Annotated in this window: 61 protein-coding genes and 2 pseudogenes (2 of these 63 only partly in view); 44 read left to right on the top strand and 19 right to left on the bottom strand. The window is 38.4% G+C overall.

The features are described 5' to 3' along the window. From MKL33_RS09860 to MKL33_RS09845, 4 genes are all read right to left on the bottom strand, one after another. A protein-coding gene (locus MKL33_RS09860) for a 3-oxoacid CoA-transferase subunit A (protein ID WP_017481035.1) crosses the window boundary here: on the bottom strand, positions 1–622 show its 5' portion. 50 nt of this gene lie to the left of the window's left edge; only the first 622 of its 672 coding nucleotides appear in the window; it begins with the start codon at positions 620–622; its stop codon lies off the left edge, out of view. Between the two features lie 134 nt (positions 623–756). Then, on the bottom strand, positions 757–1,677 hold the full coding sequence (catA, locus tag MKL33_RS09855; protein ID WP_017481036.1) for a catechol 1,2-dioxygenase: 921 nt from the start codon (positions 1,675–1,677) through the stop codon (positions 757–759). 160 nt (positions 1,678–1,837) lie between these two features. Then, a complete protein-coding gene (catC, locus tag MKL33_RS09850; protein WP_005069136.1) occupies positions 1,838–2,128 on the bottom strand; it encodes a muconolactone Delta-isomerase in 291 nt (96 codons plus the stop codon). 23 nt (positions 2,129–2,151) lie between these two features. Next, positions 2,152–3,258, bottom strand: coding sequence for a muconate/chloromuconate family cycloisomerase (locus tag MKL33_RS09845; protein WP_270906893.1), 1,107 nt, complete (start codon positions 3,256–3,258; stop codon positions 2,152–2,154). 100 nt (positions 3,259–3,358) lie between these two features. Between MKL33_RS09845 and MKL33_RS09840 the strand changes: the two genes are divergently transcribed. Further along, on the top strand, positions 3,359–4,273 hold the full coding sequence (locus MKL33_RS09840; RefSeq protein ID WP_017386078.1) for a LysR family transcriptional regulator: 915 nt from the start codon (positions 3,359–3,361) through the stop codon (positions 4,271–4,273). 80 nt (positions 4,274–4,353) lie between these two features. Then, complete coding sequence (locus MKL33_RS09835; RefSeq protein WP_270906892.1) at positions 4,354–5,148, top strand: TorF family putative porin; 795 nt, start codon at positions 4,354–4,356, stop codon at positions 5,146–5,148. A 68-nt stretch (positions 5,149–5,216) separates the two neighbouring features. On the opposite strand, the gene MKL33_RS09830 is transcribed toward MKL33_RS09835, so the two are convergent. Both MKL33_RS09830 and MKL33_RS09825 read right to left on the bottom strand, forming a co-directional pair. Further along, entirely contained in the window at positions 5,217–5,933 is a 717-nt protein-coding gene (locus tag MKL33_RS09830; RefSeq protein ID WP_002113901.1) for a FadR/GntR family transcriptional regulator, read from the bottom strand. 83 nt (positions 5,934–6,016) lie between these two features. Then, complete coding sequence (locus MKL33_RS09825; RefSeq protein WP_032006276.1) at positions 6,017–7,750, bottom strand: IlvD/Edd family dehydratase; 1,734 nt, start codon at positions 7,748–7,750, stop codon at positions 6,017–6,019. A gap of 170 nt (positions 7,751–7,920) precedes the next feature. On the opposite strand from MKL33_RS09825, the gene abaQ reads away from it, so the two are divergent. The 7 genes and pseudogenes from abaQ (at position 7,921) to MKL33_RS09795 (ending at position 15,168) form a co-directional block, all read left to right on the top strand. Then, positions 7,921–9,225: a multidrug efflux MFS transporter AbaQ gene (gene abaQ, locus MKL33_RS09820; protein ID WP_032042327.1), complete on the top strand. Its 1,305-nt coding sequence runs from the start codon at positions 7,921–7,923 to the stop codon at positions 9,223–9,225. Positions 9,226–9,235: 10 nt separating this feature from the next. Next, positions 9,236–10,234 (top strand): AraD1 family protein, encoded by a 999-nt coding sequence (gene araD1, locus MKL33_RS09815; RefSeq protein WP_032006274.1) that lies wholly within the window; start codon positions 9,236–9,238, stop codon positions 10,232–10,234. A gap of 11 nt (positions 10,235–10,245) precedes the next feature. Beyond that, positions 10,246–11,820, top strand: a complete 1,575-nt coding sequence (locus tag MKL33_RS09810; RefSeq protein WP_032052061.1) for an aldehyde dehydrogenase (NADP(+)) — start codon at positions 10,246–10,248, stop codon at positions 11,818–11,820. Positions 11,821–12,061: 241 nt separating this feature from the next. Continuing rightward, positions 12,062–12,355, top strand: a pseudogene (locus tag MKL33_RS09805) (4-hydroxybenzoate 3-monooxygenase); the annotation flags it as partial. 51 nt (positions 12,356–12,406) lie between these two features. Further along, positions 12,407–13,891: an aldehyde dehydrogenase family protein gene (locus MKL33_RS09800; protein ID WP_270906891.1), complete on the top strand. Its 1,485-nt coding sequence runs from the start codon at positions 12,407–12,409 to the stop codon at positions 13,889–13,891. A 24-nt stretch (positions 13,892–13,915) separates the two neighbouring features. Beyond that, entirely contained in the window at positions 13,916–14,002 is an 87-nt protein-coding gene (locus MKL33_RS20670; protein ID WP_119026756.1) for a GlyGly-CTERM sorting domain-containing protein, read from the top strand. 50 nt (positions 14,003–14,052) lie between these two features. Further along, the gene (locus tag MKL33_RS09795; RefSeq protein ID WP_087400714.1) at positions 14,053–15,168 is read left to right on the top strand and encodes an NAD(P)-dependent alcohol dehydrogenase; all 1,116 of its coding nucleotides are present in this window, start codon (positions 14,053–14,055) and stop codon (positions 15,166–15,168) included. 143 nt (positions 15,169–15,311) lie between these two features. On the opposite strand, the gene MKL33_RS09790 is transcribed toward MKL33_RS09795, so the two are convergent. Then, positions 15,312–16,208 (bottom strand): hypothetical protein, encoded by an 897-nt coding sequence (locus tag MKL33_RS09790; protein ID WP_032052063.1) that lies wholly within the window; start codon positions 16,206–16,208, stop codon positions 15,312–15,314. Between the two features lie 328 nt (positions 16,209–16,536). On the opposite strand from MKL33_RS09790, the gene MKL33_RS09785 reads away from it, so the two are divergent. The 3 genes from MKL33_RS09785 (at position 16,537) to MKL33_RS09775 (ending at position 19,847) form a co-directional block, all read left to right on the top strand. Then, entirely contained in the window at positions 16,537–17,367 is an 831-nt protein-coding gene (locus MKL33_RS09785) for an alpha/beta fold hydrolase (protein WP_044103372.1), read from the top strand. A gap of 158 nt (positions 17,368–17,525) precedes the next feature. Then, complete coding sequence (locus MKL33_RS09780) at positions 17,526–18,764, top strand: NADH:flavin oxidoreductase/NADH oxidase family protein (RefSeq protein WP_270906890.1); 1,239 nt, start codon at positions 17,526–17,528, stop codon at positions 18,762–18,764. A gap of 15 nt (positions 18,765–18,779) precedes the next feature. Next, positions 18,780–19,847 (top strand): saccharopine dehydrogenase family protein, encoded by a 1,068-nt coding sequence (locus MKL33_RS09775; RefSeq protein WP_130172568.1) that lies wholly within the window; start codon positions 18,780–18,782, stop codon positions 19,845–19,847. 226 nt (positions 19,848–20,073) lie between these two features. On the opposite strand, the gene MKL33_RS09770 is transcribed toward MKL33_RS09775, so the two are convergent. Beyond that, positions 20,074–20,490 (bottom strand): MerR family transcriptional regulator, encoded by a 417-nt coding sequence (locus MKL33_RS09770; protein WP_002113932.1) that lies wholly within the window; start codon positions 20,488–20,490, stop codon positions 20,074–20,076. 156 nt (positions 20,491–20,646) lie between these two features. Between MKL33_RS09770 and MKL33_RS09765 the strand changes: the two genes are divergently transcribed. Beyond that, positions 20,647–21,339 carry a type 1 glutamine amidotransferase domain-containing protein gene (locus MKL33_RS09765; protein WP_032003727.1) on the top strand — a complete coding sequence of 231 codons (693 nt, stop codon included), beginning with the start codon at positions 20,647–20,649 and terminating at the stop codon, positions 21,337–21,339. Positions 21,340–21,434: 95 nt separating this feature from the next. On the opposite strand, the gene MKL33_RS09760 is transcribed toward MKL33_RS09765, so the two are convergent. Then, on the bottom strand, positions 21,435–22,640 hold the full coding sequence (locus MKL33_RS09760) for an NAD(P)/FAD-dependent oxidoreductase (RefSeq protein ID WP_270906889.1): 1,206 nt from the start codon (positions 22,638–22,640) through the stop codon (positions 21,435–21,437). A 158-nt stretch (positions 22,641–22,798) separates the two neighbouring features. After that, positions 22,799–23,347 (bottom strand): RrF2 family transcriptional regulator, encoded by a 549-nt coding sequence (locus MKL33_RS09755; protein WP_005074213.1) that lies wholly within the window; start codon positions 23,345–23,347, stop codon positions 22,799–22,801. Between the two features lie 405 nt (positions 23,348–23,752). Here MKL33_RS09755 and MKL33_RS09750 point away from each other — a divergent pair, with 405 nt between their 5' ends. After that, entirely contained in the window at positions 23,753–24,121 is a 369-nt protein-coding gene (locus MKL33_RS09750) for a hypothetical protein (protein WP_002061057.1), read from the top strand. A 57-nt stretch (positions 24,122–24,178) separates the two neighbouring features. On the opposite strand, the gene MKL33_RS09745 is transcribed toward MKL33_RS09750, so the two are convergent. From MKL33_RS09745 to MKL33_RS09735, 3 genes are all read right to left on the bottom strand, one after another. Beyond that, on the bottom strand, positions 24,179–25,198 hold the full coding sequence (locus MKL33_RS09745) for an MBL fold metallo-hydrolase (protein ID WP_270906888.1): 1,020 nt from the start codon (positions 25,196–25,198) through the stop codon (positions 24,179–24,181). A 139-nt stretch (positions 25,199–25,337) separates the two neighbouring features. Then, complete coding sequence (locus MKL33_RS09740; protein ID WP_000113715.1) at positions 25,338–25,907, bottom strand: TetR/AcrR family transcriptional regulator; 570 nt, start codon at positions 25,905–25,907, stop codon at positions 25,338–25,340. 93 nt (positions 25,908–26,000) lie between these two features. Continuing rightward, positions 26,001–26,936, bottom strand: a complete 936-nt coding sequence (locus MKL33_RS09735; RefSeq protein ID WP_039762560.1) for a LysR family transcriptional regulator — start codon at positions 26,934–26,936, stop codon at positions 26,001–26,003. A gap of 179 nt (positions 26,937–27,115) precedes the next feature. Here MKL33_RS09735 and MKL33_RS09730 point away from each other — a divergent pair, with 179 nt between their 5' ends. From MKL33_RS09730 to MKL33_RS09675, 12 genes are all read left to right on the top strand, one after another. Beyond that, a complete protein-coding gene (locus tag MKL33_RS09730; RefSeq protein ID WP_270906887.1) occupies positions 27,116–27,880 on the top strand; it encodes an SDR family oxidoreductase in 765 nt (254 codons plus the stop codon). A 12-nt stretch (positions 27,881–27,892) separates the two neighbouring features. Beyond that, positions 27,893–28,648 (top strand): SDR family NAD(P)-dependent oxidoreductase, encoded by a 756-nt coding sequence (locus MKL33_RS09725; RefSeq protein ID WP_270906886.1) that lies wholly within the window; start codon positions 27,893–27,895, stop codon positions 28,646–28,648. Positions 28,649–28,692: 44 nt separating this feature from the next. Continuing rightward, the gene (locus MKL33_RS09720) at positions 28,693–29,604 is read left to right on the top strand and encodes an SDR family NAD(P)-dependent oxidoreductase (protein ID WP_270906885.1); all 912 of its coding nucleotides are present in this window, start codon (positions 28,693–28,695) and stop codon (positions 29,602–29,604) included. A gap of 2 nt (positions 29,605–29,606) precedes the next feature. Then, complete coding sequence (locus tag MKL33_RS09715) at positions 29,607–30,068, top strand: MaoC family dehydratase (RefSeq protein ID WP_270906884.1); 462 nt, start codon at positions 29,607–29,609, stop codon at positions 30,066–30,068. Between the two features lie 9 nt (positions 30,069–30,077). Then, positions 30,078–31,901, top strand: coding sequence for an acyl-CoA dehydrogenase (locus MKL33_RS09710; RefSeq protein WP_270906883.1), 1,824 nt, complete (start codon positions 30,078–30,080; stop codon positions 31,899–31,901). Positions 31,902–32,058: 157 nt separating this feature from the next. Continuing rightward, positions 32,059–33,432, top strand: coding sequence for a long-chain fatty acid transporter (locus tag MKL33_RS09705; RefSeq protein WP_270906882.1), 1,374 nt, complete (start codon positions 32,059–32,061; stop codon positions 33,430–33,432). Positions 33,433–33,569: 137 nt separating this feature from the next. Next, positions 33,570–35,210, top strand: coding sequence for an AMP-binding protein (locus MKL33_RS09700; protein ID WP_270906881.1), 1,641 nt, complete (start codon positions 33,570–33,572; stop codon positions 35,208–35,210). A gap of 74 nt (positions 35,211–35,284) precedes the next feature. Beyond that, entirely contained in the window at positions 35,285–36,187 is a 903-nt protein-coding gene (locus MKL33_RS09695; protein ID WP_005135204.1) for a bile acid:sodium symporter family protein, read from the top strand. Positions 36,188–36,555: 368 nt separating this feature from the next. Further along, positions 36,556–36,717, top strand: a complete 162-nt coding sequence (locus MKL33_RS09690) for a hypothetical protein (protein WP_153227538.1) — start codon at positions 36,556–36,558, stop codon at positions 36,715–36,717. A 236-nt stretch (positions 36,718–36,953) separates the two neighbouring features. Continuing rightward, positions 36,954–37,505 carry a TetR/AcrR family transcriptional regulator gene (locus MKL33_RS09685; RefSeq protein ID WP_270906880.1) on the top strand — a complete coding sequence of 184 codons (552 nt, stop codon included), beginning with the start codon at positions 36,954–36,956 and terminating at the stop codon, positions 37,503–37,505. A 103-nt stretch (positions 37,506–37,608) separates the two neighbouring features. Continuing rightward, positions 37,609–37,785 carry a hypothetical protein gene (locus MKL33_RS09680; RefSeq protein ID WP_017403367.1) on the top strand — a complete coding sequence of 59 codons (177 nt, stop codon included), beginning with the start codon at positions 37,609–37,611 and terminating at the stop codon, positions 37,783–37,785. 193 nt (positions 37,786–37,978) lie between these two features. Continuing rightward, a complete protein-coding gene (locus tag MKL33_RS09675) occupies positions 37,979–39,040 on the top strand; it encodes an MBL fold metallo-hydrolase (RefSeq protein WP_017481061.1) in 1,062 nt (353 codons plus the stop codon). A 54-nt stretch (positions 39,041–39,094) separates the two neighbouring features. Here the strand turns inward: MKL33_RS09675 and MKL33_RS09670 are convergent, their stop codons facing one another. Continuing rightward, positions 39,095–40,012 (bottom strand): LysR substrate-binding domain-containing protein, encoded by a 918-nt coding sequence (locus tag MKL33_RS09670; protein WP_000654049.1) that lies wholly within the window; start codon positions 40,010–40,012, stop codon positions 39,095–39,097. 158 nt (positions 40,013–40,170) lie between these two features. Between MKL33_RS09670 and MKL33_RS09665 the strand changes: the two genes are divergently transcribed. From MKL33_RS09665 to MKL33_RS09620, 10 genes and pseudogenes are all read left to right on the top strand, one after another. Then, positions 40,171–40,743: an FMN-dependent NADH-azoreductase gene (locus MKL33_RS09665; protein ID WP_017403365.1), complete on the top strand. Its 573-nt coding sequence runs from the start codon at positions 40,171–40,173 to the stop codon at positions 40,741–40,743. A gap of 12 nt (positions 40,744–40,755) precedes the next feature. Beyond that, positions 40,756–41,175, top strand: coding sequence for a DoxX family protein (locus MKL33_RS09660; RefSeq protein ID WP_017403364.1), 420 nt, complete (start codon positions 40,756–40,758; stop codon positions 41,173–41,175). A gap of 70 nt (positions 41,176–41,245) precedes the next feature. After that, positions 41,246–41,857, top strand: coding sequence for a glutathione S-transferase family protein (locus MKL33_RS09655; RefSeq protein WP_086354847.1), 612 nt, complete (start codon positions 41,246–41,248; stop codon positions 41,855–41,857). Positions 41,858–42,169: 312 nt separating this feature from the next. Beyond that, a complete protein-coding gene (locus tag MKL33_RS09650; RefSeq protein ID WP_270906879.1) occupies positions 42,170–44,569 on the top strand; it encodes a membrane-bound PQQ-dependent dehydrogenase, glucose/quinate/shikimate family in 2,400 nt (799 codons plus the stop codon). Between the two features lie 103 nt (positions 44,570–44,672). Continuing rightward, positions 44,673–44,912: pseudogene (locus tag MKL33_RS09645) on the top strand (TetR/AcrR family transcriptional regulator); the annotation flags it as partial. A gap of 142 nt (positions 44,913–45,054) precedes the next feature. Beyond that, complete coding sequence (locus MKL33_RS09640) at positions 45,055–45,465, top strand: hypothetical protein (RefSeq protein ID WP_270906878.1); 411 nt, start codon at positions 45,055–45,057, stop codon at positions 45,463–45,465. Positions 45,466–45,522: 57 nt separating this feature from the next. Continuing rightward, the gene (locus MKL33_RS09635) at positions 45,523–45,705 is read left to right on the top strand and encodes a hypothetical protein (protein WP_270906877.1); all 183 of its coding nucleotides are present in this window, start codon (positions 45,523–45,525) and stop codon (positions 45,703–45,705) included. 152 nt (positions 45,706–45,857) lie between these two features. Then, positions 45,858–46,157: a TonB C-terminal domain-containing protein gene (locus MKL33_RS09630; RefSeq protein ID WP_228287314.1), complete on the top strand. Its 300-nt coding sequence runs from the start codon at positions 45,858–45,860 to the stop codon at positions 46,155–46,157. A 193-nt stretch (positions 46,158–46,350) separates the two neighbouring features. Beyond that, on the top strand, positions 46,351–46,491 hold the full coding sequence (locus MKL33_RS09625; RefSeq protein ID WP_000770264.1) for a hypothetical protein: 141 nt from the start codon (positions 46,351–46,353) through the stop codon (positions 46,489–46,491). Positions 46,492–46,680: 189 nt separating this feature from the next. Further along, positions 46,681–46,917: a hypothetical protein gene (locus MKL33_RS09620; protein WP_061875132.1), complete on the top strand. Its 237-nt coding sequence runs from the start codon at positions 46,681–46,683 to the stop codon at positions 46,915–46,917. Positions 46,918–47,171: 254 nt separating this feature from the next. On the opposite strand, the gene MKL33_RS09615 is transcribed toward MKL33_RS09620, so the two are convergent. Next, on the bottom strand, positions 47,172–47,348 hold the full coding sequence (locus MKL33_RS09615) for a hypothetical protein (protein WP_262519633.1): 177 nt from the start codon (positions 47,346–47,348) through the stop codon (positions 47,172–47,174). Positions 47,349–47,699: 351 nt separating this feature from the next. On the opposite strand from MKL33_RS09615, the gene MKL33_RS09610 reads away from it, so the two are divergent. Further along, entirely contained in the window at positions 47,700–47,915 is a 216-nt protein-coding gene (locus tag MKL33_RS09610) for a hypothetical protein (RefSeq protein WP_017481069.1), read from the top strand. 80 nt (positions 47,916–47,995) lie between these two features. Here the strand turns inward: MKL33_RS09610 and MKL33_RS09605 are convergent, their stop codons facing one another. Beyond that, entirely contained in the window at positions 47,996–48,928 is a 933-nt protein-coding gene (locus MKL33_RS09605; RefSeq protein WP_270906876.1) for a LysR family transcriptional regulator, read from the bottom strand. Positions 48,929–49,027: 99 nt separating this feature from the next. On the opposite strand from MKL33_RS09605, the gene MKL33_RS09600 reads away from it, so the two are divergent. The 3 genes from MKL33_RS09600 to MKL33_RS09590 all read left to right on the top strand — a co-directional run bounded on the left by MKL33_RS09600 (position 49,028) and on the right by MKL33_RS09590 (position 50,832). Then, a complete protein-coding gene (locus MKL33_RS09600) occupies positions 49,028–49,462 on the top strand; it encodes a DMT family transporter (protein ID WP_202744056.1) in 435 nt (144 codons plus the stop codon). 9 nt (positions 49,463–49,471) lie between these two features. Further along, positions 49,472–49,930, top strand: coding sequence for a DMT family transporter (locus tag MKL33_RS09595; protein ID WP_068526818.1), 459 nt, complete (start codon positions 49,472–49,474; stop codon positions 49,928–49,930). A gap of 203 nt (positions 49,931–50,133) precedes the next feature. Further along, positions 50,134–50,832 (top strand): IclR family transcriptional regulator, encoded by a 699-nt coding sequence (locus tag MKL33_RS09590; RefSeq protein ID WP_002113797.1) that lies wholly within the window; start codon positions 50,134–50,136, stop codon positions 50,830–50,832. A 62-nt stretch (positions 50,833–50,894) separates the two neighbouring features. Here the strand turns inward: MKL33_RS09590 and MKL33_RS09585 are convergent, their stop codons facing one another. After that, positions 50,895–52,214, bottom strand: coding sequence for an MFS transporter (locus MKL33_RS09585; RefSeq protein ID WP_270906875.1), 1,320 nt, complete (start codon positions 52,212–52,214; stop codon positions 50,895–50,897). A 75-nt stretch (positions 52,215–52,289) separates the two neighbouring features. Then, positions 52,290–53,279, bottom strand: a complete 990-nt coding sequence (locus tag MKL33_RS09580) for a hydroxyacid dehydrogenase (protein ID WP_270906874.1) — start codon at positions 53,277–53,279, stop codon at positions 52,290–52,292. A 199-nt stretch (positions 53,280–53,478) separates the two neighbouring features. On the opposite strand from MKL33_RS09580, the gene MKL33_RS09575 reads away from it, so the two are divergent. From MKL33_RS09575 to MKL33_RS09565, 3 genes are all read left to right on the top strand, one after another. After that, positions 53,479–54,156: an RraA family protein gene (locus MKL33_RS09575; protein ID WP_270906873.1), complete on the top strand. Its 678-nt coding sequence runs from the start codon at positions 53,479–53,481 to the stop codon at positions 54,154–54,156. Between the two features lie 156 nt (positions 54,157–54,312). After that, positions 54,313–55,581, top strand: coding sequence for a DcaP family trimeric outer membrane transporter (locus MKL33_RS09570; RefSeq protein WP_270906872.1), 1,269 nt, complete (start codon positions 54,313–54,315; stop codon positions 55,579–55,581). A 61-nt stretch (positions 55,582–55,642) separates the two neighbouring features. After that, positions 55,643–55,831 (top strand): type II toxin-antitoxin system Phd/YefM family antitoxin, encoded by a 189-nt coding sequence (locus tag MKL33_RS09565; protein WP_000435195.1) that lies wholly within the window; start codon positions 55,643–55,645, stop codon positions 55,829–55,831. On the opposite strand, the gene MKL33_RS09560 is transcribed toward MKL33_RS09565, so the two are convergent. Further along, the gene (locus tag MKL33_RS09560; protein ID WP_270906871.1) at positions 55,828–56,745 is read right to left on the bottom strand and encodes a LysR family transcriptional regulator; all 918 of its coding nucleotides are present in this window, start codon (positions 56,743–56,745) and stop codon (positions 55,828–55,830) included. The two genes, MKL33_RS09565 and MKL33_RS09560, sit on opposite strands and share 4 nt — an antisense overlap. Before the next feature lie 97 nt (positions 56,746–56,842). On the opposite strand from MKL33_RS09560, the gene MKL33_RS09555 reads away from it, so the two are divergent. Then, positions 56,843–57,184: the 5' portion of an aspartate aminotransferase family protein gene (locus MKL33_RS09555; RefSeq protein ID WP_270906870.1), read on the top strand. 1,041 nt of this gene lie beyond the right edge of the window; 342 of the gene's 1,383 nt are visible here — the first part of the coding sequence; the start codon lies at positions 56,843–56,845; the stop codon falls past the right edge of the window.

Genomic DNA, 57,184 nt, shown 5'->3' with positions numbered 1-57,184 from the left:
TGATGATTTGTTCCGGGTCTAATCCACCGAGTTCAACCACTTCAGAAACCTGAGCAATGGTGACATCAGCAGCCATGGCCATGATTGGGCCAAAGTTACGTGCAGATTTACGGTAAACCAGATTGCCCCAGCGGTCGCCCTTGTAAGCTTTAATCAGGGCAAAGTCAGCTTTAATCGGATACTCAAGCACATAGTCTTTACCATCAATTTCGCGGGTTTCTTTGCCTTCGGCTAAAAGTGTTCCAAAGCCTGTTGGGGTAAACACAGCGCCTAGGCCCATACCGGCTGCCTGAATACGGCACGCCAGATTACCTTGTGGTACGACTTCAAGCTCGACCTTTCCCGCACGGTAAAGTTCATCAAAAACATAAGAGTCAGACTGACGTGGGAAAGAACAGATGACTTTTTTAACTGAACCAGCCTTAAGCAGCTTAGCCAGACCGTAATCGCCATTACCGGCATTGTTGCTCACAATGGTCAGGTCCTTAACGCCAAGTTCAATAAGACCGTCAATGAGTTCAGCGGGTTGTCCTGCGGTACCGAAACCACCAATCAGAATGGTTGCACCATCTTTAATCTGCGATAGAACCTCGCTTAGTGAGGACTTACTTTTGTCAATCATGTGAGAAACCCTAGAGCATGAGGTAACGTGATGTATTACTACCGCTAAAAATTTATTTAAATTCTTAATGGTAGTAATAAATGGAATAAACTTTGTGAGTCAAAAGCGAACTTTTAACTCACATATATTTTCAATTAAGCACTAGCGCGACGACGTTCAACTTCAGTTGAAGGAGCAGCAGCGGCATCTTTAACAAGTTCGATGTTAAATGTGATGTGTTTGAAAGCGTGATCTAAACCACGGCGTTGAATTTCAGCTGGGTCAGTTACATCAACTGCTGTTGCAACTAAGCCGTCACGCGTTGCGAAAGCAAAGTCGTCCCATAAGTACTCATCACCCTCAATGTTGAATTGAGTAGTTAGCTTGCGGTAACCCGGTGCAGAAACGAAGTAATGAACGTGAGATGGACGGTTACCATGACGGCCTAATTTGTTAAGAAGGGCCTGAGTCGTACCTTCTGGCGGGCAACCATAACCTACAGGCATAGTGGTTAATGCAACATACTTACCATTGGCATCAGTCAAGATAGTACGGCGTAAGTTAAAGTCAGATTGAGACTTATCAAAGAATGAATAGTTACCTAAACTGTTGGCATGCCATACTTCAACTTTGGCATTTTCAATGATATTGCCATCAGTATCAGTTACAGTACCTTCAATAATTAAGGTATCGATTTTGCCAGATTCTGTACCATCATCCATACGCGCAAAACCAACAGATTCAGGCGCGCCAGCTACATAAAGTGGGCCTTCGATGGTACGAGGTGTGCCACCCGTAACGCCAGCTTTTGCATCAGCTTCATCTGCACGTAAATCAAGATAGTGCTCTAAACCTAAGCCAGCTGCCAAAAGACCAAGTTCGTTTGCTTGACCAGCATCTGTGAAATATTCCAAACCTTTCCATACTTCTGAAGGTTGAATATCTAAATCTTCAATGGCTTGAAATAAATCCCCAAGAAGGCGCACTACAATTTGTTGAACACGTGCATCAACTTCGCCTTTTGCAGTGTCGACATTCATTTGTTTTACAAGCGCATCAATTTGTTGACGATTCATACTAAAACTCCTTAAGTATGCAATACGGTTTTGGGTGGCAGCGCTGCGGGCATTTTGTTTTGCTAGCGAATAAGAGCCGCCACGTTCCTTGTTACCTTCTGAATAATCTGCTTGGTTTTTAAATGGACTTCAGAGATCACATTTAAAAAATTCTTTTGGTTTACGAATCATCATCACGAACAGAAGAAGGGTGACGATTCATTGCCATAACTTCAATGTTCATGTAAGGATAGAGAGGTAAACCCTGTAAAATATTGTGCAATTCTTCATTGCTCTCGACATCAAAAATACTGATGTTTGAGTACTGGCCTGTAATGCGCCAGATGTGACGCCATTTACCTTGACGCTGTAAGTCTTGCGAATAGGCTTTTTCAACAGCCTTAATTTCATTTGCTTTGTCGGCTGGCATATCAAGTGGAATATGCACATCCATACGTACATGAAATAACATGGGAAACTCCTTATCCTGTTGCCTTAACGACGTAACTTCTCGACTTTATCTTCATCAATTTCAATGCCTAAGCCGGGAGCCGTTGGCAAGTGCAATTCAAAGTTTTCGTAACGTAGCGGTTCTTTCAAAATTTCTTCGGTAAGTAATAACGGACCAAATAATTCAGTACCAAACGCTAATGTTTCAAAGGTTGCAAACGCATGAGCAGAAGCCATGCTACCTACAGGGCCTTCAAGCATAGTGCCGCCATAAAGATCAATTCCAGCCAAACCTGCAACCTTGGCAACTTCACACGCTTCGATCAGACCACCAGATTGTTCAATTTTCACGGCAAATACATCTGCACCATGACTTTTTGCAATACGGTATGCGCTGTCAGGGCCAGTTAAAGCTTCATCTGCCATGATTGCGACATCAAAACGACGCGTTAAACGAGCAAGTGCTTCAGTATTTTGAATAGCACAAGGCTGTTCAATTAAATCAATTCCGCCATCTTGTAGCTGTTGAATACCTTGAATACATTCCAGCTCTGACCATGCACGATTTACATCGACACGTACACTAATATCTGCACCGAGTGCTTTTTTAATTGCAATCACATGATCAACATCGTGTTGCAAAGGGCGTGAACCAATTTTGAGTTTGAACGTGTTATGACGTTTTAACTCAATCATTTTTCGAGCTTCAGCAATATCTTTTTCTGTGTCACCAGACGCGAGCGTCCAAAGTACAGGTAAACTATTACGCAGACGGCCACCTAAAACTTCACTTAATGGCACGCCTAAACGTTTTGCCTGAATATCAAGTAGAGCAGTCTGAATGGCACATTTCGCGAAACGGTTACCATTAATATTCTTACGAATCAGTTTTAGTGTTTGAGCAACATTTAAATCTTTAACTGATACGAGTAATGGTGCAAAGTAAGTATCAATATTGGCTTTGACACTTTCAGGACTTTCTTCACCATAGTTCAGTCCACCAATGGTGGTCGCTTCACCCCAACCTACAATACCATCCGTGGTCGTAATTTTAACGAGCACCAAAGTCTGAGTACGCATGGTAGTCACAGACAACTGGTGAGGACGGATAGTTGGAATATCCACAAGTATGGTTTCTATGGTTCTATACATGAAGTTTCAACTATTTCAAACTTGTTTACATACCATAGAAGAATGTAATAGCCTAAAATAGATATAGAACGGTATTTTAAGATACTAAAAAGGTATATTAATGGAATTAAGACATCTACGTTATTTTGTTACCGTTGTTGAAGAACAAAGTCTGACTAAAGCCGCTGAGAAGCTTTTTATTGCTCAGCCACCACTCACGCGTCAAATCAAGAAATTAGAGGAAGAGTTAGGAATTGATCTGTTTGTGAAAGGCTCACGTCCATTAAAAGTGACAGAAGCTGGGCTGTTTTTTTACCAACATGCAGTACAAATTCTAACGCATACGGCTCAAGCAGCTTCTATGGCTAAAAAAATGAAGCTGGTCGAGAATGTTGTTAAAGTTGGCTATGTGAGTTCGCTTCTTTACGGGCGATTACCGCAGGTCATTTATCTATTTAGACAAAAAAATCCTGACATTCATGTCGAGCTTATTGAATGTGGTACACGAGATCAGGTCGAGGCTTTAAAGTTAGGCAAAATCGATTTAGGTTTTGGTCGATTGCCGATTAGCGATCCTGCCATTAAGCGACTTCTACTTAGAAAAGAAAAATTAAAACTCGCGATTCATAAAAAACATCCTTTAAGTGAGTTCCAAGAATCAGGAATTTATTTATCTCAAATTATCAATGAGACAATTTTTTCTTATCCCACAACACCTAAACCGAATTTTTCGACCACTATTCAAGCTTTATTTACCAAATTAGGTCTTGTTCCCGCCAAACTGACTGAAGTCCGCGAAATTCATATGGCTCTTGGCTTAGTGGCATCTGGAGAGGGTATTTGTATTATTCCGGAAAGTGCCTGTGATATTGGAATGAAGAATCTTACTTATTTAAATATCTTGGACTTAGAAGCCTATAGTCCCATTTCTCTATCGATGCGCAATATGGACCAAAGTTCATATATTCCTAAAATCTTAGATTGTATTGAAGAGATCTATAGCGAAGAAGAAGTATCCAGAAATTTGAATTTATAACTTTTTAATACGTTTTAAATTGAATTATCATGTTATTTTAAAACTTTAAACCTATAGGTAATATTTAAAAGGATTATTAGATGAGAAAAATTTTAGGGATAGCTTCTCTTATTATGTCTAGTGGTTTTGTACATGCTGAGCAAGTAAATGAACAAGAACAAATTTCTCCATACAGTGCTAATGTAACCTTCGCAAGTCAATATATCTCACGTGGTTTTCAACAAACTTGGGGCAAGCCAGCTTTACAAATTGGTCTAGATTATGCAAATCCGAATGGATTATTTGTAGGGACTTGGGCTTCAAATGTAAGTTCTAACTATCTTCGTGATGCTTCAGTTGAGTGGGATTTTTATACAGGTTATATAAAAACTTTTGATAAGTTTTCGGCTGGAATGACGGTTTTTTATTACTACTATCCGGGAGCTAAAAGTACGCCTGAAACGGGAAGTACCAGTTATAACTATGGCGAAATTGTGCCTCAAATTGGTTATGGGCCTTTGACTCTTAAATATTTTATTACCTACACTCCAGATTATGCAGGCTATAACTCAGATACGATGGGTGGCCCAGCAGGTAAACGTTCACGAGGAACAACTTATCTAGATCTAACATTTACTCAGCCTATCAATGAGTCTTGGACTTTTGGTGCTCACTATGGCTATGAAAGAATTAAAAATTTCTCGGAAGCTAACTTTCAAGATATGAAAGTCGAATTGATTAAAGATTTAGGGGATGGCTGGACTACTGGTTTAGCGTATGCCAAAGCTTGGGACAAAGATGGTTTCTATAAAAAGTATAGTAATGGTGAACCTGATGCGCCAATTTCAAATCCGATTGATTCGACATTTACTGTCTCAGTTAAAAAGGTATTCTAATTTATAAATAAAAAAGCCTGATGACTCTATTTTGAGTGATCAGGCTTTAAATACTGAATATATAAAAATTATTTTTTAATTAAATCGTAAGCCATTTTGGTGTCGTCTAGCTGAACAAGTGAAGCATGGCGAGCCGAGAGCGGATCTTTATTTTCAATTGCTGTCAAAATTGCTTTGTGTCTAGGTAGTGAATGGCCTTGTAAATTTGGGCGTAGACTGGTGACTTGAATTGATTGCTGTAATGGTAAGACCAGCATTTTTGACATATAAGCCAATAAGTCATTATGGGTTGCTTTAGCAATTGCCAAATGAAATTGAATATCTGGCTCTATAAATTCTTCAACTGTTGTCGCTTTTTCCATCCCATCATAGGCATGTTTAATACGTTCAATATCTTCTTCGTTGGCCGTACTTGCGGCAATATAAGCAAGCTCAGGTTCCAACACGCGTCGTACGGTAGAAAGTGTTTTAAAAAATTCGTGTTCAGGTGTGGTTTGAATTAGCCAAAACAATACATCCGGGTCAAGTAAATGCCATTCTTCTTTAGGCCTCACCACAGTTCCGATTTTTGGTCTTGAGTAAGTTAAGCCTTTCGCGTTTAAAACACGGATTGCTTCTCGAAAGACAGGGCGGCTGACTTTATATTCCTCACATAAATCAACTTCACTTGGGAGTTTCTCATTTTCTGAAATTTCTCCAGAAACAATTTTTAATCCCAATTGTTGAACAATTAATGCATGTTGGCTTTTGCTTGGAATAGGATTTTTATAGTCAGCTTTACTCATATTTCACTATTACGACATGTTGAATATCCTATGGTATAGATGACCTTGTGTTTTAACAAGATCATCTTTTTCAAGAATAAATATTAATGGGAATGACGTGGAACTTCTGAGCCACGGCAACCGACCAAGAAATCAAAATCACAGCCCTCATCGGCTTGTAAAACATGTTCTACATAGAGCTTACGGTAACCGCCAATAAAACTTGGTGGAGCTGGTGGTGCTAAATTTTCAAGACGTTGCTTAAGTTCTTCATCACTCACTTCTAGGTGAAGTTTTCCAGCATAGGCATCAAGTTCGATAAAGTCACCATTTTGAACTACGGCCAAAGGCCCACCTGCCATAGCTTCAGGGGCAACATGTAAAACGACCGTGCCATACGCTGTTCCACTCATTCGTGCGTCGGAAATACGAACCATGTCGGTAATGCCTTTGGCTAAAACCTTTGGCGGTAGTCCCATATTTCCAACCTCTGCCATGCCGGGATAGCCTTTAGGGCCGGCATTTTTCATCACAAGAATACAAGTTTCATCAACATCAAGGTCTGGATCATTAATGCGGGTTTTATAATCATCAAAGTTTTCAAATACGACTGCACGACCACGGTGTTTCATCAGTTCAGGTGTGGCAGCAGATGGTTTAAGCACCGCACCTTTAGGGGCTAAATTACCGCGTAATATACACATGCCACCATCTTGGCGAATTGGGTTATCTATTTTCCGAATTACTTCATCGTTATAAATAGGTGATTGCTGGCAATTTTCCCAAATGGCTTGACCATTTACGGTTAAAGCGTGTGGATGTGGTAAGAGATTGGCTTCACCCATGCGACGAATCACGGCTGGCAAGCCGCCGCTATAATAAAATTCTTCCATTAAAAAACGGCCTGAAGGCTGTAAGTCAACAATGGTTGGCATGCCACGGCCAACACGGTTCCAGTCATCGAGTTGTAAATCAACCCCAATGCGTCCAGCAATTGCTTTTAAGTGAATTACGGCATTGGTTGAACCACCAATAGCTGCATTGACTTTAATCGCATTTTCAAAGGCTTCTTTGGTTAAGATTTTGGAAAGACGTAAATCTTCATGAACCATGTCAACAATGCGCATACCTGAAAGATGAGCCAACACATAACGGCGAGAATCTACCGCTGGAATGGCCGCATTGTGGGGTAAAGAAGTGCCTAGGGCTTCAGCCATACACGCCATTGTAGAAGCTGTACCCATGGTGTTACATGTACCAGCCGAGCGTGACATACCAGATTCAGCAGATAAAAATTCATTTAAATCAATTTTGCCTGCTTTGAGTTCTTCATGCATTTGCCAAACGATGGTACCTGCACCAATGTCTTTACCTTTGTGCTTACCATTTAGCATGGGACCGCCAGTCACTACAATAGCTGGAATATCACAGCTTGCAGCTCCCATTAATAATGCAGGGGTGGTTTTGTCACAACCTGTCAGTAACACCACACCGTCAATAGGGTTACCACGAATCGCTTCTTCGACATCCATACTGGCTAAGTTGCGTGTAAACATGGCGGTAGGACGTAAATTCGACTCACCATTTGAAAACACAGGAAACTCAACAGGGTAGCCGCCCGCTTCTAAAATCCCTTTTTTTACATGTTCGGCAATTTTTCGAAAATGCGCATTACATGGGGTGAGTTCAGACCACGTATTACAAATTCCAATAATCGGTTTACCTTGAAACTCATGATCTGGAATTCCTTGGTTCTTCATCCAGCTGCGATACATAAAGCCATTTTTATCCGTTGTACCAAACCAGGCAGCCGAACGAAGAACTTGTTTGTTATTCATACAAATTTCCTTATATAGTATTACTATTAGAATTAATTAAATTAAAAAATACACCATAAATTTTATTTTTGAAAGGTTTGAAATTTAAATAGTATTACTATATTTTAAATTGAAAGGATAATTTACGAGCAAGATGCTCTATAAGTAAATAATAGGAAATGGAGTCGAACATGGATTTCGAAAAGGATGTAATACGGACGGTCACGTTTAAGCTGATACCTGCATTAGTCATACTATATCTGGTGGCATACATTGATCGGGCCGCTGTCGGATTTGCCCATTTGCATATGGGGGCCGATGTAGGAATTGGTGATGCTGCCTATGGCCTAGGAGCTGGCTTATTTTTTATTGGATATTTTCTTTTTGAAGTTCCAAGTAATTTGCTTTTAGACAAATTTGGTGCTCGTAAATGGTTTACCCGCATTTTATTAACATGGGGCCTCATCACCATGGCCATGGCGCTCATTCAAGGCCCTAAAAGTTTTTATCTATTACGGTTTTTACTTGGTGTAGCAGAAGCAGGCTTTTTCCCGGGTGTTTTATATTTAATTACACAGTGGTATCCGGTGCGGCATCGCGGAAAAATCATGGGAATGTTTGTGCTTTCACAACCGATTGCCATGATGATTGCAGGGCCTTTAGCTGGTCTATTACTTGGAATGGATGGCATTGCAAATTTGCACGGCTGGCAATGGTTGTTTGTTGCAGTTGGCTTGCCCGCGGTTTTATTGGCTTTACCGACATTCCTGTGGTTGCCAGATAATATTGATAAAGTGAAATGGTTGAGTATTGAACAAAAACAATGGCTTACAAATGAACTTGTTAAAGATGAAGCCGAATATGACCAAACCCGACATGCCAATCCACTGCATGCCTTAAAAGACAAACGCGTACTTTTATTAGCATTGTATTACTTACCAGTGACTTTAAGTATTTACGGTTTAAATCTGTGGTTGCCTTCTATTATCAAGCAATTTGGAGGCGGTACTGATCTTCAAATTGGCTTCCTATCTAGCATTCCCTACGTTTTTGGAATTATTGGTTTGTTAATTATTCCACGTAGTACCGATCGTCTAAATGACCGCTACGGACATTTAAGTTTTCTCTACGCACTAGGCGCTTGTGCAATGTTTTTAAGTGGTTGGCTAAATTCTCCAGTCATGCAATTGGCTGCTTTGGCTGTGGTTGCGTTCTGTCTATTTTCATCTACTGCCGTGTTTTGGACATTACCGGGCCGATTCTTAACAGGCGCAAGTGCAGCGGCTGGTATTGCCTTAATCAATTCTGTCGGAAATTTAGGTGGCTATGTCGGGCCATTTGGTATCGGACTTTTAAAAGAATACACGGGAAATATGGCTGCTGGTTTGTATTTCTTATCTATCGTCATGCTTTTTGGTCTGATTTTGACTTACATCGTCTATGCCAAGCTCGAACGTCAAAAAACACAAACAGTGAATATTCAAAAGCCTTTGTAAGGAATAAAACATGCAAATTATTCAATTTGAAAATCGTGCAAATCAACGTGCTGTCGCTAAAGTAGAAGGCAACATGGCATATCCGGTTAAAGATATTCAATCGGTTCGTGATTTAGCACTTTTAGCAATCCGCAATCAAGTTTCACTGGAACAGCAAGTTGAGGCGTTAGGCTTTGAAGTGGAAACCTATGATTATTCATCTTTATTAGCAGATTTAAAGGTATTGCCGCCTTTAGATCATCCAGACCCAACGCACTGTCTGGTGTCCGGTACAGGCTTAACCCATTTAGGTTCTGCATCTGCACGCGACAAAATGCATCAACAAAATTTAAGCGATGACAGCTCGGTGACCGACACCATGCGGATATTTCAATGGGGGCTACAAAAGGGCCGTCCAGCACAAGGTCAGATCGGAGCACAACCAGAGTGGTTTTATAAAGGCGACGGTTCAATTGTGGTAAGGCCGGGAGCAGAGCTGCCTTTACCTCCATTTGCCGAAGACGGCGGCGAAGAACCTGAAATTGCAGGCCTCTATGTTATTGGCGAAGACTTAAAGCCTTACCGAATCGGGTTTGCGCTGGGCAATGAATATTCTGACCATGTGATGGAGCGTCGTAATTATTTATATCTGGCGCATTCAAAATTACGTTTTTGTAGTTTTGGTCCAGCTTTACGGACAGGCGAATTACCAAAACATTTAGTCGGAACTAGCCGTTTACGCCGTAATGGACAAATCATTTGGGAAAAAGAGTTTTTGTCGGGTGAAGACAATATGTGCCATAGCTTGGCAAATCTGGAATATCACCACTTTAAGTATCAACAATTCTTAAAAGCAGGCGATGTACATATCCATTATTTCGGTACAGCGACTCTATCTTTCGCTGATGGTATTCAAGCGCAAGTCAACGATGAGTTTGAAATAGAGATGAAAGAGTTCGGACTTCCACTCAAAAATAAGCTTGCCCATACACAACCAGAGCTACCGATCGGTTCAGTTATTACTCTCTAAGGAATATAAAAATGGTCATTGGACACAACTTTATTGGCGGTTCACGCAGCGCACAAAGTTCCACTTTACTAAAAAGTGTCAATGCAACGACTGGCGAAACTTTGCCTTATGAGTTTCACCATGCAACCGAACAAGAGGTGAATCAAGCCTGTGAAGCTGCAAGTCAAGCGTTTAAAACTTACCGCCATACGTCTCCTGAACAGCGTGCTACTTTTTTAGAAAATATTGCCGATGAGCTCGATGCTTTGGGTACAGATTTCCTTGAAATCGTCTCACAGGAAACTGCTTTGCCACTTGCACGTTTGCAAGGCGAACGTGGTCGTACCAGTGGGCAAATGCGTTTGTTTGCCAAAGTGCTGCGCCGTGGTGACTTTTTAGGTGCCCGTATTGATACCGCTTTACCTGAGCGTCAGCCTTTACCTCGCCCAGACCTGCGTCAGATTAAAATCGGTGTCGGCCCTGTGGCAGTCTTTGGGGCAAGTAACTTTCCGCTCGCCTTTTCAACCGCAGGTGGTGACACTGCTTCGGCACTAGCGGCAGGCTGTTCTGTAGTGGTAAAAGCGCATAGTGGGCATATGGCCACAGCGGATTTTGTGGCTCAGGCAATCGAACGTGCCGTAGAAAAATCAAATATGCCTAAAGGTGTATTTAACATGATCTACGGTAATGGCGTGGGTGAACCTTTAGTGAAGCATCCTTTAATACAGGCTGTAGGTTTTACGGGGTCACTACGTGGTGGACGAGCTTTATGTGATATGGCCGCAGCCCGTCCACAACCGATTCCGGTCTTTGCTGAAATGAGCAGCATTAACCCAATGTTGATGTTACCAGAAGCCTTAAAAACCCGTGGTGAAAAGATTGCACAGGACTTAGCCGACTCAGTTGTTTTAGGCTGTGGTCAGTTCTGTACCAATCCGGGTTTAATTTTAGGTTTTAAATCAGCCGAGTTTACTCAGCTCATTAGCAACCTAACCGAAATTATAGGTGGCAAACCTGCACAGACTATGCTGAATGCCGGCACCTTAAAAAGTTATACCGCAGGTCTTGAGCATTTAACTGAGCATCAAGGTATTGAACATTTGGCAGGTCAAACCCAGCAAGGCAATCAGGCGCAACCGCAACTGTTTAAAGCTGATGTTGAATTATTGCTAGCAGGTGACCAGCTTTTACAAGAAGAAATCTTTGGGCCAACCACAGTCATCATTGAAGTTGAAGATAAAGCCCAACTCATTCAGGCCTTACAAAGCATGAATGGTCAGCTGACTGCGACTTTAATTGCTGATGAAGCTGACTTAACCGAGTTTGCAGATGTAGTTCCAGTTTTAGAGGAAAAAGCCGGTCGATTACTTATAAATGGCTACCCAACAGGTGTTGAGGTGTGTGATGCAATGGTGCACGGCGGGCCATACCCAGCCACTTCAGATGCACGAGGCACCTCAGTTGGAACCTTGGCCATTGACCGTTACTTAAGACCTGTGTGTTACCAAAACTATCCGCAGAGTTTATTGCCAGAAGCTTTAAAAGATAGCAATCCATTGCAGATTTTAAGATTGGTGAATGGTGAGATGACCAGAGAGGCTATCTAAGCAATTTAAAAAAGAGACCACTCGCTGGTCTCTTTTTACTATTTCGAATAATAAATCTAAAGCAAAATGTATTGATTAATAGCCCTTCAATATCTAGTTTTTTTTGATAATCATTTTGTCCGATATGCGGACATTAAAATCATTAATCGGTTTTTACTGAAATTTATCTATATCAAAAGCGCTCTAAAAAAAATAATTTATGGATCAGGATATGGAGAAAATGTGATGGAAAACTTCACTTGATATTACCTATTTATTGAGTGCTTTAATTGAGTTCTATCAAAGAAATTCGACATAAGATGAGTATTCTGAAAAATGTTTGAAACGTGTTTGGAAAGTAGAGCGCTTTTCATGGCGGATGACAAATTTACTGCATCGTTTTGAAACGGAATTCGATCATAAAATTAAGCAGGCTGAACTGAACTATATTTTAGATTCTAATGCTGGGTTTACGACATTGGCCGAAAATTATGTAGGTTTACCTTATCAGGATAAAGTTATACCTAAATATGAAGAAATCATTGTAATACAATAGCATAGTCGATCTTATTTCTTCCTGAAAAATAAGATTAGACGATATTAAACAATGAAGCAGATGGATTGCTTCTTTAAAAAGGGATATACCATGAGTTTAGCGCAGAGTTTTAACCAACAATTTATCAATGGACAATGGATTAACGGTTCATCGAATAAAATTGTAACGAATATAAATCCTTATACTCGTCAGCATATTGATGATATTCAAGGAGCCAGCCAACAAGATGTTGATGCAGCATATCAAGCTGCGCAATCAGCGTTTAAATCATGGCAAAAAACCACTGTGAGTGAACGTCAATCTCTGATTGAACGTATTATTGCGGTGATTACACAACATCGTGAATCTCTTGTAGATTGGTTAATAAATGAAGCTGGAAGTTCAAGACTTAAAGCGAATATTGAAGTAGATGCGGCACTTAAAATTTCTCAAGCATCTTTAAAATATGCGAATGCTGTAAATGAGGTAATTGATTTAAAACCTGCCTATGAGGGACAAGTTAGTCAAGTATTCCATAAAGCTTTAGGTGTAATTACAGTCATAAGTCCTTGGAATTTCCCTTTCCATTTGAGCATGCGCTCGGTGATTCCTGCAATTGCTTTGGGTAATACTATTGTTCTTAAACCAGCAAGTGATACGCCTGTGACAGGTGGGTTGATTATTGCCAAAATTTTTGAATTGGCAAATGCCCCTGCGGGTGTGTTGAATGTAATTGTCGGGGCAGGCAGTGAAATTGGCGACTATGTGGTTGAGCATGATACAAGCAAGTTTATTTCATTTACTGGTTCAACACAGATCGGCAAGCGAGTAGCTGAAAAAGCTATGTCTGCCAGACGGATTAAACGTGTTGGCTTAGAACTTGGAGGCAATGCGCCATTAGTAATTTTGGACGATGCTGATTTAGACCTTGCAGTGAATTTAACGGTAATGGGACGCTTTTTGCATCAAGGGCAAATTTGTATGAGTACCAACCGCGTCATCATTGATGAAAAGATTTATGATCAATACCTAGAAAAATTACGTCCTGCTTTGGCAAACATTAAAGTTGGTGATCCAGCCAATGAAGAGACTCTAGTTGGGCCAATTATTAATAATCAGCAAACTGACAATATCCGCCGTATTATTCAGCAAGCACAAAATGAAGGTGCTTCGTTATTCTTTGACGGTGGAATTGAGGGCAATTTGGTTGGACCTCATGTGTTCATCAATGTTGAGCCAGATTTTGCTGTGGCGAAAGAAGAAAGTTTTGGTCCAGTTCTACCAATTTTAAAAGCACGTGATGAAGCTCATGCACTTGAACTTGCCAATGACACTGAATTTGGTTTATCGAGTGCGGTGTGTACTTCAAATCATGAACGTGGAGTGAAATTTGCGTTGGGGATTGAGGCAGGTATGTCTCATATTAATGAGATTTCGGTTGCCGATCATCCTAATGCCCCATTCGGCGGCGAAAAGAACTCAGGTTTAGGCCGTTTCAATGATCAATGGATCGTTGAGGAATATACGACCACCCATTGGGTTACGGCGCAAAAATAAAACTTGGTATCTGATTAAGCTTAGATACATTTTGTTTTAGATGTTATTTCACTTGGAATCTATAGCATTCTATTTTTAGGGGGCTGTTGGTCCAGACGAAAGGAACTGTGAATAAGACGCTTGTTTTTATAAAAATATAATCTGATACAGGATGTTGAGATATGACAAATTTTACAGAGATTACTGCAGCTGTGACCCAAAGCAAAGGTGCAGATTTTGAACTCAGGCAACTTCAGATTCGTGAACCCCAAGATGATGAGGTTTTGGTAAAAATCGTAGCAACAGGTATGTGTCATACCGATTTAATTGTTAGAGATCAATATTATCCTGTTCCTTTACCAGCGGTATTAGGACATGAAGGGTCGGGAATTGTAGAAGCGATTGGTCCAAATGTGAAAGATTTAGCAATCGGTGATCATGTAGTTCTTAGTTATGGATATTGTGGGATTTGTGAGCAATGTGGCAGTGGGAATCCTGCATATTGTCAGGACTTTTTTGGTCGTAACTTTGGTGGCACTGATCCCGAAGGGAATTCTGCAATTTGTACACACGATCATCATAAAGTACATGACCATTTTTTTGGACAATCTTCATTTGCAACCTATGCGATCAGCCGTGAAAATAATGCAGTAAAAGTCACTCAAGATGTGCCTTTAGAATTATTGGGTCCATTGGGCTGTGGAATACAGACAGGCGCAGGTGCAGTCATAAATGCATTAGGTGTTAGACCTGCCAGCAGCTTTGTGACATGGGGCGCAGGTGCCGTTGGATTAAGTGCATTGCTTGCTGCAAAAGTATGTGGAGCAACTACGATCATTGCTGTCGATATTGTGGAGTCCCGTTTAACTCTTGCAAAAGAACTAGGGGCAACACATGTTATTAATAGTAAAGTCCAAGACCCCATTGAAGCAATTAAGGAAATTACGCAAGGTGGTGTTCAATTTGCACTAGAGTCTACAGGCCGTCCTGAAATTGTAAAACAGGGCATTGATGCACTTGGTATTCTCGGCAAAATTGCAATTGTTGGTGCACCACCATTAGGGGTAACTGCCGCTTTTGATGTAAATGATTTACTGATTGGAGGTAAATCAATCATAGGTGTGGTAGAAGGAAATAGTGTTGCTAAACGCTTTATTCCAGAACTGGTTGCATTATATCAACAGGGTAAATTTCCATTTGATAAACTGATCAGGTTCTATGATTTTAAAGATATTAATCAAGCAGCAATCGATAGCCAAGAAGGTATAACACTCAAACCAATTTTAAAGATTGGTTAAATTTAAAAGGTCATGGCATTTATTTGATATGACCTTTTAAAATTCTTATAAACCATAATTAATTTAAATTTCTTACAATTGAATACTTCAAACTAATACGTATATCTAGCTTAACTAAATTAAATCAACCAAGTAACTGATTGTTAAACTTTAACTGGCAAATTAAGCACCACCTGAGCATCCTCAATAATATCTAAGCGGAGAATAGTTGAAGCACTAAGCTCATTTAGCAATGTACTTAACGGTCCCTCATTTTTCTCAAGTTGAACATTCTTTGGAAAAAGTTTTTGTGCAAAAGAAAGAATGTTGGACTCAACTTCAGTTTGATGCCATTTACCATCAACAACATGTAGCATGGTGGCTCTGTTGATATGTGTTTCAGAATCAACATATTTTAAAGTCGGTACAGCGGTCTTTAAGCTTAAATCCAATTTGCCATTAACATCAAAAATATCGGCTTGCACTTCTTTTGAGTTAATGTTGACGTCAATTTTAGTTAACCATTTTGGTAGCTGGTAACCATATACACCACGCACTCTGGCGATTTCAGTATCAACAGGCAAAGCTAAAACATGAGCATAAAAATGACGTTGACGCATCGATTTCATTAACTCTGCAATATGTGAACCACGAGCATTAGGCTTACGGACAACAATCGCAATCGACACTTCGTTATAAGGGTCATTGTCACAAACAGAATAGGTAAAAAACGTAACAGCAACCAACCCGTAACCCGGAAATGGTTGTAATGGCGTTAAGTCAGCAGGAAGTTTTGCTTTAATTTGCTTAATAGGTGCAAGCATGAGCAGTTGTACATTTGCACTACGATAATAAAAATTGGGTGCCCAAACAGGACCTACTCGGGATTCCACAATTTTTTTAGGAATATGACGGAAAAAATCGATGTTGCCAACAGCAGGATCTTGCGCGACTTCATCTAAATCGGGGTTCATTCTGAAACGGTCATAATAACCACCTTTGGGTACTTTGACTTTTTGTTGCCCAAATTCAACTTCAGTAAACTGTTGTTTTGTATTCATGAAAGTTCACCTTTATATTAATTGACCGAGTAGCTAATGCTGTATATTTCAAGACGTGTTAATTTAGAATCAATACAGAAACTATAAGATTAAAGCTAACTTTAAGGTCAAGTCTTTAATTTTGAGGTGTAAAGTCTTTGACATTTAAGGGAAATAAAATAAAAACAATTAAAGATTAAAAAGATACAATGTCGCCTAGCGTCTTCATATAAATTTTATTTTTAAAAGACGATTAAGATAGTTGACCTTAAAGTTAACTTTAAACTTAGTATAAATATTCAATCCTTTATAACGAATCAACAAGCAGTTTTTCACCAGGAGAACAAAGATGGGATATGTAACCACAAAAGACGGCGTAGAAATTTTCTATAAAGATTGGGGACCACGGGATGCCCAAGTTTTATTTTTTCATCATGGATGGCCTTTAAGTTCAGATGATTGGGACACACAGTTGCTTTTTTTCCTTAAAGAAGGTTTTCGTGTAGTTGCCCATGATAGACGGGGACATGGACGTTCGAGTCAGGTGTGGGATGGTCACGATATGGACCACTACGCAGATGACGTTGCAGAAGTGGTTAAACATCTGAATATTAAAAATGCAATTCACATTGGCCACTCAACGGGCGGTGGTGAAGTAGCTCACTATATTGCACGTCATGGCCAAGACAATGTTAAGAAAGCTGTTCTTGTCAGTGCAGTTCCGCCACTGATGGTTAAAACTGAAAATAATCCTGAAGGTTTACCAAAAGAAGTTTTTGATGATCTGCAAAATCAGGTTCTCACAAACCGTGCGCAATTTTTCCGAGATCTTCCATCTGGCCCGTTCTATGGTTTTAACCGACCAGATGCGAAACCATCTGAAGGTATTATTGCTAACTGGTGGCGTCAGGGTATGACGGGCAGTGCAAAAGCACATTACGATGGTATTGTGGCATTCTCACAAACTGACTTTACAGAAGATTTAAAGAAAATCACCATTCCTGTTTTGGTATTACATGGTGATGACGACCAGATCGTGCCTTACAAAACGTCTGGCGTAAAATCTGCTGAGTTACTTCCAAATAGCCAACTCAAGATCTATCCGGGTTTTTCTCACGGTATGTTAACCGTGAACCATGAAGTGATTAATGCTGATTTGTTGGCGTTTATTCGCGAATAATTTGAAGTTCTAATCTTTTAAAAAAGAGGCACATTGAGTGCCTCTTTTTTTATATAAAATAACAAATTCAAATGTCTAAATATAGAAATACTAAAAGGTATTGACATTAAAGTTAGCTTTAATCTTAAAGTAAAGCCATACTGAATGAGGTCATTCCAATGAAAGTGTTCGAAAAATTAGTATTCCCAAATGGCTCATATGTTCCAAACCGTATTGCTAAAGCGGCAATGGAAGAAAACATGGCTGATTTAAACCACGCACCATCAGAAGAATTAATGCGTTTATATCAAGCTTGGGCAAATGGTGGTGTAGGTCTAATTATTACTGGAAATGTGATGGTAGACCGCCGAGCGATGACTGGACCGGGCGGTGTAGTATTAGAAGATGAAAAGCATCTAGATACTTTTAAAAAATGGGCACAAATTGGTCGTTCAAAAGGTGCTCAGGTTTGGCTTCAAATTAACCATCCAGGACGTCAAATGCAAGCAAATCTTGGTCAGCAGACTTGGGCACCATCGGCTATTTCACTTGATCTTGGCAAAATGTCAAATCGCTTTAATACACCAATTGAAATGAATGAATCTATGATTGCCGAGGTGATTCAGCGTTTTGCAAACACGGCGCGTTTAGGTGAAAAAGCAGGGTTTACTGGTGTAGAAATTCATGCAGCACATGGTTACTTATTAAGCCAGTTTCTTTCACCGCTCAGCAATAAACGCCAAGATCAGTGGGGTGGTTCTTTAGAAAATCGCGCTCGTATTTTAATTGAGATTGTGGAAGCAGTTCGTAAAGTCGTTTCGCCTACGTTTACTGTTGCAGTAAAACTGAACTCAGCCGATTTCCAACGCGGTGGATTTAGCGCTGAAGATGCTCAACAAGTAGTTAAAATGCTAAATGAACACGCTGTAGATTTGGTTGAACTTTCAGGCGGTAGCTATGAAGCACCTGCCATGCAAGGTCAAGCACGTGATGGCCGTACTCTTGCTCGTGAAGCTTACTTTTTAGAATTTGCGCAAGAGATTCGTAAAGTTGCCAAAATGCCTGTTATGGTGACAGGTGGCATACGCCGTAAGCAGGTAGCAGAAAAAGTAGTTGAAAGCGGTGTAGATATGGTCGGTATTGCCACAGCTCTAGCAATTGAACCTAATTTGCCAAATGCTTGGAAACAAGGCCAGAATCTTACTCCTGAATTAAAACCAATTACTTGGAAGAACAAAACACTTGCTTCACTTGCCAATATGGCGGTGGTCAAATTCCAGTTACGTAATTTAAGCTCTGGTAAAAAAACAAAACCAAATGTTTCACCAGCTTGGGCTTTAATTTTGCAACAATCAGCGATGTCATGCCGTACCCGCCAATACAAAAAAGGCATGCGTGACTATTCATTTGCTTCTTAATAAGTGAGTTGTGTTATGACAAATCCTAACGATTCAAACTGGATAATTTATGGAGCAAATGGCTACACGGGCGAGTTAATCGCTCGTGAAGCTGTACGCCAAGGTCTAAAACCAACTCTGGCTGGTCGTAACAAAGCTAAGGTTGAAACATTAGCTCAAGAGTTGGGACTCGACTATAAAGCTTTTGGGCTCGATAACATAAATGCGGTAAGTGAACAACTCCAAGGCTTTAAATTGGTGATGCACTGTGCAGGGCCATTTTCAGCAACATCAAAACCCATGATGCAAGCTTGTATAAAGGCTGGTGCTCACTATCTAGATATTACTGGTGAAATCGCCGTATTTGAATTGGCACAGTCACTTAACAGCCAAGCCGAAAAAGCCGATATTGTGCTTTGTCCGGGTGTCGGTTTCGATGTGATCCCGACAGATTGTGTTGCCGCTGCACTGAAAGAAGCATTGCCAGATGCGACTCATTTAGCGCTTGGTTTTGACTCTAGAACAGGGTTTTCACCAGGTACAGCTAAAACAAGTACAGAAGGCATGGCCGAAGGCGGAAAAATTCGTAAAAACGGAAAAATTACCACCGTTCCATTAGCCCATTATGTGCGTACCATTGATTTTGGTGACGGTAAAAAAAGTGCCATGAGTGTTCCGTGGGGAGACGTATCTACAGCGTTCTATACAACAGGTATTCCAAACATTGAAGTATTTGTACCTGCATTTCCCAAAATGATTATGGGCGCGAAAATGATGAACTATTTACGCCCAGTATTAAAAATTAATGCTGTGCAGAAGTTTATTAAATCGCGTATTGAAAAGACAGTTGTTGGGCCAAATGAGGAACTCCGCGCAAAAGTACCCACCTATGTTTGGGGTGAAGCAAGAAATATGCGTGGGGAAATCAAAACCGCCCGTATCCAAACGGAAAACGCTTATAGCCTTACGGTAAATGGTTCACTCACTGTAGTGAATTATTTGCTCAAAAATACCGTTAAGGGTGGTACATACACACCTGCAAAATTGATGGGTTATAAGCTAGTGACCGAACTACCGGGTTCTGGTCCACTGGTCATTAATTAATAAAGCCTTTATTAAAACAGCACATTTATTGATGGTCCCGAATAAGGTTTTCGCTATCAAAAGATTGGCTGATTTTTTTCTATAGTATTTGCATGAAAAAACGAATTACAGCGTTGGTCCGTAATTCGTTTTTTTAGATTTATAGATTGATACTTAAACGCTTTGGTTACTTAGTTGATACCAGTACCCATCTATACAACGCGAGAGCGATTAACTCTAATTGAAATTATGGTGTTTTTGCGTTGTCAAAATAGAGATTCATCAGACGTTCTGCATTTTGCTCACATGTAATTTCATCTGGTTTGTTATTAATAGCTTCAATCATGGTATGTAAGTTTTGCTTACTGACTTTTAGCTTTTGTTCTAAAATTTCTATTTCCTGAATTTTGGTTTCAATCGTTTGAATGAGAGCATCATGGTCCCAAGCGACAACTTTCGATGGCAAAAATGCTTTAATTTCTGCTAAAGAAAACCCGACTTGTTGAGCTTGCTGGATTAAAGAAAGTTGTTTCAAATCATTATCAGTATATTCACGATAGCCATTCGATTTTCTTTTTGCTTTAGGCAAGAGTTTAATTTGCTCGTAATAACGAATAGTAGGGGTACTTAAACCACTTAATTTCGATAACTCGCTAATATTCATAGCCACATACTCTCTTGACATTCAAGCTAACTTTAGACTTATAGTAACACAAAAGCAAGGTTCATAACTTTACCAAGCACACACTTTCAGTAACAACTTTCTATGCTTTGATAGATGAAAGAATAGAATTATAAATATGAAAAATGAGGTGAGAAAATGTCTAAACGCATATTACATGTCGTGACCAATGTTTCACGCTATAAGGATGTAGATCAACAAACAGGACTGTGGTTAGGTGAACTTACCCATGCCTATGATGAGTTTGAAAAACAAGGTTATGTGCAAGATATTGTGAGTCCAAATGGTGGAAAAACTCCAATTGAACCAAAATCGCTTGTGCCTTTAGTGGCAGATAAATCTGTTAAAGACCGAGAAAAAGATCAGGCTTTTATTACGCTGCTGGCAAATACCTTTAAGCCTTCCGATATTAATTGGCAAGACTATGACGTGATCTATTACACAGGTGGCCATGGGGTGATGTGGGATTTTTTAGATAACCCTGAATTGCAAGAAATCACCAAAAACATTTATGAAAAAGGCGGCATTGTTTCGAGTGTTTGTCATGGCTATTGTGGCTTGCTCAATGTCAGACTTTCAAATGGTGAACGACTTATAAAAGGTAAAAAATTAACAGGCTTTGCATGGAGTGAAGAGGTTTTGGCAGGGGTGGCAAAAAAAGTGCCGTACAATGCCGAAGAGTTAGCGAAAGAATATGGCGCTCGTTATGAAAAAGCTTTTATTCCTTTTGCACCATACGTCGTTCAAGACGGCAAATTAATTACCGGTCAAAACCCTTTTTCAGCTAAAAAGACGGCTTTAGCGATAATAGAAGAGCTAGAAAAGTCATAATTTAGTAATTCAAATATAAACCCTAAAAGTAGGACCAGCGATGGGCTTACTTTTAGGGTTTTTTAAATAAATGGATTGATCCTACGAGATTAAATTTAAGGAACAATCACAAAATCAGGGTTTGCTATTGCAAAAACTGCTTCACGGTCTGCAACTGGTGGATAAATCCAGACAGTATTAATTTCCTGTTTAATTTTTTTCGCTTCTTCACGCACAAATTGAACTTGTCGATCCCAACCTTCGGTATAAAGTGCACCCCAAGGACCTAAGTCAACACAAGTTACATATTTTGGTTGGCTGTATGGATGAAGGGGTAAATCAACTAATTCTGCCGCAGCATTGTAACCCGCTACACGGCCTAAGCTCATAGCATGCTGACACGACATCACATTAAAATTCCCTAAATCATCGGTAGGAACTTTTACAGTGTCGCCAGTCACAAAAATATTTTTTGCTTCAGGTGCATGTAAATAGGCATCTCCAATCAAACGACCTAAATTATCTTTTTCACCTGTAATTTGAGAAGTGAGTGAGTTAGCTCGCATGCCCGCAGTCCAGATCACTGTTTCTGCTTCAATTTTTTCGCCATTAGAAAGTGTCACGCCAGTAGCATCTAACGCCGTAACTCGTAGCCCAGCTTTACCCTCAACGCCGAGTTCAGTAAGCGCTTCTCGAATAACAGTCGCAGCTTGGTCACCCATTGCTGCACCAATTTCTGTTGAAGAATCAACTAAAACCACACGAACATCAGTTTCACCTAAAATACTACGCAGACGTTCAGGCATTTCGGTCACAGTTTCTAGGCCAGTAAGACCACCACCAGCAACAACCACTGTATTACGCGCTGCATTTGCAGGTTTGTTGGCTAAGTTTTTAAGATGTTGGTCTAGTTTTTCAGCATCTTCTAGTGTGCTTACGCTAAAGCCATATTCGGTAAGGCCGGGTATAGGTGGCATAAAAGTCGTACTACCGGTTGCCAGAATAAAACGATCATAGCTTAAGGTTTGATTGTTGCCATCAGTGGTTGAAACTTCGATGGTCTGTTGGTCGACATCAATTTTATTTACCCAACCTGCCAGAAATTTAACTCCCACCACACTTAATAACTCTGAAATTTCAGGGTTCATGTTTTCAAGCACAGCTTCATAAAGACGAGGACGAATCCCAACATTTGGGCTAGGGGAAACCATCAGCACCTCAATGTTTTGTTCTTGCGACGCTAAGTGAATTGCTCTTTGGGCAGCGAGTGCAGCCCATAAGCCAGCAAAGCCAGAACCTGCAATAATAATACGCTTACTCATTTGATTATCCTTTTGATAGATTTTCGGACATCACATTCCAACTCATCACAAAATTTTGGGTGAGCGAATCCATTCTCTGATTGTCCGAAAAAATCTGAGAAGGCATTTAAAAAGGATTAAGGGTGTTTTATATTAGGGTACGAACCCCTACTAACTTATTAGTCGGGGGTATCCCGCGATATTTTACTTTTACGCATTTTTGCTGTTCTTCCTTCGATGCGTTCATTGATCCAGCCATTTACATCACTAAAAAACACGTCAGGTGCATAACGGCCAAAACGGTCTGCAATATCGCCAAGTGTATGAGCACCTAAAGCATCTCGCATGGCTTTTTCGGCTTGTAGCATGACTGCATGTACTGCGCACACACCACTGGTTGCCCAATCGGGTGGGGCATTGTTAAAAACTGCACATTTTCCACGAACTTCTTGGCACTCAAAAAGCGGTTTTTCACCCTCAATTGCATTCACGATATCTAAAAAACTGATTTCGTGAGCAGATCGAGCCAGTAAATATCCACCACGAACACCTTCTTGAGCAATAACTAGACCTGCCTTTTCAAGTTTAGGAAAAATCTTGGCCATAAAACTTGGAGAGACTCCTTGTAATTCGGCAAGATCCTTACTACTTAAAGGTTTATCTTCATTGTTCACAAGAAAAAGAAGACAGTGAATCGCATACTCGACGCTACTAGTGATATAAGCCATTTAATTTCATAATTGATCAACTACAAACACAGACTAATGTAGTCTGTGTTTTAAGTCAACAATAAAACTAGGACAAAGTTAGTCTTAGTTTAAGGAAGGCTATTTAAAAGTGTTAATTATGAATGTATCTAATTGAATAATTTAAATTTTATTAAAAAACATATTTTAATAATTTATAAAAAATATTTTATTAAGTTCTCTTAATCGTAAGAATGTCTAATAGGTGTTTAATCAAATAGTTCACCACTTATAAGTAAGATAGATGAAACGGGATAGGTATTTATCATTTATTTATAGAGTTATTTAAATTATATTTGCGTAGATTGTTTTACTTAAAATATTAAATAGCTTTATCTGAATAAAAATATTTTTTATATAGCATGATGAATGAATAAGAGAGTTGTTTTGAAAACTGAATTTATTATTAGATGTATTTATGCACTTTGCCTTATCGGTGCAGGGTTCAACCATTTACAAACAGTTTTGATGCATGGTTTGTTTTGGGACTATAACAATGCGCCTTTATTTACTTGTATTTATTGGACATCTTTAACGTTTATTGATCCACTTGCTGCAATTCTTCTATTTTATAGACCTCGTATCGGCTTAATTCTAACTTTTCTTATTATATTTAGTGATGTCATTCACAACACTTGGATTACATTAAAGGTAGGGCGAGACTTGCTCAACTATATGTATATTTCCCAATTTTTATTTCTGGTTTTTGTTGTGTGCACAATTAAGTTTCCTTGGAAGGCACATAAGAAAAGTTAAAATTTAAATATTGGAGAGAAAAAGCATTCTTTTACTCTCCAAATAATTTCTTCAAACTTACGAACGCCACCAATAATTTTCGACATTTGGTTCATTAAGATTCAAGAGTTCACCCATTTGAGGCGTACTAATCGCTAAATTATTTTGTTGAGCCAAGGCCACGATACGTTCAAACGGGTCATCCCAAGCATGAAGCGCCAAATCAAAAGTACCGTTGTGCACAGGCAACAAATGACTGCCTTTTAAATCGATATGCGCTTGTAAAGTTTGCTCAGGCTGCATATGAACATCGGGCCATTCGGGGTCGTAAGCACCAGTTTCTAACATGGTCAGATCGAAAGGACCGTAACGATGTCCAATCTCTTTAAAACCGTCAAAATAGCCCGTATCTCCACTAAAAAATACACGTAAGTCATTATCAATAATCACCCACGACGCCCAAAGTGTCGCGTTGCTATCGCCCATACCACGGCCTGAAAAATGATGGGCAGGGGTAGCCACCAGTTCGAGTCCATCGAAAGATGTTGTGTCCCACCAGTCGAGCTGCTGAACCTTTTCTGCTGGAATTCCCCATTTAATGAGCGTATCACCCACACCAAGCGGTGTTAAGAAATGCTCAACTTTATCGTTAAGCTGCATAACTGCATGGTAGTCGAGGTGGTCGTAGTGGTTATGTGACAAAATCACGCCTTTAATGGGTGGTAATTCGGGAATGCTAATTGGGGGCTGGTGGAAACGTTTTGGTCCAAGCCATTGAAAAGGTGATGCACGCTCTGAAAAAACTGGGTCGGTTAACCAAAACTCATTTTGAAGTTTTAACAAGATGGTTGAGTGGCCCAAACGAAATAGAGAGCGATCGGGTGCACTTAAAAGCTGTTCTTTTGACAAACTTAAAACAGGAATTGCTTTGTTCGGAACTGTGTCTTTTGGTTTGTTAAATAGAAACTTCCACATGAGCTGAAGCGTTTTGCCAAAAGAAGGCTGGTGTTGGTTTGGACACGTATTTCTAAATTTGCCATTGTGTTGCTGTGATGGCATTAAGGGAGCAGGCAAGTCTGTTGTGTTTGAAATAGTCATTTTGTTTTTCCTTATTGGAACAAACCTATATGTACAAATAAGAACTTGGGCTAAGTGCTTATTTTGATTATTTAAATGAGTATTTACTCACTCATTAATTCATTCAAAAATAAGGACGCCGCGCATCCTTATCTTTTATCTATATTGAAACTGCATGCCAAAATGCTTCAAAACCAGATTTGCGATAACGCTCGGCTTGAGAAGGGTCTTGGGCAATAAAATTGAGTGTAACTTCGGCAAGCGCACCTAAAATTGAAGCAATAAATAACGGCGGATAATCTCTTAATTTGCCATCATTAATACATTCTTGAATGTTTTGAGTCAGGTCACAAAAGGTTTGCATGCCAATTTGTTTGCTTTGCTCAGTAATTTGTTCCGAAGTCGAAAGCTGCGCCATCACTTTTCGTTTAAGGGGAGCTTCTAGACTCCAGTCCAAATAGCTTTGCCAGATATGTGACATTTGTGTTTGCAGGTCAGCGTTAGTGGGGTAACTAAGCATCATCACCTGACGTAACTCAGCCTTTAGCGAAAGATATAACTGGTTAAGCAGCTCTTCTTTATTACTAAAATAGGTAAATAAAGTACCTTCTGCCACGCCAGCAACTTTGGCAATTTTTGAGGTAGACGCACGCTCGCCAAGCTCTGCTAATGTTTCGATAGCAGCACTTAAAATTGCATTACGTTTATCTTCACTACGAGGACGAGCCATATACAAAAATATTAATTGAGTGATTACTCAATCATACATAAAAATATGAGCAGTGCAAGCGAAATAGAATTTTACTGTCATAAATTTACTATTTTATAAACTATTCATAAGCTGCAATATTTGACTCTTACACCATACGATTTGGTGTTCATGGGCCTTTTGCTGATCCCAATATAAATTCATCTGATATCCAACAATATCTATCGGTAGTGGATGCACCTTAATTTGGGGGTAATTATCTTTAAAATGAGCAATTTGACATTGAGGAATCGTGAGTAAATGGTCCATTTGTGTAATTAAACGGATTGCCGTTTCATATTGTTGGCAGCGGAAACTAATCGTTCTTTTGATACCTTGTTTAGATAAGAAAAAATCTTCAAAGACACGACCTGTAGGACGAGAAGACACTGTAATGTGTTTAGCTTCTAAATAAATTTCTTTGGTTAGGTTTGTTTTGGATAATAAGGGATGCTGCTTGCGACTTATTACCACAAATTGATCTTTAGTAAGGCATTCATAACCAATGCTATCTTCAACCGAATGTTGAACATCAATCGCAAAATCGATTTTCCCAGTAGAAAGCTCATGTCTTAAGTTTTTACGATCAATGCGTACGCTATTTAACTGTAAATTAGGATTAAATTGAGTTAAGTGCTGAATAATAGAGGGTAAAAAAATTCCTTCATACTCATCATTCATAGCAATTGTGAGATGCTTTAAATCTCGTGCTGGCACAAAGTCATGCGTGCTTTGAATTGCTTGATGCATAAGTTGTAATGATTGTTCAATTTTAGGCCATAAACGTTTGGCTAAAGGTGATGGAACAACACCGTGTCCATCTCGAATAAATAATGGGTCATTAAAATGATCACGTAAACGTGCCAAAGCATGACTAACAGCAGGTTGACTTAGAAAAAGTTGTTCACTGGCCCGTGTTAGATTTTTTTCTTTATAAATTGCTACAAATACACGAAATAAATTCAGGTCAATACGAGCAAGAGAGGCAATATTATTATTCATTTCATTCATAGTTTGTTATTCAAACAATTCATTTTATTCATTGTAACAAGTTAGATATGGTCAGGAAATAGCGTAAGAAATAGAGTGATTAAAACCGTGAATTTTGAATGTAGTGCTTGCGGTAACAGCATTTAGAAAGCGTTGATTACAACTAATTTTTATAAAACCTATGAACACAAGGAAATGATATGGCAACACATTTATTTGATTTGACTGGAAAAGTAGCCTTAGTTACAGGTGCAAGCCGTGGTATTGGTGAGGAAATTGCCAAACTTTTAGCAGAACAAGGCGCACATGTAATTGTATCTAGTCGCAAGATTGAAGATTGTCAACGTGTTGCTAATGAAATTATTGCAGCAAATGGAAAGGCGGAAGCTTTTGCTTGCCATGTGGGTAAGTTAGAAGATATTGCAGAAATTTTTGAATATATTCGTAAAGAACACGGTCGTTTAGATATTTTAGTCAATAATGCAGCTGCCAACCCTTATTTTGGTCATATTCTAGATACAGATATTGGGGCCTATAACAAAACGGTTGAAGTCAACATTCGTGGATATTTCTTCATGTCTGTTGAGGCAGGTAAATTAATGAAAGAACAGGGTGGCGGTGCAATTGTTAATACCGCATCTGTAAATGCCCTGCAACCCGGAGACCAACAAGGTATTTATTCTATTACCAAAGCTGCGGTGGTGAATATGACTAAAGCCTTTGCAAAAGAATGTGGACCATTGGGCATTCGAGTGAATGCTTTATTGCCGGGTCTTACCAAGACCAAATTTGCTTCGGCACTATTTGAAAATGAAGATATTTATAAAAGCTGGATGGACACAATTCCATTACGCCGTCACGCAGAACCACGTGAAATGGCTGGAACTGTACTTTATTTAGTGTCAGATGCTGCGAGTTACACCAATGGTGAATGTATTGTGGTTGATGGCGGTTTAACTATTTAGGGAGGAATAGCAATGTACGAACATTATTCAGGTCAAGTGGTCTTAATCACAGGTGCGGCGAGTGGATTTGGTGCATTGCTGGCAGAGCAACTGGCGAAGTATGGTGCAAAATTAGCGTTGGGTGACTTGAATATTGAAGGGTTAAATACTGTAGTTGAACCGCTACGCCAAGCAGGAGTGGAGGTGATTGCGCAAGTGTGTGATGTTAGCTGTGAAGCAGATGTACAGGCTTTGGTGCAAAGTGCAGTTACTCAGTTTGGTAGAATCGATGTTGGGATCAATAATGCAGGTATGAGTCCACCTATGAAAAGCTTTATTGATACCGATGAAGCAGATCTGGATTTGAGTTTTGCCGTCAATGCCAAAGGCGTGTTCTTTGGAATGAAGCATCAAATTCGTCAGATGTTGCAACAAGGGGGTGGCATTATTCTGAATGTTGCTTCTGTTGCAGGTTTAGGTGCGGCTCCCAAATTGGCTGCCTATGCTGCGGCAAAGCATGCTGTGGTGGGATTAACCAAAACAGCAGCGATTGAATATGCAAATAAAGGCATTCGAGTTAATGCAATTTGTCCATTTTATACAACCACTCCGATGGTGGTCGACAGTGAACTCAAAGAGAAACAAGACTTTTTAGCGCAGGCCTCGCCAATGAAGCGTCTTGGCCATCCAAGCGAAGTGGTGGCAATGATGCTGATGATGTGTGCCAAAGAAAACTCATATCTCACAGGTCAAGCCATTGCAATTGATGGCGGCGTGACAGCTTATTAAAACATTTATTAAATACATCTTGTTCATATATCTAGGAAAAAATCATGACAATTAATTTAAGCAATCGAGTGGCTATTGTTACAGGTGCAGGCGCAGGTCTAGGGCGGGAACATGCATTGTTACTGGCTCGTTTGGGTGCAAAAGTGGTCGTGAATGATCTTGGTAGCGATGTGAACGGAAAAGGTGGCTCAACCATGGCAGCCCAAAAAGTCGTGGATGAAATTATTGCGGCTGGTGGCGAGGCGATGGCAAATGGTGCTTCAGTCACGGATATTGAACAAGTTCAACAGATGGTAGATGAAACCATTGCCCGTTGGGGACGTGTAGATATTTTAATTAATAATGCTGGAATTCTTCGAGATAAAACTTTTAGCAAAATGTCACTAGATGACTTCCGTACCGTGATTGATGTCCACTTAATGGGGGCAGTAAATTGCACAAAAGCGGTATGGGATATCATGCGCGAGCAAAAATATGGTCGTATTGTTATGACGACTTCATCCTCTGGTCTATATGGCAACTTTGGGCAGTCCAACTACAGTGCTGCAAAAATGGCATTGGTTGGACTCATGCAGACACTGGCTTTAGAAGGTGAAAAATCTAATGTTCGGGTGAACTGTCTAGCACCAACAGCTGCAACGCGTATGCTTGAAGGATTATTACCCGAACAAGCCCTTAAAGCTCTTGCTCCAAGTGCGGTCAGTCCTGCAATCGCGACTTTGGTTAGCGAAGATGCACCTACCCGTATAATTCTTTGTGCTGGCGCAGGTAGTTTTGAAGCTGCCCACATTACCCTTACGCAAGGAATTTATTTAGGTACGGATGAACAAGTTCCGCATGTTTTAGCACAACGTTTAGCTGATGTTTCAGACCGAACAGATGAGTTTGTGCCTGTCAGAGGAGGCGCTCAGGGTGAGCTTGAGCTGAAAAAAGCTTCATTAATGGCAGGAGAATAATTTTGACAAAAAATACATTAAGCATCGATCAACTGATTGAGTTGCAAGGCCAAGCATTAGGTAGCTCGCAATGGATGACCATTGATCAAAGCATGATTAATACCTTTGCAGATGTCACACAAGATCATCAATTTATTCATGTGGATGAAGAAGCTGCTCGCCAGACACCTTTTGGTGGCACGATTGCCCATGGTTTTTTAACACTCTCTTTACTTTCAGCGATGGCCGCTCAGGTCTTGCCGACTGTACAGGGGCAGAAATCTGGCGTGAATTATGGCATCAATAATTTGCGTTTTATGAGTCCCGTACATAGCGGTAAGCGGGTGCGTGGAAATTTTCACTTAAAAAATGTTTCCCAAAAAAATAAGGGAAGTTATCAGTTGATCATGGAAGTCACGATTGAAATCGAAGATCAGGCAAAACCAGCACTTGTGACAGAGTGGCTTACACTTGTAAATGTATAGGAATAAACCATGAGCAATGAATTAATTCTATCTCGCCGTGATGTCGATTTTTTGCTATTCGATTGGCTAAAAGTCGAAGAACTCAGCCAACGCGATACTTTTGCAGGACAGGACCGTTTTGAATATACGTCTGTTTTAAACGTTTACGAGGCTTTGGCAACCGATTTATTTGCTCCACATAATAAAAAAAATGACAGTAACGAACCTGTTTTTGATGGTGAGCGTGTAACTGTCAATCCTGAAGTCGGGGTAGCACTAAAGGCCTTTGCTGACGCAGGTTTGATGAGTGCAGCGTTTCCGTCAGATTGGAATGGGATGAACTTACCCAATACCATCGAGCGTGCAGGTATGGCATATCTACTCGGTGCCAATTCAGGAACAGCGGGCTACGCCTTTTTAACCATTGGTAATGCAAATTTATTAATGGCTCATGGTGAACCTGAAAAAGTGAAACCCTATGTCAATGCCATGATGGAAGGCAAATGTTTCGGAACGATGTGTTTATCGGAGCCGCAAGCAGGTTCAAGTCTGGCTGATATTCGTACACGTGCGATTAAAACAAAAGATGGTCGTTATCGTTTGTTTGGAAACAAAATGTGGATTTCAGGCGGTGAGCACGATATCTCTGACAATATTGTTCACTTGGTTTTGGCAAAAATTCCAGATGAAAATGGACAATTACCAGCAGGTGTGCAAGGCATTTCTCTGTTTACCGTACCGCGCAAATTACTCGATGAAAATGGACAGCCAAGTGAACGTAATGATGTGGTATTAGCTGGAATTAACCACAAGATGGGTTATCGGGGAACTGTAAATTGTGTGCTGAATTTTGGGGAAGGTCGTTTCACACCCGAAGGAGAAGCAGGCGCAATTGGTGAGCTAGTCGGCGAAGCTGGTAAAGGGCTGGCCTATATGTTCCATATGATGAATGAAGCCCGAATTTCGGTTGGACTTGGGGCAGCAGCATTGGGATATACAGGTTATCTTCATGCTTTAGATTATGCAAAAACTCGAGTACAAGGTCGCTCTCGTAGTGAACGCAATCCAAGTTCTCCACAAATCCCGCTTATTCAACATGCGGATGTTCGCCGTATGCTCTTGGCGCAAAAAGCATATGTCTCAGGTGCGTTGGCACTATGCCTATATGCAGCCCGATTAACCGATGATATCCACTCGCTTGACGATGCCGAGCAGCGCAATCAAGCCCATCAATTACTTGATCTATTAACACCAGTGGTGAAAAGCTGGTCTTCTGAATGGGGGCTTGTGGCAAATGATTTAGCCATTCAAGTTCATGGCGGCTACGGTTATACCCGTGAATATAATGTTGAACAGTTTTATCGGGACAATCGACTCAACCCGATTCATGAAGGAACATTTGGCATTCAAGCGCTCGATTTATTAGGACGAAAAACTCGTCTTAATCAGGGACTGTCGATGAAGCTATTACATGAAAAAATCATGAATACGATTGAACAAGCCAACGCAGAGCCTTCTTTAAAAGATCATGCAGATCAATTAGACCAAAAGTGGCAACTCATCCGAAATGTAACAGAGAAATTACATGCCTTAACCGATGTTGAACTTCAACTGGCAAATGCCGCCAATTATCTGGAAGCTTTTGGACATCTTGTGGTGGGATGGTTATGGCTTGATCAAGCGGTAGTCATTCATAAACTCATGCCGAACTCAACAGACCCTGATTTTCTGCATGGGAAGCTTGCCGCGTGTGATTATTTCTTTGGCTGGGAAATGCCGAAAATTATGAGTTGGTTAGCGGTGCTTGATCCGGTAGAGACGACTCCACTCAATATGTCAGAAGAATGGTTCTAGTAAGAACCATTCCTTAACCGCGCCGTTTAACAGAAAAGGAGAACAACCTGATTTTATAGAAAATACCTAATAAGAATCACTATGTAAAAACAAACATCAGGCGTTCAGTAAAGAGTGCCCTAATAAGTAAAAATAAAAATCTAGGACGGATTAAAAGATGAAAAAGAAAACATTAGTCATGGTTATGGCTTCATTTTGTACGAGCCCAATCTATGCAGCAGCATTTGATCGAACAGGACAATCAATTTCTGCATTTCTACAACCTGGTAATTATTTTGAGGCAAGTTTATCTGTTTCAGACACTTCGTTAGAAGGACAAGAAGCGGGTACAAACCCAACACGTAATAGTATTTCTGATATTGCAAACTCTGATTATCGTCCCAGTGCAGCTTTGAAATTACAGTTAGCACCTCAGTTCTCATTTGGTTTTCTTTACGATCAGCCCTTTACTTCCGACTCTGAATATTATGGAAATAACAGTTTTGTTGCTAAGCCGAGTGATACGATTTTAGTACCAGGCATTGATTCAGCAACACTTGCCCAAAAGACCGGTAGAGAAGTCGTAACAGGGAACACCAAATCAAATTTTGTTATGCAAAATTTTAGTCTGATTTTTGGTTATCAACCGGATAAGAACTGGAATTTTTATGCAGGTCCTGTTTATCAGACATTTAAAAGTAACGTCAATTTAAGAGGTCAAGTTTTCAGTTTATATAATGGCTATGACTTTAATGCCAAAGAAGTTGGAGATTGGGGATGGCTGGCAGGATTTGGTTATCAAATTCCCGAAAAAGCCATAAAAGCCTCATTGACCTATCGTTCAGAAATTATGCATGAAGTGACTGCCAATGAAAATGCGCCACTAGTTGATATGTTGAGTACACAACAAGGCCGTGATTTTCTTGATCAGCATTTGGCGTATATGGTTTCTATAGGACAACTCACTGAATCGCGTAAGGAGGCACTCAATCATATTGTTGCGGGCTTACCCGAAGCAGGCACATCAGGCTCAACTAAGTTTAGAGCGCCAGAGTCAGTGAATTTGGAATTTCAGACCGGATTACGCAAAGGTACTTTATTGTTCGGTAACGTACGTTGGGTTCACTGGAACGATTTTGAGTTTAAACCCTATCGTTTTGGCGAAATCTCAGAAGTTGTTGGGGTTCTATCAACGCCAAGTCGTCCAAATGGTTTTAATCTGGTTCGTTATTATGATGATCAATGGTCTGCCAATCTTGGAATTGGGCAACGCCTAAGCGATAAATGGTCGGGTTCAGTTTCTGTAGGTTGGGACTCGGGAGCGGGTGAGCGCGTGTCCACAGGCGGGCCAGCTAAAGGTTATTACAGTGTTGGTCTTGGTGCACAATATAGTCCAACTTCAAAATACTTTATTTCAGGTGGCATGAAGTATCTATGGCTCGGTGATGCCAAAGGTCAGCTTGGTGCTCAGGCAGGCAGTGAATATTATGTGGGTGAATATAAAAATAACTATTCAATCGGTTACGGTTTGAAAATTGGTTATAAATTTTAATTCAACTATTTGATGGATCGCTTAGTTATATAAACAGTTTATTTCTGTACGAGAGTAAGCAGATTAAGAGATTAAAGAAAATATAAAAAGGGGAGTAGGAACAGTTCCATTTCTCCCTCTCATAAAAGGACAATAAGATGACAAAACAGATCTGGTTAGATGAATATAAGCAATGGAATATAGAGAGTACGATTACATTGCCGGATGAACAAACTTCACTTCTCGATTTATGGGACAACAGTTTTAATAAGTTCCAGCAAAGAAAGGCTTTTATATTTGCAGATCAATCTTTTTCTTATGCTGAAATCGATTTATATAGTCGACAAGTAGCAACATTCTTGCAAAGTTTAGGGCTAGAAAAAGGGACACGTGTTGCCGTGATGATGCCCAATATTATTCAGTACCCGATTATTTCACTTGCCGTCATTCGTGCAGGTTACATTCTGGTCAATATTAACCCCCTCTATACAGCCCGCGAGTTAAAGCATCAATTAAATGATGCAGGCGCAAAAGTCTTATTTATATTAGAACAACTTTTACCTGTTTATGACGCTGTCAAAGAGCACGTGTCGGTTGAACAAATTATTACCACCACCATGACTGAAATGTTGGTCGAGCAACCTACTAAATTAAACACCTTAGATTCTAAAAAACACGCTTTTAAGCAAATCTTATTGAAGACAAATGCCCAAGACTATATACGTCCTAAGCTTATTCTTGAGGATACTGTGCTTTTGCAATATACGGGCGGAACAACAGGTGTATCGAAGGGCGCAGAATTAACCCATAAGAATATTGTCGCCAACTTATTACAAAATAATGTGGTTTTTAAAAGCTACTTTGGTGACCGAGATGCTTTCGAAGATGAAATAGCGATCTGTGCCTTACCGCTTTATCATATTTTCGGTTTTACTGTCTGTTTATTGCACAGTGCAATGAATAAAGGTTATGCCACTGTTTTAGTTCCAAACCCGCGTGATTTAGATGCTCTCGTGCACTGTTTTGAAAAATATCGTCCTACGGTTTTTCCTGCTGTAAATACTTTATTTAATGCGCTGATTAATCATGAAGGCTTTAATAAATTGGACCATAGCCGTTTAGAAATTACTACAGGCGGCGGTATGGCAATTTTGAAATCCACTGCCGATGGATGGGAAAAACTGACAGGACGTATTATCCGTGAAGGGTATGGCTTATCAGAAACTTCTCCTGTGGCGACCTTTAACCCGCCAATCTCTAATACTTTTAGTGGCACGATCGGTATTCCTGTACCGAGCACGGATATTGCAATTTTGGATGATGAAGGTCATCAATTAGCACCCGGTGAAACTGGAGAAATTGCAATTCGTGGCCCGCAGGTCATGAAAGGTTATTGGAATTTACCCGAAGAAACGAAAGCAGTCATGACTGCTGATGGTTTCTTTAGAACGGGTGATATTGGCTTTATGAATGAAAAAGGCTATACCAAAATTATTGACCGTAAAAAAGACATGATTTTAGTTTCAGGTTTTAATGTTTTTCCGAACGAAATTGAAGAAGTTTTAGCCCAACATCCAAAAATTTTGGAAGTCGCCGTGGTTGGCATTGCAGATGAAAAATCGGGTGAAGTGCCTAAAGCCTTTATTGTCAAAAAGGATGACTCTTTATCGGTTGAAGAAATTCAAATCTATGCAAAAGAAAACCTGACTGGCTACAAACAACCACGCTATATTCAATTTATAAATGAATTACCCAAGTCGAACGTGGGTAAAATTTTAAGAAAAGAACTAAAGGTTTAATAAGAACTTTTAATTAAAAACATAAGCGTATGGGAATAGAAGGTCCATAAATAAATGAAAAAAGGAATGAGATTATGGGTTCAGGATTAATTACCGTATTTTTACCAATTGCACTCGCAATTATTATGGCTGGTTTGGGCCTAGAGTTGACCATAAATGACTTTAAACGCGTGCGACAACACCCAAAAGCCGTGTTTATCGCATTATTTTGCCAACTGGTTATTTTAGTCGGTATTGCATTTATTATTTGTAAGGTTCTTGCTTTACCACCCATGCTTGCTGTTGGATTAATGCTCCTTTCTGCGTCACCGGGCGGGCCAACTGCTAATTTATTTAGTTATCTCTATAAAGGTGATATCGCTTTAAATATTACTTTAACGGCTATAAATTCAGTCATTGCTGCCTTTACACTTCCATTAATTGTGAATTTTGCAATACAACACTTTATGGAAAATGGGCAAAATGTAGGATTGCAATTCTCTAAAATCATACAGGTTTTTCTCATTATTTTAGTGCCCGTTGGGATCGGGATGTTAGTCCGTCATTTTGCACCGCATACGGCCGAAAAACTCAATAAACCTGTGCGTATCTTTGCTATCGTTTTTCTCGTATCGATCATCATATTAGCAATTGCACGAGATTACCAAAATCTGATGACGTATATTGGACAAATTGGATTGGCAACTTTGCTGTTCTGCGTATGTAGTTTAATGGTTGGCTATTTTGTTCCAAGATTATTGGGAGTAAATAGCTTTCAGGCAAAAGCTTGCGCGTTTGAAATTGGAATTCATAACAGTACTTTAGCCATGACTATTGCTTTTACAGTAATGGCAAGCAGTATGGCCGCTATGCCAGCAGCCGTTTATTCATTATTTATGTACATTGTTGCTGCAATCTTTGGCACATTGTTAAATCGTTTAGAAAAGAAAGAGATCACACAAATATCACCTAAAACATACTCAAAGAATCTTCAGTAATATCTGGCAGATAAAGGTATTTAATTACCACCAGATGTTTTAGTTTGAAATAAAAGAGGAGGCTAATACCTCCTTTTTTAGTCTCAAAATTTAAAATATTTATGGCCGAGTAAGCGCAGTCACAATAAAAAGAAAGCGTTAGAGTGCTGTTATAAAAGCAAATTGTTAAGCCAATATTTAAGGTTTTCCTTAATTATGTAATTAAATGAAAAACAATAATTTAATTAAATATTTTCTAGCCAATTTCACACTGACAGCTCAAATATTGAAGATTACCATTTGCGGGCTGGCCTACATTGCCAGTCGGTCGTCGCAGACCGAATATTATCTCCTGCATCAGAGTCATTCCTTCTGAGGAGTAGTCTTGTGTGCACACCTCGTTCCCTCCCGTAGCGGTAGGACGGGAGTGGGACACTTTCGAGTGTGCTGGAGTTGAAACCAGTCCGTCAACCCGCTTCCGTTCTGCCACCATAATTTATAATGCTTTGGCAGAACTCCCAAAAGAAGGAGTTGGCTATGCACATTCATAAATTATTGGCAGTCACTGTCAAAATCTATCTCGACACAACTTAAATCAATTTAAAGCAGTTTGATGAGCTATAGGCTTTTCAGGCTTTAAATCATTACGTCTAAAACTTAGCAACAATAAAACTTGAGATGTGCCAAGCACAGTCTTTACGGCTTTGCTCTGCCTTTTTGTCTCCCAGAAAAGGCACAGGCTTTTTAATCTCTTTTAGCAACAACAAGAATTTATAACGGTAAAACGATGCCAACTTTAGAAAGATCTTCCAAAAAATTACAGGTTCTTCATACAGCAATTGAGCTGTTCAATCTCTATGGATTTCACAATGCGGGCGTGGACTTAATTGTCAAAAAATCCAAAATTCCTAAAGCCACTTTTTATAACTACTTTCAATCAAAACAGCGACTTGTTGAAATGTGCATATCTTTTCAAAAAAGCAAACTTAAAGAAGAAGTGCTGGCAATTATCTACTCAAGCCGTTACCGAACCTCAAGCGATAAACTCAAAGAGATCATTGTTTTACATGTCAATTTTAACAGCCTGTACTATCTATTACTTAAAGCCATTTTTGAAACTAAACAGATTTACCCGCAGGCCTACCGTATAGCGCTTGAATATAGAAAATGGCTGCTTAAAGAACTTTTTGATCTTGTTTTTAGTTTGGAAACTCACGCGTTAAAACCAAGTGCTGACATGGTTTTAAACCTAATTGATGGCTTGATGTTCCAGATTTTAAGCTCAAAAAGTTTGGAGGAAAGGGATGTGGTGGTGGAGAGGTTTTTTTCTATGAATTGAACATAGTTTTAATTGTTTGACTTTTGAGTATATTTAACAAAATCAAACATATATTAAAATAAAATTATTTAGAATTATTTCATCATAATTTGGGAATTTGCTTATGAAATTGTTAGGAATATTATCTATCCCTTTTATTATCTCTGCCTGTGTTACTAATCAGAATGTGCAAAAGGAAGAGACCCCAGAATGTATGAATTATCATGCAATGATGACAGCACCTATGCCAGCAGATGCAATGGAAAACTTAAAAAAAGCCTGTTACGAATCTAGAAAATAGCGTTGAGCATTTATATTTAAAAAAAATTTATTAATACGAGAATATTAAGTTAAAAAATAACTGCTGACTGTTCTTATTTTTGCAACTTAAGTTCTTATTTTAGTAGCTTGTTTTAATCTTTCGAAATCAGAAATATAAGAATGTTTTTATCAAGTATAGAACATTTAATTTAATTGTATATCTGAGGTTTCGAATGAAAAAGATCTTTTTAAATACCACACTACTAGGCTTAATGTATTTGAACATAAGTCATGGAGCCAATGCTCAAAGTACGATAGATATTCCAGAAGCTCCCTCTACTGTAAATGCGGTTTATGTTTCCCAATCGAGTAAAAAAGCTTTAAATCCATCGGAAAAAATTGACCGGCTATATAACCGAAATCTTCAGCAAGAGTATGTACTGCAACGTATGACAGAACATACTTATTTTTTTCAATCCCAATTTTATGGAACGATGTTTTATGTAGGTGAAAAAGGAGTACTGTTATTTGACCCAGTTGAAAATGCTGGAGAAAAGATTTTAAAAGCGATCTCAGAAGTAACAAAACTACCTGTTACAACAATTGTCTATTCGCATGCGCACGCTGACCATATCAGCTCAGCTCCAGTAATTGTTGAAGCTTCTAAAAAGGCAGGTGTCAAAGTACGTATTATTTCATCTGATGCTACAGCAGAGCTTTTAAACCGAATTAAAAGTAAATTGCCAAAACCTACTGAAACAATTCCTTTTAAAAATGGTAGTTTTAATTTTGAAGGGGTGAATGTTCAAGTACATGGTTTCAAATATGCAGCACATACTGCTGATACAGGTGTTTGGTTAATTCCAAGTGAGAAAGTTGCACATATTCCCGATCTAATAAATGCCGATCAATTACCTTATTGGGGTTTCGCTGGTGCTGAAGTTCCTCTTTATTTTGAAGAAAATTTAAAAGAATTAAAAAGTTTAAATTGGGTATTTCTGAGTGGTGGCCATGGAAATGTTGGATCTAAAGCTGATGTAGATTTCTATTTAGAGTTCCTAAAAGATATGAAACAAGCAGTGGGCCAATCATATGGCGTGGTGCAGTGGGGAGTAGGAGCTCCTGATCCTCAGAAAACAAATTCACATATGGCCCAGCTACCAGCATATCTTGATGCAATAGGTAATCAGGCAACTGAATATTTACGACCAAAATATGGACAATATTATGGGTTTGAAACTTCAGTTCCAAAGAATGGTGAAATCACAGCTTTATTAATGTATGCCTATCAATAGTAAAAAATGTCTATACCTAAAATCGGGTATAGACTTTTTATATATTGATTTTAATTAGATATCCTGCATTTCTTTGAGTAGAGGAGGAATTTTTTCGATTAAGAAATCAAGAAAAACCTTTGATGCTGGTAAAGCACCGCTCCGAGATGGAAAGATTAAATGAAAATTTCCAGTTGGAAGTTCCCATTCAGGTAAAACGACAATAAGTTTCTTTTCTAATATTAGGCTTTTGCATTTTAACAAAGGCAGCAAAGCGATACCTTTTCCATCGGTAGCTAAACAATTAAGCAAAGTTAAACTTGCAGCTTTGATAAATGGTTTTATAGGCAAACTTACGTTTTCATTAATAGTTTGATTGCTAAAGAACCAAGTTTGATTTTCATTTTCGATATTACTTAACAATTTATGCTTACTTAAATCGCTAGGATGCGTAGGTGTACCATATTGGTTGAGATATTGTGGACTGGCGACTAATACTGATTGTGTATAACCAAGATGTCTCATCACTAAATTGTGATCGCTATCTAAGTTCTGTCGAATACGGATTCCAATATCGACAGATTCTTTAAGGATATCAACTCTCTTGTTGGTAACAATAAATTTGATTTCTACTTTGGGGTATCTATCCATAAATTCAGGAAGAATGAGAGGCATAATTCTTTCTGCAACATCTATAGGAATGCTTACAGTAATTGATCCAATCGGCTCGCCGCGCAACTGATCTATTAAGTCATAAACAGTTTGCGCTTCTAAAAGCATTGATTGTACATATTGATAAATCTGCTCGCCGATTGCCGTAAGCTTAATTTGTCTCGAGTCTCGTTGTAATAATTTAACGTTTAAATTTTTCTCTAAATTTGAGAGTCTTCGGCTTAATTTTGATTTAGATATACCTGTTTTTTGTTCTACTTTACTTAGACCACCATGTTCGACAATTAAAGCAAAAATATATAAATCATTTAAATCTTTCATCGGTGTTTTAACCTTAATGAACCAATAATTTATCTTACTTCGAAATTTATCTTTGTTGGTTGCATTTTTTGCAACATATGTTCCCGATTATAGGGCTTAAGTGGCAAATATAAAACGAATAAACTCATTTCACGACTTAAAACCCTTATAGGTATGAAATGAAACTTTTACATTTAGACTCAAGTGCTCTCGGTGAATTCTCGGCTACTCGGGAGATTGGGCAAGCAGTAGTTCAAGAGTTAAAAAAACATGGTCCTTTAGAGGTAACCTATCGCGACTTGCATGTAGAACCACTTCCACATTTTTCAAAACACTTTGATAGTTTGAGTGAAGAAGCCCAAGTTGATGAACGTATTCTTCAACAATTTGAAGAAACAGATATTTTTGTACTAGGGGCACCGATGTACAACTTGAGTATTCCCACTACATTGAAAGCATGGATTGATCGAATTTTAATTGCAGGTCGGACTTTCAGATATACAGAGAATGGGCCACAAGGCTTAGTTTCTGGTAAGAAAGTGATTATTGTAAGTGCTCGCGGTAGTGCTTATGGTGATCAATTTCCTATGGATCATCAAGAATCTTACTTAAAAGATATTTTTAATTTCTTAGGTATACAAGACGTATTTGTAGTACGTGCTGAAGGAATGGCTTTTCCAACTCGTTCTCAATCAATTAGTAAAGCAATTAATAGTATTCCACAAATGTTTGCTATTCCTGCTCCAAACTGAGAGAGAATAATCATGACTAGAATTAATAACGCAATCGAAAAAATTATCCAACATCCAAAAGTATTTGGATTTGCATCACTTCTAATGCGGGTAATGATATCTGTAATTTTTGTCTTATCCGGATTAGGAAAGATATTTCAATATTCGAGTAATGCTGGATATATGGAGTCTATGGGAGTGTCATCTGCATTATTGCCATTAGCAATTCTGGTTGAGTTTGGAGGTGGTTTCCTTGTATTGATTGGCCTTCAAACGCGACTTGCAGCATTTCTATTGTTTGGTTTCTCGTTAGTGGCAGCAGTGCTATTTCACAGTGGTTCTGATATGAACAGCCAAATTATGTTTATGAAAAACATTTCAATGGCTGGAGGTCTACTGGCTCTTGTTATCTTTGGCGCAGGTGGCCTAAGTGTAGATAAGAAACTTAAATAATTTCAGAAAGGTAAAGGTACATATTTGTATTTTTACCTTTATTTTTCTATTTTAATAATGGTTGTTATCAATGAGATTATTTTTTTATCCTCATGCCTGTTCAATGGCGATTCATATTGCTTTAAAAGAAACAGGGCAAGTATTTGATACAGAGTTTGTAGACTTATCAACAAAAGTCACTGGATCCGGATTGGATTATTTAAAGATTAATCCTAAAGGGGCAGTTCCAGCACTTGGACTTGAAAATGGTAAAGTCATAACTGAAGTTACAACAATACTGACTTATTTAGCTGACTTGGTTCCAGAGAAAAATCTAATACCCAAATCTAGTTCTTTTGAACGTTATGAAATGATGAGTCTATTGTCATTTATTAGTATGGATATACATAAAAATTTCTCTGCTTTTTTCTACAAAGAAAAGATTGATCCTTGGATTGAAGTATCCAAACACAAGTTATCAAGAAGTTTTGATTTTATTGAAAATAAACTTCAGTCAAATCAGTATTTAAACGGCAATGAAATCTCAATCGCAGATTTCTATTTCTTTGTAATGCTTCATTGGTGTGACTATTTTTCTATAGACTTAGAGAAATGGCCTAAGATTCTCAATTTGAAATATAACTTGGAAAAAAGAAGTTCTATACAAGAAGTTCTAAAGTTTGAATCAAGTTTGTCGCAATAAATTTTATGTAGAAAGAGGAACATACGAGTGTTCCTCTTTTATATTTTATAGTCATAAAATAGATTATAGAAATAACGTATGTTGTAGAATGAAATTTAAATAAATAATTAAAATTATACCTTAAAGATAAATTATGTTGTCAAAAGTGAAATTTAAAGTTGTGAATTTGGCAACAAAGATTTGCGTTAAAAAAATATAATAAGAAAGCGTGAATTAAAAATGAGTCTTTAAGTATTGAAAAAATCATATTTAAAGAGGTTAGTTAACTATTCATTAGCACTCTCATGTTCTATAAAAATTAAAGAGGTATTAATGAAAGATGCACCTACTAATATGCATATTTTTTTTATAAAAACCTATGCACTATTTCAAATGATATTTGCCCTTATATTGTACTGTGGGGGTGCGTATTTAATCTATCTGAATGGATCTAGTTATTATCTGATAACAGGGCTTTTACTTTTAGTCTCAAGTTTTTATTTATTCAGAAATAAATTGCTAGGAGCTAAAATTTTTGCTGGCGTCTTTATTTATACTTTAATATGGACAATGTGGGAGGTAGGTGATCGATACTGGGGGTGGATACCTAGGGTTGCAACAATTGCTATTTTTACTTTATTTTTAACTTTACTTTTACCTTATATTGAACAAGGCGTTAGCAAAAGAATCTCTCGTATTTTAACAGCTCTAGTCATTTTATGTTTTATTATGGCGGGTGCATTAGCGTGGTTTCCACATTACTCTACATTTGATCAAAACCAAATTCCAAATACAGCTCTTGCTCAATACCATTCGGATAATCAACAGCCTACTGACGATTGGCGGTATTATGGAAGAGATGCGCAGGGAACCCGTTTTTCACCCACTAATCAAATTACCCCTGAAAATATTAATCAATTAAAACAAGTCTGGGTAACACGTACAGGAGATATGCCTCCTGTAGATAAAAAAAATAAGTGGGCTGCACAAACAACACCAATTAAAGTCAATGATTCTCTTTACTTGTGTACTGCTACTAATAACATGCTGAAATTAGATGCGCGTACTGGTAAGAAAATTTGGGAATATAAACACAATTTAGCTTACGAGAAATTACCGTCGACCGCAGTGTGTCGCGGTGTCACGTTCTATACTTCAAAAGTAATTCCTGAGAGTGAAATATGTCATGAAAAGGTGATTGAAGGCACGCTAGATATGCAACTTATAGCGGTAGATGCAAAAACAGGAAAGGCATGTCCCCAATTTGGTACAAACGGACATGTGAACTTGCTAGAAGGAATTGGTCATACAGTTCCAGGATTCATGGCTGTTACATCGCCACCCCCTGTCGTAAATGGAGTAATTGTAGTCAACCATAAAGTTCAAGATAACCAACGCCGCACAGCTCCTTCTGGTGTAATACGTGCATATGATGTTGATACTGGTTCTCTTAAATGGGCTTGGGATGTAAGACAACCAAATCGACATGGATTACCTCCAAAAGGTGAAACCTATAGCCGTGGTACGCCTAACTCTTGGACAGTTATGACTGTTGATGAAAAATTAAATACAGTCTATGTTCCAACAGGAAGTTCGGCCCCCGACTACTATAGCGCTTTACGTACAGAAGAAGAAAATCAAATTTCTACCACAGTTGTTGCATTGGATGCTCAAACAGGGGTAAAAAAATGGAGCTTTCAAACTGTTCATAAAGACGCATGGGATTATGATTTAGGATCACAAGCAACTCTACTTGATTATAAAGATCAATCAGGAAAGATTGTTCCAGCGCTCATTATGCCAACAAAAAGAGGACAAACATTTGTATTAAACCGAATTACAGGCAAACCCATTTCAAAAGTTGTCGAGCGCCAAGCTCCTGAATCTGTTATTCCAGATGATGTGCGTTCGCCTACACAACCATGGTCTGTAGATATTCCTCGATTAGGGTTTTCAGATTTAACAGAATCAAAAATGTGGGGCATATCACCAATTGATCAAATGCTTTGTCGTATTAAATATAGACAAGCATATTATGTTGGTGAATTTACTCCTCCTACGGTTAATAAACCATGGATTCAATATCCTGGATTTAATGGTGGTAGTGATTGGGGAAGCATAGCCTATAACCCTAAAAATGGTATTTTGATCGTTAACTGGAGTAATACCCCAATGTACAACCAGTTGGTTGCAAGAGCTAAAGCAGATCAAGAAGGTATTTTACCGATGGATGATCCGAAATTTAGTGCTAAGAAAAATGGCTCAATTGCAGCAATGGCTGAATCTCCTTATGCAGTAAATGTTCAACCATTCTATGCTCCAATTACCAATGTGCTTTGTAATGAACCACCATATGGAATGGTTACTGCTATTAATATGAACACCAAGAAAGTGATTTGGCAAAAACCTTTGGGAACTGCAGAGCACAATGGTCCATTTGGATTGCCAACATATTTACCTATTAATATTGGTACACCTAATAATGGTGGGCCTATTATTACAGATGGTGGAGTTGTATTCGTTGCTGCTGCAACTGATAACCGTTTGCATGCCTTTGACAGTAAAACTGGTAAGTCGATCTGGAGTGCCAAATTACCTGCGGGTGGACAAGCAACACCTATGACTTATTCTATTGATGGAGAGCAGTATGTTGTCATTGTTGCAGGTGGCCATTACTTTATGCAAACACCGCCCGGTGACTATGTAGTTGCTTTTAAACTAATGAAAAAATAAATTTAAAAGCTTTTACCAAGTTCTATTTTTTAGAAAAAGAGGCCATAAAAGGTCTCTTTTTTCTTAGTTTTACTGCTTGAAGTGTGGTGGCATAATTGGGCGGCACTGCATACTTAAAGCCATTTTTGAAACTAAACAGATTTACTCGCAGGCCTACCACATGGCAATTGAGTATAGAAAATAGCTGCTTAAAGAACTTTTTGATTTGGTTTTTAGTTTGGAAAACCATGCGTTAAAACCAAGTGCTAACATGGTTTTAAACTTAATTGATGGCTTGATATTCCAGATTTTAAGCTCAAAAAGTTTGGAAGAGAGGGATATGGTGGTGTGGCGGTTTTTTTAAATAGGAAATATTACTTTCTTTAAATTTATATTGATGAATTTAAGATCATGCGGTAGGAGATTAATTATTTATAATATTTAGAAAATATTATTAACTTTTTTGTATTATATTTATGATTATTAAAAACTAAATTTTAAATCTTATGGATGAACTGATTTCAGCAGCTGCAACAATTCAAGGTGCACAAATTCAAGCTAATTACGCACTTTGGGCAGCTGTTTTAGGTGGTGCATTTTTATTAGCTTCAATTTTTTTTACTGCTCAATTTACTTTAAAAGCACATAAAATCGATAAATTAGCTGAGGCAAAAAGAGATATCTATCTGGATTTAGTCCGTAACTGGCAAAACTTTATGATGGCAGTTTTTTCTTTCATTAACTTAAATAAGGACGTTTACGAAGAAAATTTTAGTTTAGCTTTGACAGAATTAATTGCCTCTTTACATGAGACTAGTTTCATTTCTGATCCATTGACCAAAGAAAAAGTATTAGATTTTACAATGCAACTGATAGAGGATTTATTCAAGATTAGGCACTATGGTACGCAGTTCTAAGACTTTGAAGGAAATGAACCAGAAAGATTTAGAATGCAGATTGAGGTGATGGATTTTATGCGTGACTATGGAATTAAAGCTTTAGACTTGCAAAGAGAACTGAGAATCGAAATAGGATTAAAAGAGGATGAAATAGTAAATCAACGCATACTTAAAAAACAAAAAGAATTTTATGAAAAAGTAAAAATAAAATTAAAAAATTTTTTGGAAAAAAAGGGTGAAGGGAATGAAGAAATTTAAACTTTTTATAAAAGAAATTCCAAACTTTAAATTAAGCAATAAAGTTATTTTAAATGATTGTTCGTATCGCTTATAAAATATATGTAAACGTAACTAGGTAAAATATGATAAAGAGATATTTAATAAGTGGATTATTTGCTTTAAGTCTCAGCATGAATATTCATGCAAATGGAGAGACTCTAAGTGCTCAAACCACTAAACTAGGACCAAAAGATCTAACAGCAGAGGCACGTATAAAACTATATAAAAATGGTTCGTTCGAGGTAATTCTTACAAAGAGTAGTGGTGATCCAGAGCAAGATGAAAAAATTTTAAAAATGATCAGAGCTGCAAACTTTAAGAAATTTCAGGAAAAGCTGAATCTTAGATATAAGAATCTGGATTATCCAGTTTACTTCAGTCAACCATTTATAATTACTCCAGCTACAGACGAAGTTAAAACCGAAGAATAAATCTTTTTTGCGTTATATTGGATGCGATGTAAGTAAATTGCACTACTGGCCTTAAAGAAAGCTCACAAAGATATAGGCTTTATTTATTACACATTGCTTAAAAAATATACAGAAAACTCTCTTAAACGAGTTGGAACACTACAAACGCGAATGATACTTTAAGTTTCACTCTTCCCAATAAGTGAGGTGAGCAATGAAATTGTTAGCTTTGATTAGTATGGGAGTTGCAGCGAGTTATTGGTATAAAACTATAAAAGATAGCAAGCCAACTCTTCTGAAACCTAATTTTGATGAAATAGTAAAAAACTTTGTATTAGCAGAATTTAAAGCCTAATGCATTTAATAATCTTAATTAACTAAAAAGCTCATCGGAAGATGGGCTTTTTTATTGTGATGGATCTTAAAATTACTTTACTGAAGAAGTCATTTAATTAGATGATCGATTTTTTAGTCATGAAAAAATAATACAGCTCAAAGACCAGCGTGTTATGGTATGTAAACACCTCCAAAATATGGATTAGATATGTCAGACAATACAACGAAATGGCTTTGTGTAGGTGGTGTACTAAGTGGAGAATGGAGAGAGCAGCAATTAGAAGCTTTTGATGTTGATCCTAATGATTTAAATACTCATAGTTATGAACCCATGAAACTTATTAATCCTGTTACCAAAGCAGAACAGCACTTTTATGTATATACGGAGCTACAGGAACAGGCATATGATAGGGCAATAAATTTTGCCTTATACAAAAATCAATAAGGATGAGAGAGCACTTAGGTGCTCTTTTTAATGAGTGGGTAAGTACTGGTTAAGTAGAAATACAATTAAAAAAGCCCCTCATATCTGAGAGACTAGTCATATCAATTTTCTGGAATGAATGGCTGAAATTTCTTAAAATAACTAAAAAAATCAAATTGATAAAAGTAGTTAATAGTATAATAAATCAGTGCACTAATTTATTCTTAATAGTAGCAGGACCTCAAAATAACTTCCAAGGCACTGTTAATAAGAAATTATTTGTTATTAGGATCAGGTTGATCATTATTCTCAGGCAAATCTTTTACGGTGCCAGGAACTTCTGATGGTTGAGTTTCGGTAGGTGCTTGTGTTGCAGAATGCTTATTCATTTGGGCTTTAATGATATTAGCGTTGTTAGTTGTATTTTGAGAAAAACTTTTAAAACCTGACATTTTTATCTTCTTATCTTCACTAGGGAAAGTTCATACTACGCTTTAAATCACTTTACATTACGGTTGTTTTAAGACTGATATGTGTTGATATGTCATAGAAATGGACTTTATTTCGACTCTATATTTCGTAAATAAAATCAATTATATGTAACCTGTTGAGTCTTATCCTTTAAAACTTGAAATTATCCTATCTCAATTTCAAGTAGGGGTACATAAAGCACACATATATAAATTTTCTCAACGTACAGATGATTAAATTTTAAAAATTAATTTAAATTAGTTGCCTACAAAATATTGATAGTATAAAAAATTTGTTAAGCATAATATGTCTAATTAAATTGGAGTATATAAATGCTAAAAGACATTACAATTATTGATTACCAAGGAAAAGAAACAAGGGCACAGGCAAACTATACAGAGGAAAATACTAATAGAATCAATCATTCATCTAGAGTTCAGAGAACTAAAGTTGAATATATTTTGTTAAGAGGTGAATTTATTTACCCTACTTTAAATATGGTTTTCAACAGTTCTGATGGCAACAGCTATTATATAGAATATAAATGACCTACTTCTGTGTTTTTTTTATGAGTGATTTTATATATAAAAAGACCAGTTAATTGATCTCTTTTACTCTATTTAAAAAATTAATTCTGCCAATACGGCCGCTCACCATAAATTTCAGCAAAATAATCGATCACCACTCGAATATTTAAGGGTGGATGGCGGACGTTGGGATAAATAGCTGCAATATGTTGGGGTTGTGATTTAATCGCGACTTCATATTCAGGTAAAAGCTTTATTAAGTCACCTTGTTTTAAAGCTTCGCCAATCAGCCAATCAGGAAATAAAACAATCCCCATACCATGAAGCGCAGCTGTCATTAAGCTCTCGGCATTATTCGATGAAAGTAAAGGAGTAAGAGGATAATGTACCCATTCTTCATCAGGCTTTCTCACTAACCAGCGGTTAGGACCTTCAAAACCTTTATAGACTAGGCATTTGTGTTGATTAAGTTCTGTTGGGTGATCAAGCGTACCGTATTTGGCAACATACTGAGGAGAGGCGGCCAAATGATACTTTTGTGTAGCAAAAATACGTGCATGAAATGATGAATCAGTTAGCGTTCCAATGCGAAATATTAAATCGGTGCTTTCGCGTAATGGATCTATAAATTCGTCGGTTTGAATTAGCTCTATTAAAAGTCTTGGATAACGTTCTGATAAACCCGCCAACCACGGCGCGATATGCCGTTGACCAAAAAATACAGGAGCATTGATGCGGACGAGTCCCGATGGCTCTATGGTTTTATCTTGTAAAGCCTTTTGTGCTTCATCAAATTGTTCGGTAATTCTTTTTGCATATTCAAAAAATAATTTGCCCGATTCGGTCGGAGTAATTGCTCGCGTATTTCGGTAGAAAAGTTGCTGTCCCAACGCATCTTCAAGCTGCTGGATGGTTCGAGAAATCATGGAGGCAGACACATCTTCTTTACGCGCTACATTCGAGAAGTTTTGTGCGTTATAAACGCTAATAAAGAACCGAAGCGTGCGGATATCAATCGAATTTGTTAAATCCATTTGTGCAATTTCTGCAAAAGTGATTCATGAATTATGCTGTTTTTCTGGTGAATTGGCTACCTTAGTATTCGTTGCCTAGATACAGATGAGGCAATGTAGATGCAAATTCTATTACTACTCCTAACCATTTTAGGGGGAATGGGGCTGTCGGTCGAAGCAGGGCTTCTAGGGCCGTTAGGAAAGGAAGTGGGTGAGTTATGGGCTACCTTTAGTATTTTTAGTGTGGGTGCAGCACTTACCTTTTTACTCATGCTGTTTTTTAGTCCACGTAATAGTCCTTCATTTTTTACGCTTCCATCTTGGCAATTACTCGGTGGTGTTCTTGGGCCTGCTTACGTCATTATTTTGACCATTACCACTCCAATTATTGGCATTGCCATGACGATGATAGGCATTTTAGCGGGTCAGGTGTCTAAAAGCCTGATCATCGACCACTATGGTTTGTTGGGGACTCCACACCGAAAGGTAGACCGTAAACGAATTTTGGCACTCATCTTTATTGTTGCTGCACTTGTACTTGTCGCAAAAGCATAGGAGACCCGCATGACAATTTTAATGATCCTTCTCGCCGTCATTGGTGGTGCTTTATTGAGTGTACAGGCTGCAATTAATGGTCAACTTGGAGCAAAAGTTGGTGTATTTCGTAGTGCTTTTTTGACTTTCTCAGTCGGTGCTCTAATTACTGCACTCCTTATTTTTTACTTTGAACCAAAACAAACCTTAACCTTGTTAGATGTTCCTAAATGGCAGTTGTTAGGTGCCATGTGTGGAGTGCCTTATATTGTCATTATGGTACTGGCTGTGCAAAGAATTGGAACTGCCGTAGCTACGGTAGCTGTAATTTTTGGGCAACTTTTGATGAGTATCTTGATTGATAACTTTGGCTGGTTTGGTAATGAAATGCTCTCTTTTTCACCGTATAGATTAGGTGCATTAATTTGCTTAGGGATTGCTTTATATTTTATCTATTCAAGTAGTAAAGACAAAAAGATAGAAGCGTAATACAAGCTTAAGATCGAAATTAATATAGGTCTCATTGTTGGTCGTAAAGCATACTAATAATGAGGCCATGCTTCATATTTTAAGTACTTTGATAAATGAAAGAAGTTGCTGTCGAGAGATAGAATTAAAATATAAGAAATATGGTAAAGTTAAAAACCTAATTCAATACATTAAAATTGATATCAAGCTATTGTAGGAAAAACATGGTTAAAATTAAACCTCACCCAGCAACAAGCGGAAATGCATCGGCTGATCGCCTTTTAACTTTGTTAACTGCTTTTAGAATAGGTGATAAATCTTTAACCCTAGCAGAACTCGCAGAACGAACAGAATTAAATAAAGCAACCATCATGCGCTTAATCGTTTCGCTAGAAGATTTTGGTTTTGTTAACCGTCTTTCGGATGGCAGATATACGCTTGCCAGCGAAGTTATGCGTTTAAATACAATTTATCAAGATGCTTTAGATCTAGAAAGACATGTGGTGCCGTGTTTACAGCAACTTGTTGATGAAACTGGTGAAACTGCTTCATTTTACGTTAAACATGGGGCATATCGTCTTTGCCAATACAGAGTGAACTCTACCCATCGACTGCGTGTTCATATTCAGCCGGGCGAAGTTCGACCAATGGATGGAGCAGCAGGCGCTCAAGCATTGCGATCAACACACGAACAAGTTTTAGCAAGAACTGAACCTTTTTATTCAACGGGTGTAACCGAACCACATGCTGCTTCAATGGCATTGCCAGTATTTGACGCTCAAAATGATGTAGTTGGAGCATTAGTCGTTTCGGGGCCATCAAGTCGTTTTACTGCGGAAATTGCAAAATCTGTGGGGGATTTTTTCTTCAAAATTGCAGATGATTTAACGAAAAGTTTGGGTGGTAAGAGTATTCGTAATTAATTCTAATATTGTAGATATAAAAAAAGGGGGCTAAATCGTTAGCCCCTTTTTATGTATGTTGTTTATGAAGTACTTTGTGGTTGGCTAAACAAAACAGCTTTCTTTCTAGACATAATGAAAACCATGATAGCCGACACGAGATTTAAGGCTGCAAGTGGAAGTAAGGCAATAGCGTGGCTTCCTGTTGCATCATGAATTGCGCCATAGATATTCACCATCATGCCGCCACCAATCAGGTTAGCGCATGCGCCAATTGCTGCTAGTCCTGCCGCCGTTGTAGTCGGTGACATCCATGAGGATGCTAAAGCCCAGAAAGGTCCTTTCATAGAATAAGCACCAATTAATACGACACTGAGTAAAAAGATTGTGCCAATAAGTGAAGACGTGAACAAAGCAATTAATAAACCAAAAGAGATCATCAATAGTGTGATTGCTGTATGCCAACGGCGTTCATTTTTACGATCAGAACTACGACCCCAAAAAATCATTGCAATAGAAGCTAGGCCATAAGGAATTGCATTTACTAAACCGATTTCTAAATTACTCAAACCAAATGATTTAATTAATTGAGGTGCCCAAACACTCATTGTACTTCCAGCAGCAGAAGCACCAGAATAAATAATGATCATAGACCAAATATATTTATTCCTTAAAAGTTGCCATAGTGAAATATGGCCAATTGGGGTTTTTTGTTGGCGTTCAAACTGTAATCTTTCAACTAACCAAGCTTTTTGTTCGCTATTGAGCCATTTTGCTTGTTCTGGTCGATCAGTGAGAACAAATAGACAAGCGATACCCAGTAAAACAGCAGGAATGCCTTCTAAAATAAATAGCCAATGCCAGCCCCGCATGCCTAACCAACCATCTAGGGATAATAAAAGCCCAGATAGTGGTGAACCGATAAAGTTGGCACCCGGAATCGCCACCATAAATATTGCGACCATTCTGGCTCTATAGTTAGCAGGCAACCAATAGGTTAAATATAAAATTACACCAGGGAAAAAGCCTGCTTCGGCAGCGCCGAGTAAGAACCGCATAATATATAATGATGTGGAGCTTTCAACGAATGCAGTTGCGGATGATATTACCCCCCACGTCACCATAATTCGGGCAATCCATACTTTTGCTCCAAATTTTTGCATAGCGAGGTTGCTGGGTACTTCAAATAGAAAATATGCAAAGAAAAATAAGCTACTGGCAAAACCAAAAGCAGTAGCTGTTAATCCAAGGTCTTCATTCATTTGTAATGAAGCCATACCAATATTGCCACGATCAATAATAGCGATGACATAACAAATTGTTAAAAAAGGCAATAATCGCCACGCCACCTTGCGCATCGTTTCGCGTTCAATCGCACTTACTTGAGAGTATTCTGTAGACATAAAAAAATCCTTTTTTATATTCAGTATTTTAATTGTTCTCGCATCTAAAAGCTTAGAAACAATTGAGTTCCATGATTAGCTATTAAGTAACTTCCAGTTAGCGATAGCTCGTGGGTTTAGTAATTGGCCATTCCAAATACTCACAATCTGTTCAAGTGCTAAAAGACCGACGCGATTACGTGAATCTGTTGTGTTTGCTCCTATGTGAGGAGTCACAACCAAGTTAGGTAATTCCCATAGTGGATTATCTTTTTCTGGTGGTTCTGAAGAAAAGGTATCTAAACCTGCACCAGCAATTTTATTATTTTTTAGTGCATCAACTAATGCAGCTTGATCAATTAATTCACCACGTGCGGTATTGATTAAGATGCTTGAGCGTTTCATCTTTTCAAATTGGGCATGAGAAAATAAGTGTCTATTCTCTGCTGTAAGTGGGCAATGTAGGCTAATAATGTCACTGGTTTCTAAAAGTTTTTCAAAGTCGTGTTCCTGTTCTACATAATCGAGCTCTGGCAAATTTTGTAAAAACGGATCATATACTTTTACTTTCATGTTTAAGGGAGACACTAACTTCATGAGTATGCTACCGATTGCCCCTAAACCAATTAAGCCCAACGTTTTGCCATAAAGCTCCACGCCATTTGCACTTGCTTTGTCCCAATGACCTTCTCGAATACGTTGGTCTAACCATGTGACTTCTCGAGCAACATTAAACATGAGTGCAAAAGCGTGTTCGGCAACAGATTGTGCATTTGCGCCTACTGCAATAGTGACAGGAATTTTTCGTTCAGCAGCAGCTTGAGTGTCAATTGTGTCAAACCCAACACCATGTTTTGCAATCACTTTCAAATTATCAGAAGCAAAAATCATATCTCTAGAAAGTTTGCCTGTTCGAACAATGATTGCATCAGGTTGTTCATCATGGATGAGTTTTTCCATTTCATCTTTTGCCATGTAGGGTTCAGTTGGAATCAACTGAATATCATGGGACTGAGCATACAGTAACGCATCTGAAGTTAATGTTGGCCCCGTGATAAGAACTTTACGTTTCATTTTGACTTGCACTCCATTTAAGTATTTTGAGCAAAATACGTCCTTAATAATCCATATTATTAAAACGTCATTTCAAAAAAATAGTCAATAGTAAAAATTATATTTAAAAAGCGAGTAAATTTTAGTTTAAATTTAATTAAAAATGAAATGACATTTCAAAAAAATGCTGTCATATTAATTTGCACAAGAAAACTGATCTAAGGGAAAAGTTATGGCAATTGGTTTTAGAGTGCTAAAAAACGACAGAAAAGTTGAGCAAAAATGGATTGAGCAATATCGAGATCTACCAGTCGCTAATGTCAGTGACTCAATGAATCGAATGACTTCAGGCGGGGCTCAATTAAGACCAATGCATAAAAAGGGATATCTTTGTGGGCCTGCCATTACAGTTAAGGCTCGTCCGGGTGACAACTTGATGTTGCACTATGCTATTGATATCGCCCAACCGGGAGACGTCATTGTGGTTGATGCGGGTGGAGGCCTAACCAATGCATTAATTGGAGAAATGATGGTTGCGTATGCCATTAAGAAAGGTATAGCTGGCATCGTTATTAATGGCGCGATTCGTGATTCAGCAGTAATTGGAGAGGGAGATTTTCCACTTTTTGCGGCAGGAATTTCACATCGAGGACCTTATAAAGACGGACCTGGGGAAATTAATGTTCCTATCGCAATCAATGGAATGGTAATTGAACCTGGTGACTTGATTTTAGGTGATGAAGATGGACTTTTAAGCGTGCCTTATACGGAAGTTGAAGAAGTTTATCTGAAAGCAAGCGCCAAACATGCCGCTGAACAAAAGCAATTAGAGCAAATCGCCGTAGGTGAAAATGACCGTAGCTGGGTGATTAACAGCTTAAAACAAAAAGGATGTGAATTACCGGAATAAGGTCATTCAAAGCTATTCAAACAGGAAGGGAACTAGCGAAGTCAATGATTGAGCTTCGTTAGCCTATCTAAAGTTAATTCAATAATCATTATTTTACTGATTGAAAAATAGGAAATTTCAATTCGGTCTATGTGATTTCGTCTAAAGGAAAAGGACATGAAATATAAAGGGATAATTTCTTTATCATTATTAATGAGTATTACTTTGCAGCAAGCCAAAGCTGAAAGCGAAGATAACTCAGCGCTAAATGAAAACATAATTAAATTACAACAGCAAATAGACTATCTCATGGAGAGGCAAAACTTAAATCAAAATAACGGATTGAATAAAGCACCTGAATTGAGTCAAAACAAAACATCAAACACTGATAAGCCTGTTTCGACTGATCAGACTAAAATTAAATTTTATGGAAATATACGTGTTGATGCTGCATATGATTTTGAAGGTTCAACGCGTTCTATTGCGAATAAAACAGGGTCAATACCATTAGACAATTCAAACTCAACAAGTAAATCATTAAATGTTTCTGCCGCGACTTCACGTGTAGGGGTGGATATTGTTAAGCCCACCTCGAAAGGAGATTTGGTTGGAAAGCTAGAAGCCGATTTCATGGGAAGTGGTGGTGATAACGGTAATGGTTCGGTTCGGGTTAGGCACGCTTATATTTCACTAGGAAATTGGTTAATTGGTCAGACGACTTCACCTTTTGTGAATAGTGATACAGCTCCACGTTTGGTTGATTTTACAGGTGCGATGGGCACAGGAACTCAGCGTAATATCCAAATCCGTTATCAGCACATCGTTGATGCCAAACAAAAACTATTAGTCGCTTTGGAAGGCGGTGATGTTGAAAATAAAAATGTAGAAGGTGGAAGCCGTTTTCCTGCATTAACCATGCGATATGAATTTAAAAATCCAGATTTTTTGGTTCAATTGCATGGCATGCTTCATGAAAATCGAGCAGTTTCTGACACGAATGAAGAGCAAACTAAACTTGCTTGGGGTGCTGGATTAGGCACAAAGTATAAGCTTTCTGAAAATGACTCAGTTGTGTTTAATTACTATCACATCGCTGGCGATAACCGTTACATGCTTTATTCAAAAGATAATGATACCTTCTACTTTGATCAAAATCGGATGTATTTAAGTGAATTTGATTCTATTGAGTTAGGGTATCTGCACAAATGGAATGAAAATTTACGTTCTTCTTTGTCCGTTGGTAGCCTTATCTATAAAGATTCAAATTTTTCAGAAAATAACCCTGATCAAAATAAAAGGCTAATCAATGCGAGCGTCAATTTATTTTGGACGCCTGTTGAGAAAGTCGATCTTGGTGTTGAATACACCCATGGAAAGAGAGAAACATTTTCAGATTTAGAAGGGAAACTATCCCGAATCAACTTATTAGGTCGATACAATTTTTAATGTAATTACAGCCACTTTAATATCAAAAGTGGCTTTCTTTTATCTGAGAAGGACCAATATTGTGGAACAAATTAATTATGCCAATGCAAGATCACAATTTTCAAAGGTTATGGAAAGAGTGCTGTTAGGTTACGCTGTAAAAATTACACGAAAAGAGAAAGATGCTGTGGTTCTAATCAGTGAAAAAGCATACCTTGAATATAAAAATGCAATGTTTGAGCTCAATAAATTAAAAAACAAAGATTTTTAACCTCCAACAATCCGCTTCTCAAGCATCTCCATAAAGGTTTTTAAAATAATATTGTGGTTTTTGCCTTTATGAGTAATTAAACAAATGGGTGTGCTGTAATGCATTTTTTCCTTTGAAACAGCTTGCATAAAACCATCTTCAACCCATTTTTTTGCATAGTGATCGGGTAAAAAACCCAAGAATTTTCCAGTTAAAATCAGAAATGCGATGCCTTCACGGTCACTTGCTGTCGCTTTACAGTCTAAAAGCTGATGCAACTTTGCCGCTTCTGGTGTGATGGCATAATTAGGAAGGATTGCTTGCCATGTTTTTAACTCATCTAAATTCATGTTGCTGCACTGGCTAAACAAGGGATGATTTTTGCCGCAATATAAAAATGAACTCTCGCTATATAAATCGAAATAGTCTAGACCAGACAATGGCGTCACAAGGGGGATAACGCCTGCGTGCAAACGGTTATCGAGCACACGGCATTCAATATCTGAAAGGGTGCTCATACTAATGTTAATAATAACTTCGGCATGTTTCTCTGCAAGTTGGGTCAACGTATTGGTGATATAGCCTCTAGGCATAGTCACAAGATTGTTAATAATACCGATATTAAACTCACCCTTAAGGCGGTTATGCATTTGGTTAACTTTGGAGCGGAAGTCTTCAATCGCTGCCGTAAGTACTTCGATATATTCTAAAATTTCTCGTCCTTCATCGGTCAGGGCAAATCCGGCACGGCCTCGCTGACATAGCCGAATGCCTAAACGATTTTCTAAATCACTCATATGCAAACTGATTGCAGAACGGCTAATGCCAAGAATGCTTTCTGCAGATGTAAAACTATGACAGTCGCAAACCGTTTTAAATATTTTAAGTAATTTAATATCAAAATCAGTGACTTGATTTAATTTTTTGGGTTTCATTTAGTTTTGTTTTTTTAAATCTAAACTCAAGATAATTTGAATTTATCAAACTTATCACGCTATGTACACTCAAACCATAATTTGAAAATAAACAGGAATGGTTATGTTTGATACGGATAAATTCAGTGACTCAGAGCATACTTTAGATGCGGTTCAAACTAATAATAATATGCACATAAATTATCAGGCACATTGGATGCCTTTCTCTGCAAATCGGAACTTTGCTAAAGATCCGCGCATGATTGTGGGCGCAAAAGGATCATACCTAATTGATGATTCGGGCCGTGAAATTTACGACTCACTCTCAGGCCTATGGACTTGTGGTGCTGGTCATACGCTTCCTGAAATTCAACAAGCGGTGAGTGCTCAATTAGGTCAGCTCGACTACTCGCCAGCTTTTCAGTTTGGTCATCCGTTGTCTTTTAAGTTGGCAGATAAA

It is taken from the genome of Acinetobacter sp. AOR43_HL (assembly GCF_027854635.1).
Taxonomy (GTDB): Bacteria; Pseudomonadota; Gammaproteobacteria; order Pseudomonadales; family Moraxellaceae; genus Acinetobacter; species Acinetobacter pittii.
This window is presented reverse-complemented; position numbering and strand designations above follow the sequence as displayed.

Bases quoted from the DNA above. Each gene is read 5' to 3' on its own strand.
- MKL33_RS09710 (WP_270906883.1), top strand. From the start codon at position 30,078: ATGAGCAATGAATTAATTCTATCTCGCCGTGATGTCGATTTTTTGCTA.
- MKL33_RS09760 (WP_270906889.1), bottom strand. From the start codon at position 22,640: ATGAGTAAGCGTATTATTATTGCAGGTTCTGGCTTTGCTGGCTTATGG.
- MKL33_RS09810 (WP_032052061.1), top strand. From the start codon at position 10,246: ATGGTCATTGGACACAACTTTATTGGCGGTTCACGCAGCGCACAAAGT.
- MKL33_RS09725 (WP_270906886.1), top strand. From the start codon at position 27,893: ATGTACGAACATTATTCAGGTCAAGTGGTCTTAATCACAGGTGCGGCG.
- MKL33_RS09680 (WP_017403367.1), top strand. From the start codon at position 37,609: ATGAAATTGTTAGGAATATTATCTATCCCTTTTATTATCTCTGCCTGT.
- MKL33_RS09585 (WP_270906875.1), bottom strand. From the start codon at position 52,214: ATGTCTACAGAATACTCTCAAGTAAGTGCGATTGAACGCGAAACGATG.
- catC (WP_005069136.1), bottom strand. From the start codon at position 2,128: ATGTTATTTCATGTACGTATGGATGTGCATATTCCACTTGATATGCCA.
- MKL33_RS09830 (WP_002113901.1), bottom strand. From the start codon at position 5,933: ATGAGTAAAGCTGACTATAAAAATCCTATTCCAAGCAAAAGCCAACAT.
- MKL33_RS09800 (WP_270906891.1), top strand. From the start codon at position 12,407: ATGAAGCAGATGGATTGCTTCTTTAAAAAGGGATATACCATGAGTTTA.
- MKL33_RS09570 (WP_270906872.1), top strand. From the start codon at position 54,313: ATGAAATATAAAGGGATAATTTCTTTATCATTATTAATGAGTATTACT.
- MKL33_RS09685 (WP_270906880.1), top strand. From the start codon at position 36,954: ATGCCAACTTTAGAAAGATCTTCCAAAAAATTACAGGTTCTTCATACA.
- MKL33_RS09620 (WP_061875132.1), top strand. From the start codon at position 46,681: ATGTCAGACAATACAACGAAATGGCTTTGTGTAGGTGGTGTACTAAGT.
- MKL33_RS09780 (WP_270906890.1), top strand. From the start codon at position 17,526: ATGAAAGTGTTCGAAAAATTAGTATTCCCAAATGGCTCATATGTTCCA.
- MKL33_RS09700 (WP_270906881.1), top strand. From the start codon at position 33,570: ATGACAAAACAGATCTGGTTAGATGAATATAAGCAATGGAATATAGAG.
- MKL33_RS09740 (WP_000113715.1), bottom strand. From the start codon at position 25,907: ATGGCTCGTCCTCGTAGTGAAGATAAACGTAATGCAATTTTAAGTGCT.
- MKL33_RS09655 (WP_086354847.1), top strand. From the start codon at position 41,246: ATGAGATTATTTTTTTATCCTCATGCCTGTTCAATGGCGATTCATATT.
- MKL33_RS09770 (WP_002113932.1), bottom strand. From the start codon at position 20,490: ATGAATATTAGCGAGTTATCGAAATTAAGTGGTTTAAGTACCCCTACT.
- MKL33_RS09640 (WP_270906878.1), top strand. From the start codon at position 45,055: ATGGATGAACTGATTTCAGCAGCTGCAACAATTCAAGGTGCACAAATT.
- catA (WP_017481036.1), bottom strand. From the start codon at position 1,677: ATGAATCGTCAACAAATTGATGCGCTTGTAAAACAAATGAATGTCGAC.
- MKL33_RS09765 (WP_032003727.1), top strand. From the start codon at position 20,647: ATGTCTAAACGCATATTACATGTCGTGACCAATGTTTCACGCTATAAG.
- MKL33_RS09745 (WP_270906888.1), bottom strand. From the start codon at position 25,198: ATGACTATTTCAAACACAACAGACTTGCCTGCTCCCTTAATGCCATCA.
- MKL33_RS09835 (WP_270906892.1), top strand. From the start codon at position 4,354: ATGAGAAAAATTTTAGGGATAGCTTCTCTTATTATGTCTAGTGGTTTT.
- MKL33_RS09730 (WP_270906887.1), top strand. From the start codon at position 27,116: ATGGCAACACATTTATTTGATTTGACTGGAAAAGTAGCCTTAGTTACA.
- MKL33_RS09630 (WP_228287314.1), top strand. From the start codon at position 45,858: ATGAATATTCATGCAAATGGAGAGACTCTAAGTGCTCAAACCACTAAA.
- MKL33_RS09605 (WP_270906876.1), bottom strand. From the start codon at position 48,928: ATGGATTTAACAAATTCGATTGATATCCGCACGCTTCGGTTCTTTATT.
- MKL33_RS09650 (WP_270906879.1), top strand. From the start codon at position 42,170: ATGAAAGATGCACCTACTAATATGCATATTTTTTTTATAAAAACCTAT.
- MKL33_RS09635 (WP_270906877.1), top strand. From the start codon at position 45,523: ATGCGTGACTATGGAATTAAAGCTTTAGACTTGCAAAGAGAACTGAGA.
- MKL33_RS09720 (WP_270906885.1), top strand. From the start codon at position 28,693: ATGACAATTAATTTAAGCAATCGAGTGGCTATTGTTACAGGTGCAGGC.
- MKL33_RS09705 (WP_270906882.1), top strand. From the start codon at position 32,059: ATGAAAAAGAAAACATTAGTCATGGTTATGGCTTCATTTTGTACGAGC.
- MKL33_RS09560 (WP_270906871.1), bottom strand. From the start codon at position 56,745: ATGAAACCCAAAAAATTAAATCAAGTCACTGATTTTGATATTAAATTA.
- MKL33_RS09590 (WP_002113797.1), top strand. From the start codon at position 50,134: ATGGTTAAAATTAAACCTCACCCAGCAACAAGCGGAAATGCATCGGCT.
- MKL33_RS09675 (WP_017481061.1), top strand. From the start codon at position 37,979: ATGAAAAAGATCTTTTTAAATACCACACTACTAGGCTTAATGTATTTG.
- MKL33_RS09795 (WP_087400714.1), top strand. From the start codon at position 14,053: ATGACAAATTTTACAGAGATTACTGCAGCTGTGACCCAAAGCAAAGGT.
- MKL33_RS09600 (WP_202744056.1), top strand. From the start codon at position 49,028: ATGCAAATTCTATTACTACTCCTAACCATTTTAGGGGGAATGGGGCTG.
- MKL33_RS09785 (WP_044103372.1), top strand. From the start codon at position 16,537: ATGGGATATGTAACCACAAAAGACGGCGTAGAAATTTTCTATAAAGAT.
- abaQ (WP_032042327.1), top strand. From the start codon at position 7,921: ATGGATTTCGAAAAGGATGTAATACGGACGGTCACGTTTAAGCTGATA.
- MKL33_RS09845 (WP_270906893.1), bottom strand. From the start codon at position 3,258: ATGTATAGAACCATAGAAACCATACTTGTGGATATTCCAACTATCCGT.
- MKL33_RS09825 (WP_032006276.1), bottom strand. From the start codon at position 7,750: ATGAATAACAAACAAGTTCTTCGTTCGGCTGCCTGGTTTGGTACAACG.
- MKL33_RS09755 (WP_005074213.1), bottom strand. From the start codon at position 23,347: ATGGCTTATATCACTAGTAGCGTCGAGTATGCGATTCACTGTCTTCTT.
- MKL33_RS09775 (WP_130172568.1), top strand. From the start codon at position 18,780: ATGACAAATCCTAACGATTCAAACTGGATAATTTATGGAGCAAATGGC.
- MKL33_RS09660 (WP_017403364.1), top strand. From the start codon at position 40,756: ATGACTAGAATTAATAACGCAATCGAAAAAATTATCCAACATCCAAAA.
- MKL33_RS09595 (WP_068526818.1), top strand. From the start codon at position 49,472: ATGACAATTTTAATGATCCTTCTCGCCGTCATTGGTGGTGCTTTATTG.
- MKL33_RS09840 (WP_017386078.1), top strand. From the start codon at position 3,359: ATGGAATTAAGACATCTACGTTATTTTGTTACCGTTGTTGAAGAACAA.
- MKL33_RS09615 (WP_262519633.1), bottom strand. From the start codon at position 47,348: ATGTCAGGTTTTAAAAGTTTTTCTCAAAATACAACTAACAACGCTAAT.
- MKL33_RS09610 (WP_017481069.1), top strand. From the start codon at position 47,700: ATGCTAAAAGACATTACAATTATTGATTACCAAGGAAAAGAAACAAGG.
- MKL33_RS09735 (WP_039762560.1), bottom strand. From the start codon at position 26,936: ATGAATGAAATGAATAATAATATTGCCTCTCTTGCTCGTATTGACCTG.
- MKL33_RS09575 (WP_270906873.1), top strand. From the start codon at position 53,479: ATGGCAATTGGTTTTAGAGTGCTAAAAAACGACAGAAAAGTTGAGCAA.
- MKL33_RS09665 (WP_017403365.1), top strand. From the start codon at position 40,171: ATGAAACTTTTACATTTAGACTCAAGTGCTCTCGGTGAATTCTCGGCT.
- MKL33_RS09695 (WP_005135204.1), top strand. From the start codon at position 35,285: ATGGGTTCAGGATTAATTACCGTATTTTTACCAATTGCACTCGCAATT.
- araD1 (WP_032006274.1), top strand. From the start codon at position 9,236: ATGCAAATTATTCAATTTGAAAATCGTGCAAATCAACGTGCTGTCGCT.
- MKL33_RS09625 (WP_000770264.1), top strand. From the start codon at position 46,351: ATGAAATTGTTAGCTTTGATTAGTATGGGAGTTGCAGCGAGTTATTGG.
- MKL33_RS09670 (WP_000654049.1), bottom strand. From the start codon at position 40,012: ATGAAAGATTTAAATGATTTATATATTTTTGCTTTAATTGTCGAACAT.
- MKL33_RS09790 (WP_032052063.1), bottom strand. From the start codon at position 16,208: ATGAATACAAAACAACAGTTTACTGAAGTTGAATTTGGGCAACAAAAA.